51 protein-coding genes and 2 pseudogenes (2 of these 53 only partly in view) are annotated in these 57671 nt (G+C 68.7%); 22 read left to right on the forward strand and 31 right to left on the reverse strand.

The genetic code is table 11. From position 1 onward, the window contains the following. Both ACZ3UD_RS23780 and ACZ3UD_RS23785 read left to right on the forward strand, forming a co-directional pair. On the forward strand, positions 1–1166 hold the 3' portion of the coding sequence (locus ACZ3UD_RS23780) for a M20/M25/M40 family metallo-hydrolase (protein ID WP_465591054.1). Its footprint begins 205 nt before the window's first position; only the last 1166 of its 1371 coding nucleotides appear in the window; its start codon lies off the left edge, out of view; the stop codon is at positions 1164–1166. Positions 1167–1645: 479 nt separating this feature from the next. Then, on the forward strand, positions 1646–2491 hold the full coding sequence (locus tag ACZ3UD_RS23785) for a site-specific integrase (protein ID WP_465591057.1): 846 nt from the start codon (positions 1646–1648) through the stop codon (positions 2489–2491). Positions 2492–2494: 3 nt separating this feature from the next. Here ACZ3UD_RS23785 and ACZ3UD_RS23790 read toward each other — a convergent pair whose 3' ends face one another. Further along, a complete protein-coding gene (locus tag ACZ3UD_RS23790; protein WP_465591060.1) occupies positions 2495–3385 on the reverse strand; it encodes a hypothetical protein in 891 nt (296 codons plus the stop codon). Positions 3386–3612: 227 nt separating this feature from the next. Here ACZ3UD_RS23790 and ACZ3UD_RS23795 point away from each other — a divergent pair, with 227 nt between their 5' ends. Then, the gene (locus ACZ3UD_RS23795; RefSeq protein WP_465591063.1) at positions 3613–4419 is read left to right on the forward strand and encodes a hypothetical protein; all 807 of its coding nucleotides are present in this window, start codon (positions 3613–3615) and stop codon (positions 4417–4419) included. A gap of 67 nt (positions 4420–4486) precedes the next feature. Here ACZ3UD_RS23795 and ACZ3UD_RS23800 read toward each other — a convergent pair whose 3' ends face one another. The 6 genes from ACZ3UD_RS23800 to ACZ3UD_RS23825 form a co-directional block, all read right to left on the reverse strand. Further along, a complete protein-coding gene (locus ACZ3UD_RS23800) occupies positions 4487–5089 on the reverse strand; it encodes a hypothetical protein (RefSeq protein ID WP_465591066.1) in 603 nt (200 codons plus the stop codon). A 4-nt stretch (positions 5090–5093) separates the two neighbouring features. After that, a complete protein-coding gene (locus tag ACZ3UD_RS23805; protein WP_465591069.1) occupies positions 5094–6257 on the reverse strand; it encodes a nitric oxide synthase oxygenase in 1164 nt (387 codons plus the stop codon). Positions 6258–6733: 476 nt separating this feature from the next. Then, on the reverse strand, positions 6734–8830 hold the full coding sequence (locus ACZ3UD_RS23810) for a SpoIIE family protein phosphatase (RefSeq protein WP_465591072.1): 2097 nt from the start codon (positions 8828–8830) through the stop codon (positions 6734–6736). 297 nt (positions 8831–9127) lie between these two features. Beyond that, a complete protein-coding gene (locus tag ACZ3UD_RS23815) occupies positions 9128–9544 on the reverse strand; it encodes a transposase (RefSeq protein ID WP_465591075.1) in 417 nt (138 codons plus the stop codon). Positions 9545–9835: 291 nt separating this feature from the next. Further along, the gene (locus tag ACZ3UD_RS23820) at positions 9836–11836 is read right to left on the reverse strand and encodes a choice-of-anchor P family protein (protein ID WP_465591078.1); all 2001 of its coding nucleotides are present in this window, start codon (positions 11834–11836) and stop codon (positions 9836–9838) included. Between the two features lie 151 nt (positions 11837–11987). Then, entirely contained in the window at positions 11988–12314 is a 327-nt protein-coding gene (locus tag ACZ3UD_RS23825) for a hypothetical protein (RefSeq protein WP_465591081.1), read from the reverse strand. A 797-nt stretch (positions 12315–13111) separates the two neighbouring features. On the opposite strand from ACZ3UD_RS23825, the gene ACZ3UD_RS23830 reads away from it, so the two are divergent. Continuing rightward, complete coding sequence (locus tag ACZ3UD_RS23830) at positions 13112–13648, forward strand: hypothetical protein (protein WP_465591084.1); 537 nt, start codon at positions 13112–13114, stop codon at positions 13646–13648. Here ACZ3UD_RS23830 and ACZ3UD_RS23835 read toward each other — a convergent pair. Further along, positions 13619–14068 carry a hypothetical protein gene (locus ACZ3UD_RS23835; RefSeq protein ID WP_465591087.1) on the reverse strand — a complete coding sequence of 150 codons (450 nt, stop codon included), beginning with the start codon at positions 14066–14068 and terminating at the stop codon, positions 13619–13621. The two genes, ACZ3UD_RS23830 and ACZ3UD_RS23835, sit on opposite strands and share 30 nt — an antisense overlap. Positions 14069–14487: 419 nt before the next feature. On the opposite strand from ACZ3UD_RS23835, the gene ACZ3UD_RS23840 reads away from it, so the two are divergent. Next, positions 14488–15822: a tyrosine-type recombinase/integrase gene (locus ACZ3UD_RS23840; protein ID WP_465591090.1), complete on the forward strand. Its 1335-nt coding sequence runs from the start codon at positions 14488–14490 to the stop codon at positions 15820–15822. Here the strand turns inward: ACZ3UD_RS23840 and ACZ3UD_RS23845 are convergent. The 8 genes and pseudogenes from ACZ3UD_RS23845 to ACZ3UD_RS23880 all read right to left on the reverse strand — a co-directional run. Further along, positions 15818–16267: pseudogene (locus ACZ3UD_RS23845) on the reverse strand (group II intron maturase-specific domain-containing protein); the annotation flags it as partial. The gene ACZ3UD_RS23840 and the pseudogene ACZ3UD_RS23845 overlap by 5 nt on opposite strands. A 54-nt stretch (positions 16268–16321) precedes the next feature. Then, the gene (locus tag ACZ3UD_RS23850) at positions 16322–16885 is read right to left on the reverse strand and encodes a group II intron maturase-specific domain-containing protein (protein ID WP_465591093.1); all 564 of its coding nucleotides are present in this window, start codon (positions 16883–16885) and stop codon (positions 16322–16324) included. Positions 16886–16956: 71 nt separating this feature from the next. After that, entirely contained in the window at positions 16957–17220 is a 264-nt protein-coding gene (locus ACZ3UD_RS23855; protein WP_465591096.1) for a group II intron maturase-specific domain-containing protein, read from the reverse strand. Positions 17221–17258: 38 nt separating this feature from the next. Next, on the reverse strand, positions 17259–18161 hold the full coding sequence (locus ACZ3UD_RS23860) for an IS3 family transposase (protein ID WP_465591099.1): 903 nt from the start codon (positions 18159–18161) through the stop codon (positions 17259–17261). Positions 18162–18166: 5 nt separating this feature from the next. Continuing rightward, on the reverse strand, positions 18167–18457 hold the full coding sequence (locus ACZ3UD_RS23865) for a transposase (protein ID WP_465591102.1): 291 nt from the start codon (positions 18455–18457) through the stop codon (positions 18167–18169). Further along, on the reverse strand, positions 18435–19574 hold the full coding sequence (ltrA, locus tag ACZ3UD_RS23870; protein ID WP_465591105.1) for a group II intron reverse transcriptase/maturase: 1140 nt from the start codon (positions 19572–19574) through the stop codon (positions 18435–18437). The genes ACZ3UD_RS23865 and ltrA overlap by 23 nt, the downstream gene beginning before the upstream one ends. Positions 19575–20130: 556 nt before the next feature. Continuing rightward, on the reverse strand, positions 20131–21009 hold the full coding sequence (locus tag ACZ3UD_RS23875) for a reverse transcriptase domain-containing protein (RefSeq protein ID WP_465591107.1): 879 nt from the start codon (positions 21007–21009) through the stop codon (positions 20131–20133). A gap of 531 nt (positions 21010–21540) precedes the next feature. After that, complete coding sequence (locus ACZ3UD_RS23880) at positions 21541–22428, reverse strand: reverse transcriptase domain-containing protein (protein ID WP_465591110.1); 888 nt, start codon at positions 22426–22428, stop codon at positions 21541–21543. Between the two features lie 289 nt (positions 22429–22717). Here ACZ3UD_RS23880 and ACZ3UD_RS23885 point away from each other — a divergent pair, with 289 nt between their 5' ends. From ACZ3UD_RS23885 to ACZ3UD_RS23895, 3 genes are all read left to right on the forward strand, one after another. Continuing rightward, positions 22718–23332: a tyrosine-type recombinase/integrase gene (locus ACZ3UD_RS23885; RefSeq protein ID WP_465591113.1), complete on the forward strand. Its 615-nt coding sequence runs from the start codon at positions 22718–22720 to the stop codon at positions 23330–23332. 542 nt (positions 23333–23874) lie between these two features. Continuing rightward, the gene (locus tag ACZ3UD_RS23890; protein WP_465591115.1) at positions 23875–24717 is read left to right on the forward strand and encodes an SDR family NAD(P)-dependent oxidoreductase; all 843 of its coding nucleotides are present in this window, start codon (positions 23875–23877) and stop codon (positions 24715–24717) included. A gap of 474 nt (positions 24718–25191) precedes the next feature. Next, complete coding sequence (locus ACZ3UD_RS23895; RefSeq protein WP_465591118.1) at positions 25192–26289, forward strand: helix-turn-helix domain-containing protein; 1098 nt, start codon at positions 25192–25194, stop codon at positions 26287–26289. Between the two features lie 39 nt (positions 26290–26328). On the opposite strand, the gene ACZ3UD_RS23900 is transcribed toward ACZ3UD_RS23895, so the two are convergent. Together ACZ3UD_RS23900 and ACZ3UD_RS23905 are read right to left on the reverse strand one after the other, a co-directional pair. Beyond that, positions 26329–30156 (reverse strand): amino acid adenylation domain-containing protein, encoded by a 3828-nt coding sequence (locus tag ACZ3UD_RS23900; RefSeq protein WP_465591121.1) that lies wholly within the window; start codon positions 30154–30156, stop codon positions 26329–26331. 68 nt (positions 30157–30224) lie between these two features. After that, positions 30225–31145, reverse strand: a complete 921-nt coding sequence (locus ACZ3UD_RS23905; RefSeq protein ID WP_465591124.1) for an EamA family transporter — start codon at positions 31143–31145, stop codon at positions 30225–30227. A 392-nt stretch (positions 31146–31537) separates the two neighbouring features. Between ACZ3UD_RS23905 and ACZ3UD_RS23910 the strand changes: the two genes are divergently transcribed. Beyond that, the gene (locus ACZ3UD_RS23910; RefSeq protein WP_465591127.1) at positions 31538–31987 is read left to right on the forward strand and encodes a DoxX family protein; all 450 of its coding nucleotides are present in this window, start codon (positions 31538–31540) and stop codon (positions 31985–31987) included. Between the two features lie 249 nt (positions 31988–32236). Here the strand turns inward: ACZ3UD_RS23910 and ACZ3UD_RS23915 are convergent. Further along, positions 32237–32458: pseudogene (locus ACZ3UD_RS23915) on the reverse strand (NAD(P)-binding domain-containing protein); the annotation flags it as partial. Positions 32459–33040: 582 nt separating this feature from the next. On the opposite strand from ACZ3UD_RS23915, the gene ACZ3UD_RS23920 reads away from it, so the two are divergent. From ACZ3UD_RS23920 to ACZ3UD_RS23945, 6 genes are all read left to right on the forward strand, one after another. Further along, a complete protein-coding gene (locus tag ACZ3UD_RS23920) occupies positions 33041–33868 on the forward strand; it encodes a tyrosine-type recombinase/integrase (protein ID WP_465591129.1) in 828 nt (275 codons plus the stop codon). A gap of 227 nt (positions 33869–34095) precedes the next feature. Beyond that, positions 34096–36036: a LodA/GoxA family CTQ-dependent oxidase gene (locus tag ACZ3UD_RS23925; protein ID WP_465591132.1), complete on the forward strand. Its 1941-nt coding sequence runs from the start codon at positions 34096–34098 to the stop codon at positions 36034–36036. Continuing rightward, positions 36036–37202, forward strand: a complete 1167-nt coding sequence (locus tag ACZ3UD_RS23930; protein ID WP_465591135.1) for an NAD(P)/FAD-dependent oxidoreductase — start codon at positions 36036–36038, stop codon at positions 37200–37202. Before ACZ3UD_RS23925 ends, ACZ3UD_RS23930 begins: the two co-directional genes overlap by 1 nt. Next, a complete protein-coding gene (locus tag ACZ3UD_RS23935; RefSeq protein WP_465591138.1) occupies positions 37199–37918 on the forward strand; it encodes a hypothetical protein in 720 nt (239 codons plus the stop codon). Before ACZ3UD_RS23930 ends, ACZ3UD_RS23935 begins: the two co-directional genes overlap by 4 nt. A 12-nt stretch (positions 37919–37930) precedes the next feature. Beyond that, positions 37931–38143, forward strand: a complete 213-nt coding sequence (locus ACZ3UD_RS23940; protein ID WP_465591141.1) for a hypothetical protein — start codon at positions 37931–37933, stop codon at positions 38141–38143. Between the two features lie 366 nt (positions 38144–38509). Then, entirely contained in the window at positions 38510–39424 is a 915-nt protein-coding gene (locus ACZ3UD_RS23945) for an IS982 family transposase (protein ID WP_465591143.1), read from the forward strand. Between the two features lie 19 nt (positions 39425–39443). On the opposite strand, the gene ACZ3UD_RS23950 is transcribed toward ACZ3UD_RS23945, so the two are convergent. After that, the gene (locus tag ACZ3UD_RS23950; RefSeq protein ID WP_465591146.1) at positions 39444–40220 is read right to left on the reverse strand and encodes a glycosyltransferase family 2 protein; all 777 of its coding nucleotides are present in this window, start codon (positions 40218–40220) and stop codon (positions 39444–39446) included. Positions 40221–40543: 323 nt separating this feature from the next. Between ACZ3UD_RS23950 and ACZ3UD_RS23955 the strand changes: the two genes are divergently transcribed. The 3 genes from ACZ3UD_RS23955 to ACZ3UD_RS23965 all read left to right on the forward strand — a co-directional run bounded on the left by ACZ3UD_RS23955 (position 40544) and on the right by ACZ3UD_RS23965 (position 42670). After that, positions 40544–41278 carry a hypothetical protein gene (locus ACZ3UD_RS23955; RefSeq protein ID WP_465591149.1) on the forward strand — a complete coding sequence of 245 codons (735 nt, stop codon included), beginning with the start codon at positions 40544–40546 and terminating at the stop codon, positions 41276–41278. A 73-nt stretch (positions 41279–41351) separates the two neighbouring features. Continuing rightward, positions 41352–41849 carry a hypothetical protein gene (locus tag ACZ3UD_RS23960; protein ID WP_465591152.1) on the forward strand — a complete coding sequence of 166 codons (498 nt, stop codon included), beginning with the start codon at positions 41352–41354 and terminating at the stop codon, positions 41847–41849. Positions 41850–42070: 221 nt separating this feature from the next. Beyond that, complete coding sequence (locus ACZ3UD_RS23965; protein ID WP_465591155.1) at positions 42071–42670, forward strand: hypothetical protein; 600 nt, start codon at positions 42071–42073, stop codon at positions 42668–42670. Positions 42671–42759: 89 nt separating this feature from the next. On the opposite strand, the gene ACZ3UD_RS23970 is transcribed toward ACZ3UD_RS23965, so the two are convergent. From ACZ3UD_RS23970 to ACZ3UD_RS23980, 3 genes are read right to left on the reverse strand one after another with little or no spacing between them, the layout of a single operon-like run. Further along, complete coding sequence (locus ACZ3UD_RS23970) at positions 42760–43092, reverse strand: hypothetical protein (protein WP_465591158.1); 333 nt, start codon at positions 43090–43092, stop codon at positions 42760–42762. An 11-nt stretch (positions 43093–43103) separates the two neighbouring features. After that, complete coding sequence (locus tag ACZ3UD_RS23975; protein WP_465591161.1) at positions 43104–45056, reverse strand: TniQ family protein; 1953 nt, start codon at positions 45054–45056, stop codon at positions 43104–43106. A gap of 5 nt (positions 45057–45061) precedes the next feature. Further along, the gene (locus ACZ3UD_RS23980) at positions 45062–45646 is read right to left on the reverse strand and encodes a hypothetical protein (protein WP_465591163.1); all 585 of its coding nucleotides are present in this window, start codon (positions 45644–45646) and stop codon (positions 45062–45064) included. A 306-nt stretch (positions 45647–45952) separates the two neighbouring features. Between ACZ3UD_RS23980 and ACZ3UD_RS23985 the strand changes: the two genes are divergently transcribed. Then, entirely contained in the window at positions 45953–46690 is a 738-nt protein-coding gene (locus tag ACZ3UD_RS23985) for a hypothetical protein (RefSeq protein WP_465591166.1), read from the forward strand. Positions 46691–46696: 6 nt separating this feature from the next. On the opposite strand, the gene ACZ3UD_RS23990 is transcribed toward ACZ3UD_RS23985, so the two are convergent. From ACZ3UD_RS23990 to ACZ3UD_RS24025, 8 genes are all read right to left on the reverse strand, one after another. Beyond that, positions 46697–47275 carry a DUF6262 family protein gene (locus tag ACZ3UD_RS23990; RefSeq protein WP_465591169.1) on the reverse strand — a complete coding sequence of 193 codons (579 nt, stop codon included), beginning with the start codon at positions 47273–47275 and terminating at the stop codon, positions 46697–46699. Further along, entirely contained in the window at positions 47272–49881 is a 2610-nt protein-coding gene (locus ACZ3UD_RS23995; RefSeq protein ID WP_465591172.1) for a tyrosine-type recombinase/integrase, read from the reverse strand. The genes ACZ3UD_RS23990 and ACZ3UD_RS23995 overlap by 4 nt, the downstream gene beginning before the upstream one ends. Continuing rightward, positions 49878–51062 (reverse strand): tyrosine-type recombinase/integrase, encoded by a 1185-nt coding sequence (locus ACZ3UD_RS24000; protein ID WP_465591175.1) that lies wholly within the window; start codon positions 51060–51062, stop codon positions 49878–49880. The genes ACZ3UD_RS23995 and ACZ3UD_RS24000 overlap by 4 nt, the downstream gene beginning before the upstream one ends. A gap of 105 nt (positions 51063–51167) precedes the next feature. After that, entirely contained in the window at positions 51168–51827 is a 660-nt protein-coding gene (locus ACZ3UD_RS24005) for a TniB family NTP-binding protein (RefSeq protein WP_465591178.1), read from the reverse strand. After that, positions 51824–52906 carry a hypothetical protein gene (locus ACZ3UD_RS24010; RefSeq protein ID WP_465591181.1) on the reverse strand — a complete coding sequence of 361 codons (1083 nt, stop codon included), beginning with the start codon at positions 52904–52906 and terminating at the stop codon, positions 51824–51826. The genes ACZ3UD_RS24005 and ACZ3UD_RS24010 overlap by 4 nt, the downstream gene beginning before the upstream one ends. Positions 52907–52936: 30 nt before the next feature. Then, a complete protein-coding gene (locus ACZ3UD_RS24015) occupies positions 52937–54097 on the reverse strand; it encodes a hypothetical protein (protein WP_465591184.1) in 1161 nt (386 codons plus the stop codon). Between the two features lie 20 nt (positions 54098–54117). Next, entirely contained in the window at positions 54118–54507 is a 390-nt protein-coding gene (locus ACZ3UD_RS24020; protein WP_465591187.1) for a hypothetical protein, read from the reverse strand. Between the two features lie 11 nt (positions 54508–54518). Further along, positions 54519–54950 (reverse strand): hypothetical protein, encoded by a 432-nt coding sequence (locus ACZ3UD_RS24025; protein ID WP_465591190.1) that lies wholly within the window; start codon positions 54948–54950, stop codon positions 54519–54521. A gap of 292 nt (positions 54951–55242) precedes the next feature. Between ACZ3UD_RS24025 and ACZ3UD_RS24030 the strand changes: the two genes are divergently transcribed. The 3 genes in view from ACZ3UD_RS24030 to ACZ3UD_RS24040 are tightly spaced (each overlapping or abutting the next) and all read left to right on the forward strand, a layout consistent with a single transcriptional unit that may run on beyond the window. Beyond that, positions 55243–55569: a MazG-like family protein gene (locus ACZ3UD_RS24030; protein ID WP_465591193.1), complete on the forward strand. Its 327-nt coding sequence runs from the start codon at positions 55243–55245 to the stop codon at positions 55567–55569. Then, the gene (locus ACZ3UD_RS24035; RefSeq protein ID WP_465591196.1) at positions 55566–57482 is read left to right on the forward strand and encodes an ABC transporter ATP-binding protein; all 1917 of its coding nucleotides are present in this window, start codon (positions 55566–55568) and stop codon (positions 57480–57482) included. Before ACZ3UD_RS24030 ends, ACZ3UD_RS24035 begins: the two co-directional genes overlap by 4 nt. Continuing rightward, positions 57479–57671, forward strand: partial view of an NUDIX hydrolase gene (locus ACZ3UD_RS24040; RefSeq protein WP_465591199.1) — the start only. Its footprint extends 1184 nt past the window's final position; 193 of the gene's 1377 nt are visible here — the first part of the coding sequence; it begins with the start codon at positions 57479–57481; the stop codon falls past the right edge of the window. Before ACZ3UD_RS24035 ends, ACZ3UD_RS24040 begins: the two co-directional genes overlap by 4 nt.

The raw sequence follows: 57671 nt of genomic DNA on the forward strand, positions 1-57671 counted from the left end.
GGAGCCCCACGGTGCTGCTGTACGCGCACTACGACGTCGTGGAGGCGGGAGGCTGGGAAAAGGCCTTCGAGCCCGAGACCAAGGACGGCCGGGTGTACGGCCGGGGCTCCGCCGACGACAAGTCCGGGATCATCATGCACCTCGGAGCCCTCCGGACGTTCGCCACGATGCCGCCCGTCCATCTGAAGATCGTCCTGGAGGGCGAGGAGGAGGCAGGGGACAGCCTGGAGGAATACGTCAGACAGAACCCCGACCTCTTCAAAGCCGACGTTCTCGTCATTGCGGACACCGGGAACTACGAGCTCGGCAAGCCGACGTTCACCACGAGTCTGCGCGGCATGGTCGCAGCGGATGTCACCGTCCGCACCCTCAACTCGCCCGTACACAGCGGCGAGTACGGCGGCCCGACGCCCGACGCCTTCATGACGCTGATCCACCTCCTGGACCGTGTGCAGAACCCGGCTGGCGACGTCGCGGTGCCCGATCTGCTCCAGGAGGCGTGGCAGGGTCACGAGCCCGACGAACGGAAGTTCCGCAAACAGGCCGGGGTGAAGGCCGGGGTGCACCTCATCGGCACGGGCTCGCTCGGTAGCCGCCTGTTCGGCAAGCCGTCGGTCAACGTGGTCGGGCTCGACGGCCCTCCCCCGATCGATGGTTCCATCAACCAGCTCGCGGCGACGGCCACGGCGCGCGTCAGCCTGCGTATCGCGCCTCTTGAGGACCCCCAGCACGCCTTCTCCCGGCTCAAGGCGTATCTGGAGGACCCCGCGTTCAACCCCTGGAACGCCGAAGTCCAGGTGAACCCGGTCGAGGGCTCGGCCGGCCGCGGCTTCCAAGCCGACACCACGAAACCCGGGTACGCGCTGGCCGAGATGGCCATGCTGCACGCCTACCCCTGCGAACAGGTCGTCTTCACCGGTGGCGGCGGTTCGATCCCCCTGGTCACCCAGCTCCAGCAGGTCAACCCGAATTCCACCTTGCTGCTGATCGGCTGCGAAGAGCCGCTGTGCCGCATTCACTCCTTCCCCGAGAGCGTCGACATCACCGAAATGCACAAGATGACCCTTGCCGAGAGCTACCTTCTAATGTTCTTGGGCGACCGGAAGACAACGGCCGAGGTCGAGGCCATGGCCATTGCCTCGAAGGCTGTGCCGGGGGGAATGTAGGAGGCCAGGGCCTCGAAGGCGGATCGCGGTCCAGTACCGGCCGTTCGGTTCGGCCGCCGGCCGACTCTGCAGATGCTCCTGGAACCGCCGAAGCATCGCTGCTTGGCCTGATGAACGGGCAGCTGACCATCGGGAAGGCACCGTCGTCCGGCTGATAGGGCTGTCCGAGCCGGGCGGCGTCGACCTGCTCCGGCTGCCTGAAGGGTGTCTTTGAACCGGATCGGCGGCGGGGGTCATTCCCTCTTGGCTAACCCGCCAAATCGGGCGTCTCCCGCCACGCTGTCACAGAGGGACCCGCGGGATCACCTCGCCTGCGGCTGCCAAGCACTTGTCGCCACGACAAGGGATCGTCCCAGGTCAGAGCAGGTTTTGGTGCCCCGGTGAGAGCGGGGTGAGTGCGGCGTTGCTCGACCTTCGATCCGCAGCGCGGGAGCATGAGCGTGGCAATTTCACACGAACCTCCCTTGGGGGCGATCACCATGCGCTCCGCAGTCCACGCCGGGCACGTCTTCCGCCGGTGCGGCTGCCGCGACCTGGGCGGCAAGCAACTCGGAGCCAGCTGCCCCAAGCTCGCCACCGACCCCAATCACGGCACCTGGACCTTCTCCCTCGACCTCCCCTCCCCCGACCAGCACCGCAACATCGTCCGCCGCGGCGGCTACCCCAGCGCCGAGGCCGCCCGAACCGCCCTGCGCCGGATGATCGAAGGGCAGGCCGGCGGCTTCAACGCCGACCCCAACCAGACCATCACCGACTACCTCACCTCCTGGCTCAAGGACAAGAAGCTCACCCTCAAGCCCACCACCTACGTCCGCTACCGCGATTACGTCACCAACGACCTGATCCCCGCCTTCGGTCAGGTCAGGCTCGACGATCTCGGCTACTCGCACATCGCCGCCTTCGTCCACACCCAACTCGACGCCGGACGCGGCAAAGTGACCGTCCACCGCTGCCTCGCCACGCTCTCCAGCGCCCTCGGCGACGCCGTCCGACACCACCGGCTCCCCTACAACCCGGCACGCCCGACCGTCATCCCGCGGCCCGCCGCAGCCGAACGCCAGATCTGGACCGTCCAGGACGCCATCCACTTCCTGCACTGTTGCCGCGCCGCCGATCCGGCCTTCGCCGACCTCATCGAGGTCCTCATCGGCACCGGCATTCGCAAGGGCGAAGCTCTCGGACTGCACTGGAACGACGTGCACCTGCCCGAACGTGTCCTCTACGTCCGCTACACGCTCTCCGCCGTCGACAACAACCACCTCCGGCTGAGCAGTGGCGCTCGGCCTTCTCGGAGAACCGTACGAGGAAGGCGGGTTGGAAGGTGACCATCACCTCGCTGCGGCGTTGGGTGGCGATCCGTTGCAGGAGGGGGAAGGGGACTTCCGGGCCGCCGAAGCCGTCGAGGAGGACGACGCAGCTGGCGGCCGATGTACTGCTCGAACAGGTAGCCCATCTCGATGGCGAAGCTGGGGGCCGAAGTGGTCGCGTCCGGCGTAGTAGATGCCGGCAGGTCCGGCTTTGCGGTGGACGAGCTGGGGCACCGGGCACAGGAGCCAGGTGTCCCCGTAGCCAGTGACGGCAGGTCTGCCGATCAGCGGGTTGTAGGTGAAGCGGCGCAGTTGCGGGCTGCGTGCGTGGGGGACAGCTTCGAGGCGCTTGTTCGTCTGGTGTTCGGCCCGTTTGAAGGCGGCTGTGTCGATGGCGAACTGGCGGTCGAGAACGCGCACGATGGTGTCCCGACTGGCGATGTCGCCGATTCCGGTGGCGTCCGCGGTGTCGAGGAAGGAGGGGTCGAAGCGGCCCTGGCAGACGAGGGCGCTCGCCCACAGCAGCTGCGCGGCTCCGACGAACTCGGTCAGCGAGCACCCGAACAGGTCCGCGTCCCAGCCCGGCAGCATGTGTCTGGGGGTGCGGTCGTCGGGGAACGGAGTGTGCAGGAACATGGCCGCGGTACGGGCCAGGGTGGCGAAGTCCGGCTCCTGCCAGGTGAGCTGCTCCCCGGCGGTGCGGAGAAGGAAGTCGCGTAGCCGGACCTCATTCTCCCCATTGCTGTGCAGGGTGGAGTCCATGAGGGTGGAGTAGGCGGCGAGGATTTCGAGCAGGTCCCGCTCGGTCGCGGCGTTGCGGTTGAACTCCGTGCCGTAGGTCAGGGCGACGCGGGCGGCGTCGGCCAGTGCCCATGGCGTGTACTTGCGGAAAGGGCTGCCGAGCCATGCCATGAGCGGCGACACCGCGCGCCGGGCGGAGCATGCCGTCTGATCAGTGGATGCAGGGCGGAGCCACGCTCGCGACGAGTGCGTAGAGCGCGGAGGTGAGGTTTCGCTGCTGCTGGAGGTCCGCAGCTTACGGCTCATTTCAGCGATCTTGTGAGGGGCAAGGATTTCCGGAGCCGACCGCGTAGCGTGGTTCCCGGCCCTTCCGACAGGACTCAGGCACAGGAGTACCGATGTCACCGTCCCGCCTCGCGCTCGCGGATCTCCCCGGTGTCTGGCGTCGAACCTTCGTCCGCGAGGCGGATGGCTCGACCGATCGCGTCACCGCCGTCAGTTGGGTGCAGGGGCCGGCGCTGTTCGGAGATCTGCGCTGCCCGCCCGGGCTGGACGCGCTGGTGGGACGGACGGCCCTGACCGATCTGGATCAGCCGCAACTCCTTGCGCTGTGCGGGCAGAAGGCGTTCGCCGGCACCTTGGAGCAGGATGGCGACACGTTCAGCTGGGTCCGCCGGATCGACCTGCACCCGCCGGCGCCGCTGCCCGACGCGGGCACCTTGCATTGGGATGGCGGGGGGCTGGTCGAAGAGGGCCTGCACGAGCCCTATCTCGAGCACTGGGAACCCGTCGAGCGGTCACGGGGGAACCCGGCGGCGGCCCTGCTCACCGATCCGGCGGAGGGCTGTGCGGGTGTGCTGGTCCGGGTCGGATCCTGGTTCTGCTACGCGCGGGACCGCTCGGTGCCGCTCCCCGCCTCCCAGGTCCCGCTCGTCGAGCAGGTCCTCGGCTGCACCCGCCACGCGGAGGCGGCCGCGCTGGTGGACTGCGAGGTGTCGATCGGCCGGATTCGTGCCGGTCGGTGGGAGATCGTCAACTCCACCCTGCCGCATCGCACGGGGGTCCAACTACAACCCGAGCTGAGCCAGGACGGGCACCGGGTGCGGATCCGCGACACCGATCCGCACGGCCGGGCCCGCCCGCGCAACTGGCAGATAGCTCAGTCCGAAGGCCCGACGCAGCTGCTGACGACCGGCGACGCCTGAGAGCGCCGGTGCCGGTACCCGGGCACCGCGGTGTCCACCCGAGTGGTGGGCACAGGGGTTGCCGGTGTCAGGGCGGGAGCAGTCCGAGGCCGGACGTGCCAGTGCGCCTGCGTAGCACGACCAGCAGGGTGCAGCAGAGCGTGAGCAGGTAGCAGGAGAAGGCGGCGGCGGTGAAGGTCCAGGCGGGTAACGTGATGAGAGTCAGCGCAGCACTGAGCGCCATGAGGGCGTAGACCGTACGGTCTTCGGTCTCGGGGTGGCGGTAGCACTTCACGACGGTTGGCACGGCGGCGCAGCCGTCGGCCAGGATGCTCAGGGCGAGCGCGGTGTCCGGGTCCACGGTGATCCACCACCCGACGAGGGCGGCCAGGGAGAGTGCCGCACAGCAGAGTTCGGCGGCACTCGGGCGGGTGCCGCGGAATCCCGGGCAGGTCAAGGCGCACAGGAACACCAGCAGCGGGCCGAGGCCCACGCTGAGAGTGGTGAGGGCGGGCAGGCCGACGTGGCGAGCGGCTTGGGCCGCGAACGCCACGCCCGGTGCGAGGGCCCACAGCAGCCAGGTGACGAGGTTCGGCCGTACCGATCCGCGCAGCGTTCGCAGCGCGTAGACGCCGCTGCCGCAGAGGTTGAGCACCGCCCCGGCCGGTACCACGAACCAGCCGAGCGTCACCGGCTCAGTCCTCGGCGGCGCCGGCGGGCCAAGGCGCAGGGTGGGGCGAGAAGTTGGGCCGCATCCTGGTCGGCTCGTAGCGGCGCTGCCAGACGGGGGTAGTCGAGCCGCTGGTCGCGGGCACGATGGCGGACCAGTCGGCCGGGCAGCCGCGGCCGCTCTTGTGCTCGCGTTCCTCGTGCCGCACGAACTGCTTGGTGGCGAAGTGGTGGTCGATGATGGACACTCCGGCCTGGTCGTAGGAGTGCAGGACCGCCGCGGTGAGTTCCAGCAGCGCCCGGTCCCGCCACAGGGTGCGGTCCCGCCCGGTGTCCAGGCCCATCCCCCGTGCAACCTTGGGAAGTTGGTCGTAGCGGTTGGTGTCCGAGAGGTTGCGGGCACCGATCTCAGTGCAGGTGTACCAGGCGCTGAACGGCGCGAGCGGATAGCGCAGCCCGCCCAGTTCCAGCACCTGGTCGGAGATGGTGGGAAAGGCGTGCCAACGCAAGCCCAGCCGTTCGAACCACAGGTGGTCGGGGTGACTGATCCGAACCTCGGGGACCGCATCCGGCGGCAGCTCGAACCACCGCGGTTCACGTCCCGGCCACTGGATAACCAGGGGCAGCACGTCGTACGGGGTGCCCCGGCCACGCCAGCCGAGCCGCAGAACGGCCTCGGTGAGCCGCACCGACTCGGGGTCACCCACGACGGACCCGTCGTGCTGCAAGTAACCGGCGTAGCGGATGAGCTGGCCGTTCCAGACCCGCGGGCCAGGTCGATCGGGCCGGCTTGGGGCGAACACGCTCAGCAGCAGCCGCACCTTGCCACCGTTCCAGGCCAACCGCAGGTGCTCCACGAGGGCTTCGAACAGGGCGTCTTCCCTGCCGCCGGCCCCTACCTCGCGGCAGTCCCGGACCTCCAGCCCCTTCCAGTAGAACTTGCCGATGCACTGCGGATTGTTGCGCCAGGCGATCCGGGCGCCCAGCAGCAGTTCCTGAGCACTCTGCTGGTAGGTCCCCGTCTCGGCCACCTCCTGCGCGATCTCCTTCACCCGCAGCTCTGCGGCATCGGCCATGAGGTGTCCCTCCGCCGCCAGTTGGCTCACCAGATCCTCAGCCTCGGCGGCCACCGACTCAGCGGGCAGCGCGAGGGAGGTGGACGGTGGTATGCACTGGTTCCTGCTCTGCACGGAAACCCCCTGTCAACTATGGCGAGACGAAGGAGAGTTAACTCGCACGAAACATCCGACCGCCTTCGAACGCTACCCCGGCGGAGGCGCGGCGCTAACCCTGCCGAGACGCCTTTGACGAAACCCATGCACACGCCCGCTAGCAACTGCCCCCTTCGACCGTCCGGGCGCTTTGGGGGTACCTCGCCGCACTTCCACTCCGTGCGGCAGTGGGTCAACCGCCGAGGGACAGCGTGCGCAGCGTGGTCGGGTCTACCGGCGGTGTGGGTGCAAGGACGGGACGGGGAAGCAGCTGGGGCCGTGGTGCCCGCGGCTGGCCGGGTGTTTTTATCGGGGTGAAGTGAAGTATTTGCCGAGAGCGGCCCAGCCGCCGGTGGCAAGACGACGCCAGACACCCCCACCCGCGCCGCGCGGACGCATCGGCGGCGGGCCCGCCTGTGGTGCCGCCGCCCCGGGCTACACGGCAGTGGTGGCAGCTATGGGTGCTCGGGGGCAGCTGTGAGGGGTTGGGCGCGGGCGATGAGGAGGGCGACGTCGTCGGGGTCGGCGGGTCGGCGGAGTTCGTGGAGGAGCCGGTCGCAGGTCTGTTCCAGGGAGGGGTCGGGTGTGTCGAGCAGGTGGAGGAGGGTTGCAAGGCGTTCGTCGATGGGGTGGTGGCGGGTTTCGACCAGGCCGTCGGTGTAGAGGACCAGCTGGTCGCCGGGGTCCAGGCGGAAGGTGGTGGTCTCGAAGGGGACCTGGCCGACTCCGAGCGGGGTGCCGGTGGGCAGGTCGAGGAGTTCGGGGTGCTTGCCGCTGCGTACGAGGACGGGGGGCAGGTGGCCGGAGGTGGCGATGTGACACTCGGCGCGGTGCGGGTCGTAGACGGCGTAGACGCAGGTGGCGATGTAGTGCTCCAGTCCTGATGTGATCTTGTCGAGGTGTTGGAGTACTTGGGAGGGGTCGAGGTCGAGGTCGGCGAAGGCGCTGGTGGCGGCGCGCAGGCGGCCCATGGTGGCGGCGGCATCGATGCCGCTGCCCATGACGTCGCCCACGACGAGTGCGGTCTTGTCGCCGTCGAGTGGGAGGACGTCGTACCAGTCGCCGCCGACCTCGTAGCTGGCCTGTGCGGGCCGGTAGCGGGAGGCGACCTGCAGGCCGGGAAGGTGGGGTGGGTGGTCCGGGAGCAGGCTGCGCTGAAGGACCTCGGCGGCGTTGCGCACGCTCTGGTGGGAGCGGGCGTTGTCGATGCACACGGCGGCGCGGGCGGCCAGTTCGGCGGCGAGGGCGAGGTCGTCCTCGTCGAAGGGCTCCGGGTTGCGGGCGCGGGTCAGGCCGAGGAAGCCCAGGATGTGGCCGCGGGCGGTGAGCGGGACCAGCAGGCAGGAGTGCACGCCGGCGCGTGCCAGCAAAGCGGCGGCATGCCCGTCGGGGGCGATGCGCGCCAGGTCGGTGGCGTCCGCCTGGGGGATCAGGATCGGGCGGCCGGTGCGCACGCACTGGGCGGCCAATCGGTCGGCGTCGTAGGCGGCGAGGTGGCCGGGCGGATCGGCCGCCTCGACGGCCTCGGTGGGGTAGGCGGCCCGCACCGCGAGGGCACGGAAGAGCACGGGGCTGTCCGCGGGAGCCGCGGAATGCTCGTCCAGGACGGAGTCGAGGACGTCGACCGCGACTACGTCGGCCATCTCGGGAACGGTGACCTCGGCCAGCTCCCGGGCCGTCTGCTCCACCTCCAGGGTGGTGCCGATCCGGGCCGTACCGTCAGCGATCACGGCCAGGCGCCGCCGGGCCCGAGCGGCCTCCATGGCCGCCTGGTACCGCTCGGTGACGTCCACCACCAGATCGGCCACCCCGAGGACACGCCCCTGGGGGTCCTCCAGCCGGTAGAATGAGAGCGACCACGCGCGCTCGTTGTCGGGGTCGCTGGGCGAGCGGCCGACGAGGGTGTACTGGTCGACCATGGGAACGCCCGTCTGGAGGACCTGCCGCATCGCCGCCTCGGGCTCGTCGAACTTCTCCGCGGCCATCACCTCGCGGTAGTGCCGGCCGAGATGGTCCTTCGCGGGGACGCCGTGCATCCGCTCCAGGGCCGGGTTGACGGCCACGTAGCGCAGCTCGGTGTCGAGGATCGCCAGCCCGATGGGGGACTGGGATATCAGCCGGGTGGACAACGCGAGGTCCCGCTCCACGTCGCGCAGCGTCGGCGAGTCGGTGGCGAGCCCGAGCGCGTAGACATCGCCGCGGTCGTCCAGCAGCCGCATGTTGCGCAGCTCCACCTCCCGCGTGCTGCCGTCCTTGTGCCGGATGGGGAACGCGCCGCTCCAGCTCCGGCCAGTCTCGATGACCTCGGCGAACGCCTTGAGCACCAGGTCCCAGTCCTGTTCGTGGACGAGCAGTGGCGCCGCGTACTGGCCGAGCGCCTCCTCGGCGGTGTAGCCGAACAGGTCCTCGGCCTGCGGGCTCCACAGGACGATCCGCCCGCTGGCGTCCAGCAGCACGGCGGCGACACCGAGCAGGTCCATCAGCCCGCTCGGCTGCGATGATCTTCCCTCCGGCTGACCAGTGTCAGCCGGACGCCCTCCGGCTGCGCCCACCGCAGGCGCTCCTTCCACTTGCCCGAAGAGGTTGGCTATCCCTCGCCCGAATCCGTCGCCGGTCCGCTTGTCTGGCCCCTGCTCCTTGTTATCGAGTCGCGTCGGGTGCTCCGGCTTCCATGGTCCCCCTGGATCCGGAGCTTTCACCCCGCGGACGACCCCGCCGTCGAGAACTGGGTCGCCGCCCATGCCCCGCACCATGCTGGCCGGCGACAGCGAACAGGTCATTGCTGAGGGCGGCCGTCTTGGCGGCGGTACGATCGCCACCGGCATCATCGAGGGCGCCTGCCGGCCTGCTCAGTTGGTTGACAACCCCAGATGACGCTGGGCGTCCTTGGAGAACCGCCCGCCGGGCGCGTTGGCCGCCTGGACCTTGACCATCGCCTCGACGTCGGCCTCCGCCAAGTGGGCCAGCAACGGCCCGGTGCCGTAGGCGGCGTCACCGTCGACCTCGCCCCTCTCCTCCTCGGCCCACTCGTTCGGGGCGGGCGGCTGGAGGACATCGGCCAGCAGTTCGGCGGCGGGCTCGGCGTCACCGACGTTGCCCGCGGTCACCTCGGTCGCGGTGATGACCTCGCTGTCGGGGTCCTCGGCCATGTGGCCCTTGTAGCCGTCGAAGGACCGGCGGATGGTCTTGTGGCCGCGCCGGGCCTCGGGATCGACGGTGGAGATGACCCTGTGGCGTGTGCGGTGTAGGAGACGGTTGCCTCGCACCTGGCGCGGAGCTTGAAAGTGAACGAGTTCGTGAATTCTGGAGGGAGTGGCGCGTCGAACTCGGCGGCGGTCAGAAACTGCTGGTTTCCGTGGGCGCGATCAGCGTCTCGCCGGCGGGTGAACCACGGTTCAGCCGCCGCCGACACAGCGGGCGGTGGCGTCTACCGGTGCGACGGCGTCGGTGGGCTCGAGCACCTGGCACTGACCTTCGTTGTTGAGGCCCCAGGCGCGGGCGGGGCCGCCCGACGTTCGCCGGGCGGCCCCTGGGAAGTGGTTGCGAATAGCAGCGGTTTAGCAGTTGCCGATATCGCTGCTGGACGAGCCGATCACGACGTTCAGCAACCCGAGTGCGTTGATGTGGACGGCGTTGACGGTCAGGCCCTGGTCGGCTCCGGTCACCGGCGTCTGCTCGTTGAATGTCAGGGTGACTCCGAGCACGGTGACGGTCGTGTTTGCGCCCGGATGCAGGTTCACGTTCACCGGGATGCCGCCGACTGTGACCGACCCGATGGTGACGCTACCAGTCGATCCGCTGCAGTTCGTCGTGGACGAGGACTGCACCAGGCCGATCTTGATCACCGGCACGCCCGTCACGCCGATGGTGGCGTCCTGCACCCCGGAGGTCGCGATCGAGGTGCCGGGATTGACGGATGTGACCACCTGCGCGCACAGTGCGTGGGCGCTGATCAGTCCGCCGATGCTGGCCACGCACGGCGGGCCGAAGGTTCCGGCGGACGCCGTCTGGATCGGACCGGTGTCGGGAATCGCGGCGATCGTGACCAGGCCGCTCGAGGAGAGGCCGAACGCCTCGCCGGTCATGTATTGGAACTTCAGGGTCGCGCTGGCCGAGGCCGGCAGGTAGTAGGCGTCACCGGCGAAGACCGCGGTGACCGGGACCGAGGTGCTGGACGCCGGCTGGTTGACGGAGGAGATGGTGCAGGAGGCGTTTCCGTTGCCGTCGGTCGTACCGGTGCAGGACTGGGCCGAGGCCCCGGAGCCGAGGGTGAAGGTGACCGTGCGGCCGGCGATCGCCGAGGTGCCGTCCTCGAGCAGCACGCCGGAGAGTGTGAGCGGCACACCGTTGGCGGCCTTGGACGGGCCGGTGTACCTCAGCGTGGTCTGCTCAAGGTTGACGGTATAGGTCGCGGTCGACGACGAGCCCAGGTCGGTCGCGCTGCCCGAGAAGGTTGCGGTCAGCGGATAGGAGCCGGCGGCTTCCCGCGGGGTGATCTGGCAGGACGCCGTTCCGCTCGCGTCGGTGACCGCCGAGCAGGACTCGGATCCGTTCAGCGTGAACACGATCGTCTGGCCGGCCGCCGGCCCGCCGTTGTCGGTCAGCACCGCGGACACGGTGCCCGGGTCGTTGTAGTCGCTGGTCGACGTTCCGGTGATGGCCAGCGACGACGGCCGTTTCTGCCAGACCACGGTCACGGTGTTCGAGGTGATCGTGCCCGCCGGGTTGGCGGTCGTCTCGATGGCGATGTCGGTACCGGGGCTCGCACCGGTATAGGAGAATGTCGCCACGCCGTTCACGTCGGTCGTCGCGGTCTCTGTCAGGCCCGCGTTGGGCCCTGACTGCACGGTGAAGGAGACGGTGGCGCCCTGCAGAGGGTCGCCGCAGGAGTTGGTGAGCGTGGCCCGGAATGAGGCCGTGGTCCCGACGTCGTCGGTCTGGGTCGATGGACCGAGTGTGAGAGACGCGCTCGGGCAGCGCGTGCCGAGCAGCGACCACTGCGCCGACTCGTTGGTGCCGGCCGGGCAGGCCGCCAGGTCGATCCCGCCGGTGTTGAGCACCTGCTTCGTGTCGAACAGCGCGTTCGTCACACCGCCGATCGTCACGTCGACCTCAGGGATCACTCCGTCCGGTGTGCAGTTCGTCGCCGCGCCGTTGACCCCGATGTCCGAGGTGTCGAATGCTCCACTGGTACCGCCGCATACCGCGGCGGCGGTGGGATTGGTCTGAGTGACGATCAATTGCTGCCCGGGCGGCAACACGGTGCCATGCGGCCAGATGTCGAAGGTACACGTGCTGACCTTCACGATCACCGAGTCGACGGTTTGCGCGATCGAGGTGTTGTTGACGACGCGCACCGCGCCCGCGTCGTAGGTGCAGCCGACGCAGCCGTCGAACGTCACCCCGGGCGAGCCCGCCCACGGCGTCGGGAAGTTGTTCGGGTTGGCGCGCGCGTTGTCGGCGTAGCCGACCTGCACCACGACGCCGGACGCGGCGGCGGCCGGTGCCGCGGAGACCGCCACGACCCCGGCGAGCGCGAGCGCGGCCGTCACGAGCACGGCCAGCCACCTGGGCATGGCCGTGCGGAATATTCGGATTTTGTGCATGAGTACCCCCCTGCACTGCGGCCCGAGCCGGCCCAAAGGCCGAAGGGGCCTGATAGTCCAACCCCGAAGCCGGAGCTGGCCCTTCATGACGTTAAAGAAACGATCACGAAACAAACAGGCGGGAGACGGGCGCATAAGAGCCCTGAGGTGGTGGACCGTCGAACAGAATGCTCCCGAAACGCTTCCCATGCACCCCGGCCGGGTCCGCCCCCAGGGCGGTGGGCACGGCGTGCAGGCCGAGGCGGGTGAACTCGGCGAGGTCGACCTCGTGCTCGTGCTCGTGGACGATCCGCCGCCACAGCAGGGTGGCCGGCACCGTGGTGCGGTGCACCCCGTTCGCGCCGGCCAGGTCGCCGGGCCGCTGGTCACAGCGCAGCACGGCCAGCACAATGCCGGCGATCTTCCCCGCGAGCACCGCGCATCCGAGCACACGGGCATGCTGGGGTCCGTGACCGATATCGCCACTCGGCCAGCCGCTGCCGGTCCACTCCAAGTCCCGGCCGCGGAGCCAGCGCTATCCGCCCCGCCCAGAGTCGTCAACGACCTCACCCGGGACCTGACCGGCGCCGCCGCCGCGGTGCGCGCGATGCCCGCGCGGAAGCGAGGCAATGACGTGATTATCTGGGGTTCTCCAGAGGATGCAGGCATGTGAGGGACCGCGTCCGCAACTCCGCGTGCCGTACTGATATCTGGGGGCTCGTCAGGTTAGTACGCCACGGGGCGTGCAGCCTTTTCGGTCGAAAAGTTTGGATCATCAGTTCGAAGAGTTTCGACCGAAACGTTTGACACGGGGTCTTAGTCCCCTTGACCTCTGACACGAGATCTTGACCGCTTGACAAATGATCTTGACGGTCAGCGGGTTTCTGCCACTTGATCTTGACCGGTGATGGGGAAGCGATGGCCCCAGTCTATCGTCGGCTGACGGTGGGCCAGCTCGCCTCTCCGTCGTCACGATCGCTGAGATCGGTGGCCTGACCGTGGCGCGATGTGCCACTGATTACCCGCCAGGTCGTGACGGTGGCGAGGAACGTGGCCTCGACCATTCGCGAGGCGCCCGGTGTCTCGCGTGACGGCGCAGGCCGAGCGCTCCCGGAGCTCCCGTCGCACGCCCGCTCACAACCGGTCGGCTCGCGAGCGGGCATCACCCTTTCAGCCGGTATATCCGTTTCGCGAAGGGGCCCTACCTTGGCGGTGGCACATCCCACTGGCATCTGTATGGCAGGCATCATGCCTGCACTGCGTACCGGCCTTACCGCTCTCACCGCCGCCGTGCTCATGGCCGCTACGACCGTGGTGACCCAGACCAGCGTCACCGCGGCTTCGGCGGCGCCTGTGGCGGTCCGAGGAATCGCCCACCTCAACACGGTGGTCGACCTGCCGCCCGGCGTGTGGACCGACACCCCGCTGGAGGTCACCCTTCCCCGGGCCGGGACCTACGAACTCGACGCGAATGTCCGCGGCCGTCTCGCGGGCGTTCCCCCGGTCAACACGTACATCACCGCTCGGCTGTGGGATGTCACGTCGAACACCGCCGTCGCGGAGAGCGAGCGGCTCGTCTACCAGGTCATCGACCTGAACCCCGGCAACGCCCAGGCCGGCGGCAACGCGACCGCACCGATCAGCGAGTTGATCCACGTGAACAGGCCGACCACGATCCGGCTGCAGGGCATCCGAACCGACGCGGTCGGAACGGCGGTCGTCGCCCAGATCTACGACGACAGCGCCGGCCACACGTCACTGCGCTACGAACGGGTCAGCCCCTGAGATTCGAACGGGAGGCCCGAGGAACGTCTGCCGCGTAAGGGCGTCTGAGGAGCATGGAGCTCCCGTGAGCCGTCCCCTGGAGAGCATCAGGCCAGGGGACGGAGCCCTGAGGCAGGAGTGATCCTGGCGTGATCTTCTCGCGGTCAAAGGTCCCGGTGCGACTGAATTCGAGTACATCCGCGGCCTGCTGACGGAGCCGGCCTGGGCGTCATCAACGTGGTGGCCGTGGATCACGGTGTAGCCGGGTTCGTGGCGCCGCAGCTGGTTCAGGTGCTCCTGGACCCGGTGCGGCAGCGCCCGGGCGAGCACCGGCGCGCGTTCCAGCAGCTCCGGGTCCTCCGCGCTGCGGTACTGGCCGATCAGGCCCGCGATCAGCGAGGAGGTCTCCTCGCGCTCGGAAACGGTCAGGGACAGGTCCATGCGTAGCTCCTTCGGGTTTCGCGCCCACGGCCGCCCGGCCGGGGCTGGCGGCAGTGAGGAACGGGAGTTGTGGTGCGCTGCCGGCCGGTGCCTCCGGGGTTGCGGGCAGCGGCTGTGCAGGTGGTTCTCGGGCAGAACGAGATCGACGGGACCGGCGAGAGGGCCGGGCTGAGGCCGAGGGGACTTCCGGTCGGCGGCCCCTCTTCCGAGCAGCGACCCCGTGCGGGCCGATGCTGCGCGATCAAGCTGCCCTACCCGCCGAACGTGCTCTGTGATCACCCTCGCGGCGTGTCGCCAGCGCGTGTCCCGATCAGTCGATCTTGCCCGTGCTCCACGCCCCGCCCGGCACGCTCTGCCGCCACACCCACCACTCCCGCAACTCTGGAACCGCCATCACCACTTGGCTCAAGGAGGAGCCCATGGCGCAGCGTCCCAAACGGGGCAGGGTGTATCGACGGTGCGGATGCAAGGACGGCAACAGCGGGAAGCAGTTGGGTTCGTGGTGTCCGCGGCTGGCCGCCGACACCGCGCACGGCCGGTGGACGTACGCGGTGGACCTGGCCCGGGAGGATGGCAAGCGCCGGACTCGGCGGCGGGGTGGGTTCGCCAGTCGGGCGGAGGCGGCCCGGGAGATGGCGCGGGTGCTGGATGCCGAGTACCGGGGCGTGTACGAGGACCGAACGCTGCGGGTGGGGTTGTTCCTGTACGAGTGGCTGGAGTCGAAGCGGCCGGCACTGGCCCTGAACACCTGGGCGGGCTATCGGGCGTGCATCGAGCGTGACCTGGTCCCGGCGTTCGGCGGCATGCTGCTCGTCGATCTGCGGCCCAGGCACATCGACGCCTGGGTGAGCGCCCAGCTCGCCGCCGGCCGCGGGCGCACCACCGTTCACCACGCGGTGGCCATGCTGCGCAACGCCCTGAACCACGCGGTGCGGACGTGGCGGCTGCGCTACAACCCGGCCCAGCACTCCGTACCCGCCAAGCCCCGCGCCGCCGTACGCGTCTGCTGGACCCCCGACCAGGCCGCGGCGTTCCTGCGGCACAGCGCCGAGCACTACGCCGATCGGCTCACGGACCTGTTCGAGGTCATGCTCGGCACCGGCATGCGGCGCGGCGAGGTCCTCGCCCTGCACTGGTCCGACGTGCACCTCATGGACCGCCAGCTCTACGTCCGCTGGACCCTGACCGCCGTGAACAACGGCAAGATCCACCTCGGCGAACCCAAAACCGAAGCCAGCCGCGCCTGGGTGAGCCTCTCCCCCAGAGTCATGGCCGCCCTCCACCGCCAGGCAGACCTGCAGATGGCTGCCCACCCCGACGGCCGTCTCGAAGGCCTGGTCTTCACCCGCCCGGACGGCGAGCCCCTGCGCCCGCAGTGGGTCCTTGACCAGCTCCGAAAGCGCACCGCCGAACTCGGCATCCCGCGGATCGGCCTGGTGAGTCGGCCCGGGGCGCGGTGCCGGGATTGCTCCCGGTCCGTTTCCCCGGACCGCTCTCCGAACCCGGCGTGCGACTCTCACCGCACCGGGCTCTCCACGGTTCCTGCCGTCAGGCGGGGTTCGCAGGAGGCCATGGGGACGGGATCTTGTTGCCCCGGTAGGTGTAGCGAGAGACCGTCACACCCTGGATCCGGAAGTACTCGACCCCGTCGGCCGCGACCCTCCATTGCCCGGAGGCGGCGAGGTGTCGGCGGATCTGTCCCCAGTTCCAGCCGTGACGCGCCCTCAGCATGTGGACCAGCCTCCACCAGGTGAAAGCGTCCAGTTTGCTGAAGGTCCATTTCGCCACAGCATGTCGGAAGTAGTTGGCCCATCCGCGCATGATCTGGGCAAGCCGGACCAGCACGGACGCGAAGTCCTGCTGCGATGTCTTGTGCGTCAGGGCACGGATCTTCGCCTTCAGCGTCCGGACGGGCCGGGCCGCGATGAAGGTGTAGACATACCACTTGTCCGTCCCCCTCTTGCGCTTCCACCGGATGCGGAAGCCGAGGAAGTCGAACCCGTCGCTCATGTGCACCACTTGGGTCTTGGCCGGTGACAGCCGCAACCCGAGCGGAGCCAATGCGACGGCGACATCTTCGCGTAGCGCTTCGGTGTGCTCGCGCTCACCGTGTACCAAGACGACGTAAGGTCGGCCCGGGGCGCGGTACTGGTGTTGCCACCAGCCCGTTTCCCCGGGCCCGCCTTCCGAACCGGACATGCACCTCTCAGCGCATCCGGCTCTCCACAAGCCCCGCGGGGTTCTGGACTCTCCTCATGCAGTGCTCGGCCATGGGGAAGGGATCGCTGCCCCTCGATATCGGTAGCGGGTCGTCCGCACCGAGCCGGGGTTGAACAGCGTGGCCTTCCCGTCGACGGGCCACCATCCTCCACCGCAGTACTGTCGGCGGAGGTCCTTCCAGTTGGTCCGGCGGTGCTTTCGCCGAAGCCATCCGAACACCTGACGCCATGTGAAAGCACGCAGATACTGGAAGGCCAGGCTCGACACGCCGGGCTTGAAGTAGGCGGTCCAGCCCCGCAGCAGCGGGTTGAGCTGATGCAGCAGGGCTTCGAGCGGCAGGTTGACGTCCTGCCAGCAGATCTTCTTCACCTTCGCGGCGCACGACCTGACGGCCTTCCGCGCCGGGTATGTGTAGACGTAGTACTTGCTGGTGCCCCGCTTCCGGTGGCGCTGGATGCGCCAGCCGAGGAAGTCGAGGCCGTCATCGATGTGGACCACCCTCGTCTTGTCCAGCGCGAGCCGAACCCCGAGCGTGGACAGCACCTCCGCCACCTCGTCGAGGAGAGCTTCGGCGTGCGCCCTGGTGCCTGACACCATGATCGCGAGGAGAGTCGGCGGCGGGAATCGCACCCGCCGCCGCTCGCAGAACCGTGCGGGAGCCTCTCGGCTCACACGGCTCCCATCGTCCAGCCGTCAGGCTTGAGGCCGAACCGCCAGTGCGCGAACAGGTTCGGGTAGCGGCGGGCGGCGCCCGCCAGCAGTTCCCTCGCCCGCTTCTCGCGGCGGTGCAGTCGTTTGTACTTCCGGCAGGCCCAGCGCACCAGCAGGTCGTTGATGCGCCGGAGGAGGGGATACAACATGGACTTGTAGAAGCGCCCGTAGTAGTTGATCCAGCCCTGCACGGTGCTGTTGAACATCCGCGCAAGGTCCATCAGGGTGAAGTTCCACCCTGATCTTGGACAGCGGGTTCTTACGCTGCGGGGGTGAAGTCGTGCTGCAGCCTGGCTCGGGCTTCGAGGGGTGTGAGGTATCCGAACTCAGGGTGCTTGCGGAGCCTGGTGCGGTTGTATTCGACTTCGATGAAGTGGAATACGTCGGCTCGGGCGGCCTCGCGGCTCTCCCAGACGGTGGTGCCGATCTCCGCCTTCAGCAAGCCGAAGAAGCTCTCGGCTGCGGCGTTATCGTAGCATATGCCGGTTCGTCCCATGCTCTGCCGCAGATTCAACTTCCTTATTTCCCTGCGGAATTCACGACTCGTAAACTCACTTCCGCGGTCGGTGTGCATGATGCAGTCGCTCTGCAGGCCGCCGCGGCCGGCGGCCATCTTCAGGGCGTCGGTGACCAGCTCGGCGCGGTGGTGGTCGGCCATCGCGTAGCCGACCACCTCGCGGGTTGCCAGGTCGATGACGGTGGCCAGGTACCACCAGCCCTCGATCGTGGGCAGATACGTGATGTCGCCGACGAGTTTCGTTCCGGGCCGCGTCGCGGTGAAATCGCGGCCCACCAGGTCCGGGGCCGGGGCGGCCTTGGAGTCCTGCTTCGTCAGGTGGCGGCGCTTGCGGCGGGTGACGCCTCGGATGTCGCGCTCACGCATGATCCGCTCCACCTTCTTCCGGTTGATCGCGTGGCCCTTGCGCCGCAGTGCGGCGTGCACGCGCGGGACGCCATAGGCTCCGCGCGAGGAGGCATGGATCTCCCTTATCTCCTCCGCCAGTTCCTCCTCTGCCCGTTGACGCACGGCTGCCGCCGGCCGACCGGCGAGCCAGGCGTAGAAGGTGGAGCGGTTGACGCCCATGACACGGCACATCAGGGCGATGCTGTAGCCGCCGGGGTTGTCCTCGGTGGCCTTCTCCGCATCGATGAAACGGCACACGGTGCCTACTTCATCGTCTCCTTCGCGAAGAAGGCGAGACCTTTTTTCAAGATCTCGATGGTCTGCTGCTGTTCCCGGTCCCTCTTGCGCAGTCGCACGAGCTCCTCCCGCTCGGCCGTCGTGAGCGCGCCCGTGGAGCCGTCCCCTTCGTCGATCTTCGCCTGCTTGACCCAGCCCCGCAGGCCCTCGGGGCTGACCCCCAGCTCCCGGGCGATCTCGGTGACGTTCCGATGCGGCGAGGACCGTACCAGCGCGATCGCGTCCCGCTTGAACTCAGCCGTGTACCGCTTGCTCATGTTGCTCTTGCCACTCACTACCTGGACTGCTTCCTCCGGGACCATCCGTCCCAGTATCAGGCTGTCCAAGATCAGGGTGGAACTTCAGGGACTTGTCACTGCGGCAGGCGATGCGCCAGGAACGGATCTCCTTGCCTATCGCCTTGATCGCCTCCTTGCTGACCGCGGGCAGGAAGTTCACGAAGTGCTTCCCGAACCGGTTCTTGGCCAGCCTGGGCCGGAACGTGTACCCGAGGAACGTGAACGACGTGTGCTCATATGAGCCGCGCCGGTCGGCGTCCTTGCAGTACACGATGCGCGTCTTGTCCGGATGCAGTTCCAGACCGACCTGCGCCAACCGTTGCGCGAGGGCGTCCCGCACCCGGCGGGCCAGCCTCTCGCTGCCACAGTGGATCACCGCATCATCGCAGTAGCGCTCGAACGTGACCTGCGGGAACTCCCGCGCCAGCCACACATCGAACGCGTAGTGCAGATACAGGTTCGCCAGCACAGGCGAGATCGCCGACCCCTGCGGAGTCCCCCGATCCCGCCGCGCCAAGGTCCCGTCCGCCAACGCCAGCGGTGCGACCAGCCACCGCTTGACGTAGAGCAGGACCCACTTTCCGTCCGTATCGACGTGCCGCTCGACCGCCTTGAGCATCAGCTCGTGGTCCACGCTGTCGAAGAACGCCCGGATGTCCAGATCGACCACCCAGTCGCTTCTCCAGCAGCGCTGCCGACACGTCTCCACCGCGTCCAACGCCGACCGCCTGGGCCGGTAGCCGTAGGAGTCGGGGTGGAACACAGGCTCCACCCGCCGCTCCAGATACATCGCGGCCACCGTCTGGGCGATCCGGTCGGCCACGGTGGGCACCCCGAGCACGCGGACACCTCGCCCGCCCGCCTTGGGGATCTCCACGGCCTTCACCGCCGGAGGGAAGTACGAGCCGGACGACATGCGGTTCCACAGCTTGAACAGGTTCTTGCTCAGGTCCTGCTCGTACTGCTCGATCGTCCCGCCGTCCGCCCCGGGTGCACCCTTGTTGGCTTTGACCCTTTGAAACGCCTGCCACACCATCCACTTGGGGATGTCAAACGACTTGCTCGTGACCTCGGCCTGCGGCCTCGATCCGTTCACCTGGCTCCTCCCGGGAACTCCGGTTGACCACCGAACAAGACCAGGACGACCCGCCCCCTTCGCTCCACCCCCATTACAGGGGCTTCTCCACTACTACGAGGCGGTCCGTCCCCCTGCCGCGCGTCGGTACTCTGCCCCTTGCAGTTTCAGCTGCTTGGGGTTCTCCCTTGACGCCGACGGGCCGTCAACACGGCCGCCGGCAGCATCGCGGCGAGGGGTTCCCACGTTCCGCACCGGCGCCTGAGCCGAGCTCGCGCCACCTTCATGCCGGGCACCACCTGGCCAGGAATACAGGAACCCGCCAGACTCATCCCGGGGCAACAACTGGACCCCGGTTTCGGTAGCCGTCCATACGCTTTCGACACTTCGGCAGTGGTTCACTCGCGTTCGCCTTCTCGGCTCGCACCTGACGCATCGAGTGCGCCTTGTCCGCAGTGCTCACCACCCCGGCTCATTCACCGGAGCAGCCTGCGGTGGTTTGAGACCTCCCCCTGCGTGGGCGGTCCCGGAGGGCCTGCCTCCATCACCAGTGCAGCACCACATCAGCAGCTTCCGTCTACACCGAAACCTCCTGATGTGTTCGTGGCGCACAGTCGTCCGCATACCGGATCAGCCGGATGTTGGCGAGCCCGTGACGGCGTCGCTTGGCTCGCTCGACGCGGTCCTTCCATTGCTCGGCGAAATGATCGTCGAGAGCGGTCAGAGCCACGTTGGCCAGCAGCGGTGAGAGGATGCCCCCTTGCGGGGTGCCGGAGTCGGTGTCCCTCAACTGCCCAGCCTCACTGAGGATCCCGGCCTTGAGGAACGCCTTGACCAACGTGAGCACACGCTTGTCCTCGATCCGGTTCCGCACCCGGTCCATGAGCGCCGTGTGCGAGATCTCGTCGAAGCACGCCGCGATATCGGCTTCCAGCACCCACTCATACGAAGTAGACGCCAGCAGTCGCATCTCGGCGACAGCGTCGTGCGCACGCCGGTTCGGCCGGAAGCCATACGAGCACGGACGAAAGCCCGCCTCGAAAATCGGCTCCAGCACCAGCTTCAAGGACGCCTGGACCACCCGGTCCGCCACGGTCGGAATCCCCAGACGACGGAGCTTGCCGTTCGCCTTCGGGATCATCCGCTCCCGCACCGGCACCGGGCGGAAGCTGCGGTCTTTCAACTGCGACCGCAGCCGGTCGAGAAACACCTCGACCCCCTGCACGGCCTCCACGTAGTAGGCGGTCTGACCGTCCACTCCGGCCGTGCGCGCGCCCTTGTTCCCCCGCACCCGAGCCCACGCCACCAGAAGAAACGCGGGATCGGCCACGAGATTGAACAGGTCGTCAAACCTGCGATGGGGATCACCCATCGCCCATCGGTGCAGCTTGGTCTGGATACCCAGTACCCGGATCTCCGCCCCGAACAGAGCGTCGTCCAGCTCGCCGGTGTTCACCAGCGTCCTCCCGGCATTCCAGTGCCCTCCCTGCAGACTTGCTGGCCCCCTTCGCCATGTGGACGGCTTTCCCGCCCTCGAACTACTACGGGGCCTCCGCCCCGCCCCACGGTCGACAGTCGGCAACGGACCTGCCCTCCGCCGGCCTGGCTGGCCGGCGGGACGGGCGACCAGGGACGGTTCCCACGTTCACCACACAACCGATCGACGAGGGAGGTGCCCAGCTGTTGCCCCGACAGCATCGCCACGACTACGCCGCAGACATTCACCGTGGCCTCCCCACCGGCGATTCCTCCCGGCTTCGGAGTTGAACACCAACACGAGTGCGGGCATCCACGCGCTGCTGACCAGCCCATATCCACCAGGTTGGAGCTGGCACGCCGATTACGAGGCTTTGGCACTGGTTCCTCTCGTACACCTTCTCGTCTCGCTTGCCGGACCCAGCCCGTCTGGTAGTTCCAGACCGTCCCGGCGTTGTCAGGGCTGCTTTCCACCCTCACCGGCGTTCCCCGGCTCAGGCTGCCCTCAGCTTCACCCAGCCGCTGCGACGGCCAGGCGGTGGGGTCCTTCCACCCCCACTCGGTCATGCGACGCCTCGTGGCGCGCGAAGTCGTCCGCGTAGCGGACCAGCCGCCACGTCGGCCGCCCCTTGGAACGCCGGTACTCGCGCTTGCCGTGGGTCGACATCGCCCCGCCCGGCTTCCACGGCCCCATCACGTGCTCGTCGAGCACGCTCAAGGCGATGTTGGCCAGCATCGGAGACAGGATGCCGCCCTGCGGCGTGCCGGTCATCGTGTCCTGGTAGTCGCCGAGTTCGGTGAGGATCCCGGCTTTCAGGAACGCCTTGACCAGCGCCAGGACGCGTTTGTCCTTCACCCGTAGACGCACCCGGTCCATCAGGGCCGCGTGGTCGATCGAGTCGAAGCACGCCTCGATGTCCGCATCCAGCACCCAGCGGTAGCCGCGGGTGCCGAAGTGGTGGATCTCGGCGATCGCGTCCTGCGCACGCCGTTTGGGCCGGAAACCGTACGAGCACGGCAGGAACTCCGCCTCGAAGATCGGCTCCAGCACCAGTTTCAGCGCCGCCTGGACAACCCGGTCCGCAACCGTCGGAATCCCGAGCTTGCGAACCTTCCCCGACCCACCCGGTTTCGGGATCTTGCGTTCCCGCACCGGAAGCGGCCGGAACGAGCCGTCCTTGAGACCGGCCCGCAGGCCATCCAGGAACCCGGGCACGCCCACCAGTTCCGTGACGTAGGCGACCGTGAGGCCGTCCACGCCCGGCGTACGCGCACCCTGGTTTCCCGCGACCCGGTCGAACGCCACGATCAGCGTCGCCGGGTCACACACGAAGTTGAACAAGTCATCGAACCGGCGGCCGGGATCGGCCACCGCCCAACGGTGAAGCTTGGCCTGCATCTCCGATACCCTCGCTCCCGGCCCGGCCGGACCAGAGCAAGGAGCATCGCCGTTCGGCGGTGCGTCTTTCGGCATTGCAGTGCCCCTCCCTTCTCGAAACCGCTGCCGCCCTTCCCCATGCGGCCGGCTTTCCCGACCTCGGAGTACTACGGCGGCTCCGCCCCGTCCCGGACCGATCGGCGGTCGACGCGCCCAGCCCTGCCCTCACCGCTGGAGGCGGCGCACAGGGCGAGACCCGGGACGGTTCCCGTGTTCACTGTGGTTCGCTCGACGAAGTAGGAGCCCGACTATGCCCCTGCGGCATCGCCACGAGTACGCCGCAGACCTTCCTCGTGGCCTCCCGGACGGCTCGTGCCCACCGTCCTGGGAGTTACCCGCCCACCTGCTCGACGGGATACGCACCGCTCCCGGCCCAGATCCGCCAGGTTCGAGCCGGTGCCTAATCAAGGGGGTGTCATACGCCGGTTCCTCGCGTACTCCTCTCCGTCCCGCTCGCCGAACCCGGACCGTCTGGCAGTACCGGCCCGTCCCGGCTTTGTCAGGGGTGCTCCCACCCTCCCCGGCGCCACCCGGATCAGGCTGCCCCCAGCTCCACCGCCCTGCTGCGACAGGATCAGCGGCGAAGGCCTCTCACCTCCACTCGAACCACAGCGCCTCACGGCGCACGCACGACCTGCGCCACACTGCGGCCAGCATCATGATCGCCGCCGACATCCCTCTCGCCGTCGTCTCCAAGACACTGCGCCACGCCAACCTCGGCATCACCGTCGACCTCTACGGGCACCTCCTCAAGGACTCCGCCGACGAAGCCGTCAAGGCTCTCGCCTCCGCTCTCGACCAAGCGGACGCCCGCCAGGGCAACGTGAGCCGCGAAGCTGGCTCTACCGTTCGCTTGGCCGCATAGGCCCTGTGAAAGCGCGGCGTCGGTAATGAGAGGTGCTGTGAAGGCCGTCGGGTCCGGCGGTGACGGCGTCGGCGACGGGCCTCTTGGTCAAGTATTCACGGATGCCATGGGGGGAGAGGTAGTTGCCCGTGCTGATGCGTACGTCCGTGACTCCGGCGGCGATGTGGCCGAGGCCTGTGCCGCGTGCGACGACTTCCCAGCGGGAGTAGGCGTTCGTCCCACACGGTCCCGGCGGGCACGGTGAGCGGGGATGCGGCTGCGGCAATCCCATCCCGAACGACCGGCCAGCCCAGTGGCGAGCCGCAGGTGATGAACGCCCGCACGCCGCCGTCTCTCGCGACTGAGATCTCACCGCGCTGGATGATGTCGTAGGCGATCACGCTGCCGTCGACCGCCAGTCTGCCCCTGCCCACCCGCGCGCGATCCCCTTCGCTGGACGGTGTGACTTGTTCAGGGATCCCTGATGGCCAATGATAATGATCAACCTTTGCCGTTACCCGGTCCTGTTGCATGTGCCTCGGACCCGACACCGGAGTTGCGTTATGAAGAGTCTGCACCGCAAGGTCGCCGTCGTCACTGGGGCAACAAGCGGCATCGGAGCCCGAATTGCGGAGGTGTTCGCCAGCGAGGGCGCACACGTCGTCCTCGCTGGCCGCCGCGAACGGGAAGGACACCAGCGGGCCGCGGCACTGGGCGAGTCGGCGACCTTCGTGCGCTGCGACGTGTCGGTGGAGGCAGACGTCGAGGCACTGGTCGGCCACACCGTCGAACGCTACGGGCGGCTGGACATCATGGTCAACAACGCAGGCGGACCTGGGAACATGGCGTCGGTCACCGACTTCGACTCGGACGTGTTCGCCCGGACACTGGCGGTACACGTCGCGGGCGTCATGCTGGGCATCAAGCACGCCGGACGGCAGATGGTCGCCCAGCGCTGGGGAAGCATCATCAATGTGGCGAGCCTGGCGGGAAAGATAGCCGGCTGGTCCGGCCTGGACTATTCGACCGCCAAGGCCGCGGTGCTCCACCTCACTCGGTGCGCGGCGGTGGACCTGGGTGAACACGAGGTCCGCGTGAACAGCGTGTCCCCAGGCTTCGTGCCAACGGGCATCTTCGCCAAAGGCGCCGGAGCCGACGCATCAGCTGCTGACGCGACGGCGACTTCGGTGGCCGCGGCGTTCAAGCCGCTGCTGGAGTGCAGCCAACCGTTCCCCGGTACCGTCGGAACCGACGACGTGGCCGCGGCGGCACTGTGGCTCGCCGGCGACGCCAGCCGCCTGGTCACCGGGCAGGATCTCGCAGTCGACGGTGGTATGACGGCCGGACGCCCCGCCGCGGCTTCCCGAGCCGAACGGACCCGCATGCGCGACCTTCTCTCCCCCTGACCTTGAGGGAGCGCACCCGACCAGCCCCGATCGTCCGGCACACGCCGCCACCGTTGGCACCACGATCTGCTTCGGCCGGCTTGTCCGTGCTCTCGCGGCTACGGTGATCGGAGCACGCCGACGACCCACCGAGCTCGTCGCGTGGTGGCGGTTGACGGTGCGCCAGAAGAGCAGACGTGGGTTTCCTGCCGGTCGAGGCAGTCCCGGAAGGCCGTCGGCGGCCACGGGGTGTCGGTTCGTGGATGTCGAGGGTGGCCTCGCGGGTGCCCGGGGGCCGGTCCTCCGGGTGGGGGTGATCGGCCCGGCGGCCACGGCCAGTACGGAGACCGGGACGGTGGCGGTGCGCGGGTGGCGGCGACCCTGCCCTTGCCGAGAGCCTCATCCGGGCTGGTGAGGGCGGATTCGGTGTCGGGCGCGGTTGCTCAAGTCGGCACCCTGGCGGAGCCGGCGGGCACCTCGGCATGATGATCAGTCGTGCTGCTGAGACTGGCATACCTGGGCGTGACGAACGCGCTCGCGCTGCTGCGGCTGCTGCCGATGAGCGACCGCGAGAAGGAAGTGGAGATCCTGGCACTGCGCCATCAGATCACCGTGCTGGAACGACAGCTGAGCGGAGCGCGGATACGGTTCGACGCGAGCGACCGGGCATTCCTCGCAGCCCTGCTCCACCAGCTCCCGGCACAGGCACTGCGTCGAGTGCGGTTGCTGGTGCGGCCGGACACCGTGCTGCGCTGGCACCGCGACCTGGTAGCCCGTCGTCATGCCGCCCGGTCCCATCCCAAGCGCGGAGGCCGACCGCGGACCGTACGCTCCATCCGCGCCCTGGTCGTGCGCCTGGCCGCCGAGAACCCGGCATGGGGGTACCGTCGTCTGCACGGCGAACTGCTCGTCCTCGGCGTGAACGTGGCCCCGTCCACGGTCTGGGAGATCCTCAAGGACGCCGGCATCGACCCGGTGCCCGAACGCACGTCCACGACCTGGGCGGACTTCCTGCGCTCCCAGGCCGACGCGCTCCTCGCGTGCGACTTCTTCGAGACCATCACCCTGTCCGGAGCCCGCATGTACGTGTTCGCGGTCATCGAGCACGCCAACCGGCGGATCCGGATCCTGGGCGCGACCGCGCACCCGACCGCATCCTGGGTGACGCAGATAGCGAAGAACCTCGTCATGGACCTTGAGGACGCCGGCTGCCGGGCCCGCTACCTGATCCGGGATCGGGACGGGAAGTTCCCCGAGCTGTTCGACGAGGCACTCAAGGACGCGGGCATCGAGGTCGTCCTCAGCGGCATCCGGATGCCCGGAATGAACTCCATCATGGAACGCTGGGTGCAAACCTGCCGCCGCGAGTTGCTGGACCGCACCCTGATCTGGGACCAGCGCCACCTACTCCACGCCCTGCGCGAATTCGAGCACTTCTACAACGGGCACAGACCACACCAGGGCATCGCGAACGCCCGCCCGCTCCACCCACTCCCCCAACCGATCACCGATCCAGGACAGATCACCCGCCTCGACATACGCAAGCGCGACCGCCTCGGCGGTCTACTCCACGAATACCAACATGCCGCTTGACCAGGCCGGATGAGGTTTTCGGCAAGGGCAAGGTCCGGATCACGCGCCCAGGCGGGTGCGGATCGCCGCCACCAGTTCGGTGACACCGTGCTCCTTCAGCACGCTGTAGTGGTCGCCCGCCAGTTCGACCGTGGTGGGGGGAGCCGCGGAGTAGCCGGAGCTGCCCTCGATGAAGGAGTAGTCGTCGCCGACGGCCTTGAGGACGGTCACCGGTGCGCTCAGCCGCCGTTCGGCGAGCTCGCGGAAGCTGTACTCGAACTCGTAGGTCTCCCCGACGATCCGGGTGATCCGGCGGATCAGCTCCTCGTCCAGCGCGGGGAACAGGCGGTGGACGAAGGCGACGAAGCCGTCCTCGTCGTGCGCCTCGGCGAGGCACGCATCCACCTCAGGCCCGCTGATCGAGCCCGCGAAGACCGAGAACAGGATCGTCACATAGGCCGGGTTGCGATAGGAAGCCTCCCGCCCGTGGCGCTGCCCGTCGGCCTGGCGGACCTCCGGGTTGCCGGGGCAGATCAGCAGCAGGTTCTCCACCCGCTCGCCCGCCTGCTCCAGCTGCCACGCCGCCTCGAAGGCGACGCGGGCGCCGAAGGAGTAGCCCCACAGCATGTACGGCCCCTGGGGCTGCACCCGCCGGATCTCCGCCACGTCGGCGGCCGCCATCTCCCGGATCGTGGGGTACGGCACCTCGCCGGCGTTGATGCCGTACGCCTGGACCCCGTACACCGGCCGGTCGAGGCCCGCCTCGCGTCCCAGCAGGCGCAGGTTCATCGGGTATCCACCGAGCCCCGGCCAGCAGAACACCGGTCTCTTCACACCCTCGCGATGGAGCGGGACCAGGCGTGAACTGGGCTCGTCGGCATCGTTCTCGATCCGGGCGGCCAGGTCGACCAGCCTGGGGCACTCGAAGACGACCTGCAGCGGCAGCCGGGTGCCGAACTCCCGGTTGATCCGGTTGATCAGCGCCACGGCGGTCAGCGAGTTGCCGCCGGAGGTGAAGAACTCGTCCTCCACCGACACGTTCTCGTACTTCAGCGCCTTGCCCCAGGCCTCGGCCAGCCACCGTTCGTGGCGCGTCGCGGGAGCCACGTAAGGCGTCCGGTGGTCCGCCGAGCGCACCTGCTCGGAGGCGGCCAGGGCCTTCACGTCGACCTTGCCGTTGGCGGTCAGCGGCAGCTCGTCCAGGATCAGTACCTGGTTCGGGATCATGTAGTCGGGCAGGAGGGTGGCCAGTTCGTCCTTGATGATCTCGGCGGGGCCCTTCATGTGGACGGCGTCCTCGCGCATGCCCTCGCTGCGGATCTGCTCCTCACTCACCTTGCCGCCGAGGAAGAAGTACGACGGACCGGTCCCGATTCCGCAGGCCGTCAGGATGGCGTCGATGCGCCGAGCTGCCGGGAGCGGGTTGCCGCTCTTGGAACTGTAGCCCGAGGACATGAAGCCCAGACCGAGGCCGTTGCGCTGCAGATGGTGCAGCTTCGTCCCCAGCCCGATGTACTGCAGCCACGGCTCGGCCGCCCGGCTGACCGCCGTGATGCCGAAGTCCGCCCGGTCGTACACCTGCTGGTTGATCGCGATAACCTGCTTGCGCAGCACCAGCTCACCCGATATCTGGTCCAACTCGCCTGCCGCGTATCGGTACTGGCCAGCCGGTAGGTCTCTCACCCGGCCGGGGTGTGCCTGGACGAAGAGCTCGGTGCGGTCCTGGCGCGGGGCGCCGTCGTTCGGGTGGATCTCGAAGGTGCCGAGGTAGTAGTCCTCGTCGGCGACGTCCAGGCGGTCCTTGACGGACGGGGTGTGGGCGAGGGGGCGGATGTTCAAACCGTGCTCGGGCAGCACTTCCTCGAACAGGCCCACCATGTGGCCGGCCTCGAACTCCAGCACTTCCCGGATGTTGTTCTTGTACACCGGCTCGATGGCGCGCCGCTTGCCGATGAAGTGCACGGCGAGGTTCCCGTCGGAGGCGGCCGCGGACGCACCGATCCGCACCAGGGTGTGCTCGACGGGGTGGTAGTAGTACACGCCGGCGGCCAGGCCGTCCAGGCCGGCGGTCTCCAGGTACAGCTGCGTCGCGTACAGGGCGCCGGGCGAGGCGTACGCGTATTTCGGCAGCAGCCGCTCGTCGCTCTGGAAGCGGCCGAACCAACGGAGGATCTCGCCCAGTTCATCGAACGACAGCGCGTCGAGGCTGCGCGAGAGCGCGCCTACCGGGCGCGGGGCGAGCAGTTCCATGATCTCGGCCCGGGTGACCTCGCCGCCCTCGTAGAAGCGGTAGGTCTTGCGCGCGAAGGTCTCACGTCGCTGACGCTGCGTCTCCTGCCGGCCCGGCAGCTCGACCACTGGCCGGCCGTGCAGCTCGTCCGGATCCCGCACGCCCGGGTTGGACAGCTGCGCCTTGACCTGCAGCTTGCTGGCCTTGGACTGGTGGTGGCCGCCATGGTTGCCCTGGTCCATCAGGGCTGCTTCCTTCGCGTTCAGCTCGACGCACGCCACCAGGCTCTGGAAGCCGGTCCGCTCGTCGTCGGTGACGACGGCCGCCGCGCGCCTGACCCAGGTGTGCTCCTCGATGGCGAGGGCGATCTCGTCCAGCTCGACGCGATAGCCGCGCAGCTTGATCTGGTTGTCCACCCGGCCGACGAACTGAATCGTGCCGTCGGCGTTCCAGTAGGCCAAGTCCCCGGTCCGGTACAGCCGCTGAGTCGGCACGAACGGTGAAGGGACGAACCGATCCCGGGTCTGGTCGGGCCGATTCAGGTACCCCCGGGCCAGTTGGACGCCACCGATGTACAGCTCCCCGGTCTCGCCGATGTCCACCGGCGCCAGGTTCTCATCCAGGATGAAGCACTGGGTGTTGTCGACGGGCACGCCGATCGGGATCGAGCCGGCGCCCTCGCCGATCTCGTCCGGGTCGACCAGGTAGGCCGTCGCGTTGATGGTGCACTCGGTCGGCCCGTACAGGTTGACCAGCGACGCCCACGGAAGCTCGTCGGCGAAGGCCCGGGCGAGCTGGCGCGAGAGCGCCTCACCACCGGAGAACACCCGTCTGAGCGTGGCGCAGCTGTGGAACTCGTCCGTGTCCAGCAGGGCCTGGAGCAGGGTGGGGACGCACTGCAGCGTCGTCACCCCGTGCTCGACGATGGTGGCGATGAGTGCCTCGGGATCCCGGTAGACACCGGGCGCACCCATGACGACCCGGGCGCCCACAGCGGGGGCCAGGATCTCCCACTGCGCCGCGTCGAAACTCATCGGTGTCTTCTGCAGCACCGCGGTGCCCTTGCCCAGATGCCCGCAGGCGTGCAGCCACCGCAGCTGGGACACGACGCTGCGCTGCTCGATCATCACGCCCTTCGGCCTGCCCGTGCTGCCGGAGGTGTAGATGACGTATGCCAGGTCTCCGGCCTGCGGCGCCGCCGGATCCGCCGAGGTGCAGCCCCGCGCGTCGGCCGGGGTGAGGATCTTCGTCCCCTGTGGGGCCAGCTCGGTCAGACGGGTCCTCAGGTGGTCCTGGGTGACGATGACGCGGGTGCCGCTGTCCTCGATCATGTAGCGGAGTCGGTCCTGCGGGTACTCCGAGGACAGTGGCAGATAGGCGGCTCCGGCGAGCAGGATGCCCCAAGCGCCCACCATCAGGTCCAGGGAGGGCTCGACGTACAGTCCGACGCAGTCGTCGGCCCCCACGCCGAGGTCCCGCAGCAGGGCGGCCAGTTCGCTTCCCGCCTGCTCAAGCTCGTGATAGGTGAGGCCCTGGTCGCCGCAGACGACCGCGATGGCCTCGGGCTGCGCCTCCGCCTGCTCCCGCAGCAGGTGGGGCAGGCACCGGCCGAGGTCGGTGCCGATTGCGCGCAGGCGTGTGGTCGGTATGGTCTTCATGGTTTCCCCCGAGTAGCCGGTACGTGATGACGGCGACATGGTGACGACGGCGCGGTGACGACGCGTGCTTACGACGCGCTTGCGACAGGCTCTTCGGCTGGCACCTGCTCCGGCGGCTCCAGGACCTGCGGCTTCGATCTGGGCTGGGCCAGGACGACCGCGCTCACGACGGCCACCGCACCGGCCAGCTGAACGGGTGAGAGACCCTGACCCAGGACGAGGTATCCAAGGACGGTCGCGGCCAGCGGACTGCCGAAGCCCAGGATCGACACCCCGAGGGCGGGCAGCCGCTCGATCCCGCGGAACCAGATCGCGTAGGCGATCAGGGCTCCGATCACGCTCAGATAGGCGAAGCCGCCGATGTTCGCCCCCGTGATCCGGCCGGGCAGGCCTTCGGCGAGCAGCGTGGCCGGCAGCAGCACGAGGCCGCCGACGGTCAACTGCCAGCCGGTGAAGGTCAACACGCTCACCCCCGCCGGTCGGCCCCACCGCTTGGTGAGGACGATGCCGGACGCCATGCAGACCGCGCCCCCCAGCCCGGCCGCCACACCGACCGCGTCGAGCCCCGCCTGCGGCCTGAGCACCAGCAGTGCCACACCCAACACGCCGAGCACGCACGCCGCCACCTGCATCGGCTGGATCCGATCCTTGAGCAGGATCGCCGCCAGCAGCAGCACCAGCATCGGCTGAACCGCGACCACCAGGGCCGCCACGCCGCCGGGCAGGTGGTAGGCGGCCACGAACAGCAGGTAGAAGAACGCCCCGATGTTCAGCACACCTAGCGCCAGGGCGCGCCACCACCATGCGCCCTGCGGCAGCACCCTGCCGAACGCGAGCAGCACCAGCCCGGCCGGCAGGGCCCGCACGGTGGAGGCCAGCAGCGGCCGATCAGGGGGCAGCAATTCGGTGGTCACCAGGTAGGTGCTGCCCCAGACCGTCGGGGCCAGCGCCGTCAGGCCCGAGTCGAGGACCAACCGCCGGCCCTTCACCGAGCAACCACGATCGGTGTGACAGTGACGGCCGGCAGGCGAGCGGCCGCGATGACGGACTGTCTGGATCTGAGCACGGTGAGTTCTCCGATTCGGGCATGACTGTGCGCTGAAGCCAGACATCCCCCTGGCCCACCAGACCATAGGACAGGCAAGACTTACCTAACAAGCCTCAACGCCCGTCCGGTCACCGACTGGGCATCGACCGCAGACGAACGAACACTTGGCGACGAGTCATGAGCCGTGCCTGACCTGGCAGTTCGGCCCACCACAACTGATTCTGCTTCAGCCGGCACCCCTTGCCAGCTTGGTAAGCCTTCCCTAACGTATGGCTCCGTCAGTTCGCCAGCTTCCGCCCCGCACGTTTGCCCCGGCATCCAAGGAGCCTGTCCATGTCATCCCTTGACGAGTACACTGATCACGCGAAGCCCTATGTGCTGGGCCTCTTCCGGATCGTCATCGGCCTCCTCTTCGCCTTCCACGGCGCCGCCTCACTCTTCGGAATCTTCGGCGGAGCACCGGGCGGTGGCTCCGTCCCCAGCGGTACCTGGCCCTACTGGTACGCCGCCGTGATCCAGCTCCTGACCGGCGTCCTGGTCCTCGCCGGCCTGTTCACCCGCAGCGCCGCGCTGATCGCCTCCGGCTCCATGGCGTACGCCTACTTCGTCGAGCACCAGTCCACCGCCCTGCTGCCGCTGCAGAACCACGGCGAGCCGTCCGCGATGTACTGCTGGTCCTTCCTGCTCCTGGTCTTCACCGGCCCCGGCGCGCTCGCGCTCGACCAACTCCTGGGCGCCCGCCGCAGAATCCAGCCGACCGCAGTAGCCACCACCGCCTCATGACGTCGAAGCACATCATCGACTGAGGGTCCGACCGGTTAGTGCCGACATCCACGCATCAGGACCCGCAACGGATTGACCCAGCCGGTGGAGTCCGGCAATCACCAACCGCTGCCCGGGGCCGGGCCGGACCACAGAGCCGCGAAGCCGCAACCAACTCGGACCCGGCCCTACCCGTCTTCCGGGCCGCTGTCCGTCGGCAGAAGGGCGTGTCTGCGGGGTCGTCCGCTTCGGGCGCCAGCGCCGACCGATGAACGGCGCCACGCAGATGACGGTCAGCTCGCTCGCCGCCACGGCCTCCTCTGCCGTGGTCGCGCTCACCACGCCCCGGGCGACCAGCGCGGCGTCCCGGCCCGAGGTGCGGTTCCAGACCGTGGTGCGGATGCCAGCGTCGACGAAGGCACCGGCCAGGGCGCGTCCCATCGGCCCGAGGCCGAGCACGGTGACGGTGGGCTGGGTGTGGTTGGTGGGCATACTTCATCTCCTGCGGCGCCCATAGGCGCTCATCAAGTGTGGTCCCAAAGTGGTCCCCAGGCCGAGCGCCCCGCCACAGCTACTGCCTGTGATCGAGACCTGTCGGCCCTTCAGCAAACGGCGTCACGCCCGCCCGACTGCCCCCGCGTCGATGCCGTCAGCCGGCCCACGGAGCCGGTGCCTGAGGGCGGATCATGGTCGCTTACTCACCGGTTGCGGACAGTGATCTTCCGGGCGGTGTGTCGTCTTGAGCGTGTCTTCGCCGTGTGGTTCTGACGTGCCTCGCGCACCGCTCCTCACGCTCTGCCGCCACGCCCGACCAGGCGGCGACTCTTGGTCCCAGGATCACCCGATCGGAGAAGGGAAAGCTCATGAGACAGCGTGCGCGGCGGGGACGGGTCTACCGGCGGTGCGGGTGTACGGACGAGCACCGCAAGCAGCTGGGTCCGTGATGCGTGCGATTGCTGGAGGAGGCGGGTCACGGGTCGTGGACGTACTGCGTTCGACCTCGCCCCGGAAGACCGGAAGCGAAGGACCCGTCGACGGGGCGGGTTCACCAGCCGGACCGAGGCGGCCCGCGAGATGGCCGCGGCGCTGGACGGCGAGCTGCGCGGGGTCTATGAGAACCGCCGTACCACCGTCGCGAGCTACCTGCGCGAATGGCTGGCCACGAGAAGGCCGCACCTCGCGCCGAACACGTACGCCGGCTACGCCGCGTGCGCCGAGCGCGACCTCATCCCCGCCTTCGGCCACCTCCGGCTCCTCGACGTGCGCCCGGAACACATCGACGACTGGGCCACGGCCCAGCTGAAGGCCGAGCGCGGGCTCGTCACCGTCTACCGGGCCGTGTCCACCCTGCGCAACGCGCTGAACGCTGCAGTGCGCTCCTGGCGCCTGCGATACAACCCCGCCAAGCACTCCGTCCCGCCCAAGCCCCGCGCCGCCAAACGCACCTGCTGGACCCCGGACGAGGCCGCAACCTTCCTGCGCCACAACGCGGAGCAGTACGCCGACCAGCTCACCGACCTGTTCGAGGTCATGCTCGGCACCGGCATGCGCCGCGGCGAGGTTCTCGCCCTCCACTGGTCGGACGTCCACCTCATGGACCGCAAGCTGTTCGTCCGCTGGACCCTGGCCGCGATCGACACGGGAATCGCCAACCCGAAAGCCCTGGCCATCCTTGGCGGTTATTTTGCGACCTTCTGCAGCACCATAACCAGAGCCAGCCGACCTGGCGACCAGCCCGGCTTGCCCACCCGGCCGAACGCGTCAGCAACGGCCGCGTCCAGAACCAGCTCACCGAGCCGGTCACGGACCTGCACCGCCCGCGGCAGCTCCCGCCTGCCCTGGCAAATCTCCCGAATCGCCGCCCCGACCTGCGGATCCAGCTCAGGCCGGGGCTGCGGCTGAAACCCAAACAAGATCAACGATCAGCATGATCCCATCCCGGCCACCCGAGCTCCATTGTGCCGAGCGGGTGCAGATGTCCCCCAGACAGGCCAGGCATGGATATCCGCCTCACTCTTGCGAGTGGTGGTCCGTGTCCCTCCAATCGGAGCAGAGTTTCCTGCCGTAGCGTTTCGCCTGCGAACGTTCAGATCGAAGCCGGATTCCCGGAGTTGGAGGCACCGAGCCAGATGACCGACGAGATCGTCCGTGCTGCGATCCACCCCGCCATCGGAATCGCCAGAGTCGGAAACTCACTGGAGGAGTACTACACCGGCCCCGAGGTGCCCGACCCCGCGCCGCAGGACCCGGGCTTCTACAAGGACTCCGCCGGCGCGATCAAACGCGAGGCGGCGCGCTTTCGGGTCTATGGGTACAACGCACTGGGCGAGGTGGTGGCCGAGCTCACGGCGGACAACGCCGATATCCGCTGGAGCGCGCACCTGGCGAACAAGAAGGCGGCCTGGTACCAGTTCCAGCTCGCTCTCGACATTCCCGACGCGGCGGGTGCCAAGGCGTCCGAGCTTCGCAACAAGGAGATCACCGGCGACCTCCGAAAAGACCTGATCATCGACCCGGGCCCGATCAGCATCAGCGGGAGAAACCTCTCAGGGCCCGACTTCCACTTCCGTGACGGCAAGTTCATGGGGAAGGAGGTCTATCTCGGGGAACTGCGCACCGACGAGGACGGGCACCTGCTGGTGCTCGGCGGCTTCGGCCAGTCGGCCTCCTACAATGGCAAGCCGATCACCACCTACGCCAACAACGACGGCTGGCACGACGACATCGGCGACGGCCCGGTCACGGCGACCGTCACCGTCGGCGGCCGCGTGCTGCCGGTCGACCCCGCCTGGGTCCTGGTCGCCCCACCCAACTACGCCCCCGCGCTGAAGGGCATCCGCACCCTCTACGACCTGCTGTACGACGTGTTCGTCTGCGACGGATCGCTGCCGTTCCCGGACAGGGTCTCCTTCACTCGCCACATCGCACCGGTACTCCAGCGGTTCACCGACCACCAGTGGGTCAACCAAGGCTTCGCCGGCTACTACGGGCACGACGGTCTCAGCCAGTTCACCACCCCGCAGATGCTGGCACGGCTCAGCAGCAACGCCCCCAGCCGCCGCGCGTTGCGCCGGCAGGTGTTCAACGCGCTGCGCGACTTCGGGCGCGACGGCGGCTCGCCCGTCCCCTGGCCCTGGTTGTACGGGGATGCGATGGCCATCCCGCCGCGCTCGCCGCTGCAGCACATGGCGTTCTCCCCGACCCAGTACCGGATGTTCCAGTACTGGGCCGACGGCGACTTCGAGGACGACTGGGGCACCCTCGGGGCCACCGCGCCGCCCCGGACACTTGCCGAGGTGCGCCTCGCCGAGCAGCCGGCCGCGCTCGACCGCGCCGCACTGGACTTCTGCCTCGCCGACGCCTTCCACCCTGGCTGCGAGGTCACCTGGCCGATCCGGCACTCCTCGATGTACATGGCGCCGTTCCGGATCCGCCACCGCCCGGCCGACCAGCCCGAGCCCTCGTACGGCACGGTCCTCACCCCCGAGACCGCGCTGTCGGTGAACGGACCGCTGTACGCCCAGGCGCCGGGTGACCTCTCCCGGTGGATGGCCGTCCCGTGGCAGAGCGACACGGCCAGCTGCCGTTCCGGCTACGAGCTGTCCCTGGGTCCGCGCCACGACCCGTACCTGCCGACGTTCTGGCCGGCCCGGGTCCCCAACCACGTCCTCACCGAGGACGACTACCAGGTGGTCGTGGACGAGACCCGGCCGCTGGCCGAACGCACCGAGGCGTTCGAGCGGCGGGCCGTGTGGCTGCGTGGGCTGCGCGGGCAGAACACCGAGCAGCTCAACCAGATGATCGACGACTGGTACCGGCTCGGCATCGTGGAGGTGCGCGAGGGCGCCAAGGATTTCCCCGACCGGATCCAGGTGGAGTCCAGGCCCTCCATCGACCTCGAAGGCGTTCCGCTCACCCAGAACCTGGTGACGCTGCACGTGCCCCAGGCCGCGGACCTGACCCTCGCGTCGGTGGCGATCAACCAGGCGATCGCGGTCAGCGATTACACCGCCGAAGAGGTGACGGCCGGCTTCATCGACAAGGTCGCGCCCTTCCGCGACAACGTCTGATGACCGGTCGGCGCACCGCCGCGGGCGACCACTACGACGTGGTGGTCGCCGGCGGCGGCCCGGCGGGCGCCGCCGCCGCCCTGACCCTGGCGCGCGCGGGCCGGACCGTCCTGCTCGCGGACGCCGGGAGCGGCCCTCCCAAGGTCGGCGAGTCCCTGCCCTCGGTGGCCAAGGTCCTGCTCGGCGACCTGGGCGCCGGTCAACGGCCTGTCGCGGCCGGACACCTGACCTGCTACGCCAACCTTTCCTCCTGGGGATCGACCGCCCTGGGCCGCACGGACTTCATCAACGACCCGAACGGTCCCGGCTGGCACCTGGACCGGGCTCGGTTCGACCGGTGCCTGCGCGAGGCGGCCCGCTCGGCCGGCGCCGAAGTAGCGGAGCACACCACGGTCCGCCCGAAGCCCGGGAACCCGGAGGGAAGTTGGGCAGTCACACTGCGCGGACCGGCGGAGCAGCGGATGGTCCGGTGCGACTGGCTGGTGGACGCCAGTGGCCGCCGCAGGGCGGTAGCCTCCGTCGGCCGGGCCGCCACTCAGCGCACGGACGGCCTGGTCGCCACATGCCTGGTCCTGGCACCCGAGTCCACGGGGCGAGCGGGTGAGACCTGCTCGCTGGTCGAATCCGCGGGGGACGGCTGGTGGTACACCGCGCTGCTGCCCACCGGCCGCCGCCTGGTGGCCTACTTCACCGACGCCGACCTCGCCCCGCCCGCACCGCGCACCCGCTCGGACTTCGCCCGGCTGCTGCGGCAGACCCGGCACGTCGCGGCCCGGGCCGGCGCCCACCCGCTGCCCACCGACGCGACTCCTCGGCGGGCCCCCGCCCACTCCTCCCACCTCGACACCCCCACCGGCGACGGCTGGATCGCCGTCGGCGACGCGGCCATCGCCTTCGACCCGATCTCCTCCCAGGGCATCCTCACCGCCCTACACACCGGTATGGCCGGAGCCTCGGCCCTGGCCGCCCACCTCGACGGCGACGGCCAGGCGCTGGAGTCCTACCGCGCCCAGGTCGCCGCGATCCACTCCGCCTACCGCCGCAACCACCACACGGTGTACCGCCTGGAGAACCGCTGGAGCGACCGGGTCTTCTGGCAGCGCCGGCACACGTCCCTACCGCATCCCTCCACACCACAGCACAGCATCCGAAAGGAGTTCGCATGACCACCCGTCACCACCACGAGCACGAGGACCCTTCGGTCCACTCCTTCATCCTGTCCGGCCGGGACACAGTCTTCGGCTACCACCTGGCCATGTTCGGCATGGCCGAGCACCGCTACCAGGTTGTGGTCGAGTACGACCTGCCCACCGACATCGTCGAGATCTACCTCAAGGACCAGGCGGACCGCCCGGCCAGCTGGCACGCGGTGCGCAACACCGAGGACATGGTGCTGCCCCCGATCGGCGACGGCTCGGTCACCGAGTACCCGGCCCGCCTCGACCGGGTCACCCAGACCGGCAACGGCGAGGACCGGATCTGGGAGCCCATCTCGGGCGGCTTCACTGTGCGGATCAAGCGGGTGCTGAACTTCCGCCGGTTCAGCGAGGAGCCCTTCCCAGCGCACCTCACCTACCTGCTCTACGGCCGGGGCAAGGAGGCCCACATCGCCCACCGCCTGGTCAAGCGCCCCCACTTCGAGCAGATCTTCACCCTCCAGCAGGTGCCCGACGGCGTCACGGCGAACGACCTGGCGAACGCCGTCGAGATCACCATCCCCTCGGTGCCCGACAACGGGCACGACGGCCAGCCATGGACCACCAGGCCACTGCCCGACCGTAGCTACCCGGCCATGCTCCACCGCGCCAAGGCGGCCCCCGTGCCGATCACCCTCGACCTCGGTGACGAACGCTGGTGGAACATCACCACGCTCAATGCCTGACGAGGTAGGACCGTGCAGACCGACCCGCTGTCCCGGTTCCTCAACGTGCTCGCCCCGACGAGCCGGGACAATGTGCGGCGACTGCCCCACGTGACCCAGGAGGAGATGGCCGCGAGGTGGGAGACCTACCTCACCGACGACACCGACCTGCTGTCCCTGGACGAGCTCGATCCGCACACCGCCGAGGCCAAGGCAGCCGAACACGTCGTCAAGGACTACTCCTGACCTGCTGACCCCGCAGCGGGGCCGCCGACCGCCGGATCGGGCGCCATCGCCCGATCCGGCGAGCCAGTTCCAGCGCGAGGACCTGGTCGATCCGCTGCCAGGTCTCGAAGCGAGCCCGCAGGCGGGCCACGTGATGAAAGGACCCGACGGCATCGCCGTCGGGTCCCAGGCCGCCGCCGAGGCGGACGGTGTTGCGATCCTCGGCCGCCCCGGAGGGCGACCGCCACGCGCCGGCCTTGCTCAATCAACGTAATCGCCATTGGGTTGCGATCCTCAGCCGCCCCGGAGGGCGACCGCCACTAGATGACTGATGCCAAGGGCTCACTGGCACGCATGACATGAAGCGAGGGAGTCCAAAGATCGGTTGTGACGCCTGATCTGGACTCCCTCGCGACCGCACTCTACGTGAAGACCGACGACCTGCTGAAGGAATCGCCGCATCTGGCGCCGTGGCGTCCCAAGATCGGCATCGAACCGCAGCTCAGCGATGCCGAACTGGTCACGCTGTCGGTGATGCAAGCACTGCTCGGCTTCGTCTCCGAGCGCCGCTGGATCCGCTACGCCCACTCCAACCTCCAGCACCTGTTCCCGTACCTCCCGGGGCAGTCCGGCTACAACCGGCGCCTGCGCAAGAGCGCGGACCTGATCGCCCGCGTCAACCGGCAACTGGCCACCGACACCAGCCTGTGGACGGATAACGTCTGGGTGGTCGACTCCACCCCGATCGAATGCGGACGCTCCCGCGAGACGGTCAAGCGCTCCGACCTGGCCGGATGGGCCGAGTACGGCTACTGCGCCAGCCATTCGCGGTTCTTCTGGGGCCTGCGGTTGCACCTGGTGTGCACCCTGCACGGCCTGCCCGTCGCCTTCGCGCTCACCGGCGCCAAGGCCGACGAGCGCACCACCCTGCTGGACATCCTGGACACCGAGACCGCCCTCGTGGCCGCCCGGCCCGGCCAGACCCTGATCGGGGACAGGAACTACTACGGCGCCGCGTTCGAGCGTGAGCTCGCCGAGCTGGAGATCCGGCTCCTGCGACCGGCCCGCAAGGGCGAATCCGTGCGGGCCGGATCACAGCTGTTCAAGCCGCTACGGCAAGTCATCGAGTCGGTCAACGACACCTTCAAGGGCCAGCTCGACCTCGAACGCCACCACGGCCGCACACCCGGCGGCGTCATGGTCCGCGTCCTCCAGCGGATCCTCGCACTGACCGCCGCGATCTGGCACAACGACCACACAGGCCAGCCCGTCATGCGCTCGCTGACCGCCTACGACCACTAAACCCCTTGGCATCAGTCATCTAGATCCGCGACTTGCGCCGCGAGTGCCAGGCGGCGCCGGCCAGCGAAAGCACCGAGCGGTGCACCGGCAGCTGTTCGTGGTCGCGGTACAAGCGCCAGTTGTATGGGACGAGAGCCAGCTTGCGGGAGGACAGCGATCTCGCGCGCCCGGACCTGTACACCGCCAACGGTTCTTGCAGCCCCCGGGCGGAGTGCCCTTCCCTCATGATCGACAGCCACAGCCCGTAGTCCTGGCGCCTCGGCATGTCCGGCATCAGCCGGGTGCCCAGCACCGTCCGGGAGTACATGGCGGTCAAGCACCCGATGTGGTCCTGCACCAGCATGTCGCGGTACGTCACGCGCTCCCTTGCCGCAATGATCCGCCCGTTCGGGGCGAAATCGGCAGCCTCGCCGCTGAAGTCAGCGTCCATCTTGTAGTACGAGGTGTAGGTCAGCGGTGCGCCGGCGGTGGCTGCGAAGTCGAGCTGCCGTTCGGTCTTCGTCGGCAGCCACAGGTCGTCGGCGTCAAGGAACGCCACCCACTCCCCCTGCGCCCGCGCCAGGGCGAGGTTGCGGGCCCTGGCCGCGCCGCCCTGCTCCGGCGCGGCCTGCGGGTGCACACGCTCGTCCTGCCGGGCCAAGTCCTGCAACAGATCCCAGGAGCCGTCGGTGGACGCGTCGTCCGTGATCAACAACTCGACATCGCCGTGGGTCTGCGCGAGCACGGAGCGCACCGACGCGCCGAGCGTCGGTGCGCTGTTGTGCACGGGCATCACGACAGACACGAGCGGCGGCACAGCTACTCCTTACCCACGTGGAGTCGTCGGCCAAGGCTATACGCGGGAACTGCCGCTCGCCGCCGTCCCGCCGGGGCTGCCGGGACACCCCTGTGACTGCTCACGCTTGTTGGCGAGTGTGACCGAGATCGTGCCTGATCGCGGCGCGTTCTGCTCACCTCAGTTGGCGAGACCCGTTCGCGATAGTTGGCGAATCAAGACTCGCCGCAGTGACGGAGAGTTGTGACTCACCATTGCTCACTGTCGGGTTAGCACGCGATCCGTGATCTTGAAGTCGCTCTACCCGGTGCGACCCGTCCAGAGCCGCCTGGTTGGATGACCCCATGACGGATTGGTCGACACTCACCGACGCGTGCGGTTCTGCGGAACACGTGCCTGGTCTCCTGGACCGGTTCGAGGCCGATCCGACCGGTGTGTGGTCGGAGCTGATGGACCACCTGTGTCCGCAGCTGGACACCGCCTTCACCGCCAGCTTCGCAGCACTTCCGCGCTTGGCCGAGATCGCGACGGCGGCCAGCCCGGAGACCCTGGGCTCGGTGCTGCTGGCGGCGGGAGCCATCTCCTCCTGTTCGCCCAGGCTGTCCGAGCCCGGCGGCCCCCTGACAGTCTTCTCGGCTCCGATTACGGTTCTGCATGAGCTCACCGATCGCCGTCTGAGCCAGACGGCCGAGGCCGAGGAATACGTGAACCTGCTGCAGGCCCTACTCTCCTTCGAGGGCGTCGAGATCTGGGACCGCTCCCTGGACGGCCTCCAGACCGGGGAGTACGAGGTCGACTGCCCCTACTGCGGCGTCGACATGTTCGTGGTGATCGGGCAGGACGACTCCTTCTGCTGCACCGACGACTATGCGCTGCAAGAAGTGCAGAAGTCACCCCTCCAACCGGCGCGAGTGCACGAGCTGGAAGAGCTGCCGCAGAGGCTGTTCACGCGGGTATTGGCGGACGGTCAGGATGCGCTGGCTGATAGCGTCCGTTACCTGTTCGGGCGAGCCGCCTGCCCGGACTGCGGGACCGACTTCTCGGTGGCCGAGCGGATGGTGGCCGGCTGGATTCCGTGATCTGCCTGGACGCTCCTGTATGTTCTTCCGGACTCGGTGAGGGGGAACTTCCCAGGAGCCTAAGGGAGCGATCGTGGTTGGTGAGCGGCTTGATGCCGAGTGGCTCTGCGGCTGGTGCGAGCAGGCGGATGCGGAACTCGCGACGCTGATGCAGTCGTTCCAACCACGGCACGGCTTCGAGCCGGGCAGCAACCTGGTCACGCTCGCTACGGAGAAGAGCCATCAGGCCACCGACGCGCTCGTGGAGCTGACGCCGATTCCCTCGGATCTGACCACCATGTACTGGGTGATCGACGAGGTCTCCCTGCCCGATGTGGAGAACGGCTACTTCGTCCATCCCGCCTCGCTGGTGGCGGACCACTTCCGCGAGTACGGGGCCGTCCAGATCGACGGGGAAGAGCCTGCCCTGGTCTTCGCCAGCGACGGCGGCGGCCATCTGTTCGCACTGGCAGGATCCGGACGGGTCTGGAGGTCGACCACCGCCTCGTGGTTCGATCAGTTCGACCTCGCTGCGGCTGGCCTTCAGGAGTTCTTCGAGGGGCTCGCTCGACAGATCAGCGGCCAGCTCTGACTGCTATTCGAAGGGCGACTCGGCTCAAGCCGGGTGAGAATCCGGATCCTCCCACCCATAGGCAACAGCACTTCCGCTCGGAGCTGATCTCTAGAGAGACGACCCGATGTTGACGCCCAGTGCCGACCGCGCCCGGGTGAAGCCAGCCGCCCCAGAATCAGCTGGGCGAACGGTCCATAGCGTGAAAAGATGCTGGTTCAGGACAGGGGAGGCTGGGCGGAATGGGGCTGGACTACAGCTACGAGATCTTCATGCCCCCTCGGAACGTTGCGCGAGCACTGACCCGGCTGGCCGAACTCACGCCCCAAGGCCACAACACGCCACCGCTTCCGGTCACTCTGCCGGGCGGCGAGCAACTGATTGTGCCGTTCACCTCGAAGTTCAAGAGCGACCCGGTCGACTGTTCAGCAGGCGGCACGCTCGAACTGGACACCTCAATCATGATTGGCGTCGACGACGCAATGCGTGAGTTCCACCTCCGCGATGTCGACAGGATCGACGAGTTGGGAAGAGTGTCAGTCGGGTACATCTACTTGACCGTCTGGTTCTCGCCCGCATGGCACCCGAGCTTTGCGTCACTGCAGTTCACGGCGGCCACCTCGGGCATGAGTCGGATGTTCGAGCAGTCCGCGAGCGTCAGGAAGGTGTTCACCGACCTCACCGCAGCCGCCGGTGGCGTGTGCTGCCTGCTCGACACCGAGACCGGCATCTTTGACATTTGCTGGCTCAACGGCGAGACGGTCAGTGGCGAGACTGTTCCGGGTAGCCGTTTCTTGCGCTTCCACGATCTCGTCGCCGCCTGGCGCGAGCCGGTGGAGTAGAACGGCAACCACCCGTCTCTGGCGTCTAGGCTTCCCGGGTGCGCTACCTAATCGAGTCCTTCGCAGTCGGTGCCCTGACCCGTGGTCGATCAGTCGAACAGTTTCTCGGCCCCGCCGGTGATGCCCAGGCTCCGGGAGTCCGCTGGGTCGAGATTGTTCCGACCGGCTCTGAGTTCAAGGTCGTTCTCCACACGTCGGCAGACGTCGGAAACGAGGACTTCTACGATCTCGTCGAGTTCCCGCCACTGGATCCCGAGACCGAGGACGACGAGTTCGGCTTGGAGATCGCCACGGCACCGGGAGCACATGACGCCCTCGTCGTTGCGGAGCACCGGACTGGAGCCGTTCGTGGCCGTTGGGTCAATCAGGGTGTAGCTCAGGACGAGTACCGCGACTTCGTGCTCGCCGGTCGACCGCGACATGGGTCACCGAGTTAACGCCTCCTTGCCGAGCCGCGTGGGTGGCGGCTCGGAAGCGTCTCTCCCCCGAGGAGTTCATCGGCGTGTCGGTTGAGGAAGGCGGCCAGCGGAATGAGCGGAGACCACTGACCGGATGAGCGGCAGCGCCGAAGGAGACGACTGACGACCTGTGATTCATGGGTCGCGTGCCCGAGTGGGCGACTGACTGCGGAGAACGGCGGCCGGAAGCACGGTGCGAGGATCCACTCGCTCCCTGTGAGCTTCGACCAGACGAATGCCGAAGCGCAACCGCGAAGCCGATCACCCTGGTCCCACTGTCGGAAAGCCGGGGCCAATTCGGTCACGGAGTCCCGGATTCTGTCCCACTCCGCAACGTTGAGGTGCCAGGAGGCGAATTGCTCGCGGCGTTCGTGATAGTCGACCAGGGGGATGGTAGGGATGTGCTCAGCGAGCCTTTCGAACGCGCCGAGTGCACCGTAGGTGGGTCCGCGAAGCTCGCTCTGAATCGGTGGCAGCTGCAGCGGGTTGTCGATCCAGCTGTTGGGCAGGCCAAGGAACCGTGCGGCTTCGGCCATGCCCATGCCGCCGGCGGCTTGGACGAGTTGAACCGCGATGCTGCGTCGAAAGGGGGCCGATCGCGTTGGCGAGTGCCGCGTCGATGAGGCGCGGTCGAACACGCCGACCCAGTTGGCAGGTAGTTCCTGCGGGATGTGCTGGGGCTCGTAGCCTCGGTGCCGGACTGGCAGGACGGCCGGAGTGGGCGGTAGGCGGTCAAGGCGACCGGGCGGTTGGAGAGGGAACCGGCGGCGGAGGGCGCCCTCGATTTCGTAGCGGATCTGCGGCGACGTCTGGTGCTGAAGGATGCGCCAGGCCGTTCCCCAGCGGGGCTCGTCGTCTGAAGGTGCAGTTTCGAGGAGAGTGGCCAGGGAGGCACGGAACTCGTGAGTAGGTTGGCGGAGGACTTGGTCGGCGAGGCTCAGCAGCGCGGCAGTGGCGGCGGCCGACCGGGGCTCCGTGCTCCAGAGGCTGGGGTGTCGACTGCCGTGCAAAGGAAGGGTTTTGATGTCGTCTGCGGCGCGCTGTTGGATGGCGCCGTGCTCTTCGAGCGCGCCCGCGAGGGCGCCGGGCAGGGTAACGATGCTGGTGATGGGCCAGGTCGCACTGATGACGGCCACCATGACTCGCATGTCGGAAAACGACTGTGCCGACTCTTCGGGGTCGCGCTGAGGGGACAGCATTGCGAGTAACTTGCTCTGTAGGTCAGCGAGTTCAGGGACAAGGGCGTTTTCGTGCAGGTCGCTGGCGTCATCGAGTCGGCGCCCGCAGACGGGGCCGGTCGGGGCGCCGTCACTGTTGTTGCGGCATTCAACCAGGTGGTGTCCTGCCTTGATGGGGTTGGGCACCAGTCGCGTGCTGATGCCTGAGTGCCCGCTCTGGGCGGGGAGTCGGCATGCAGGGCAGGTGCCCTGGAGCATGACCTGGTGATCGAGGCAGGCGAACGCAATGGGCAGATGCCAGAACAGCCGCCAAGTTCCTCCGTAGAGGTTCTGGATCGGCGACCCGTCGCCTCGGAGGCAGCGCGGGCAGTAGCGGGTGGAATCGGTGAGGAGCCATGCCGGGAAGGCGCCCCGGGGCTGAGGAGGTGCGCCTGGCCGTCTCGTCAGGGCCTCCGCGACGGGCGGGTAGTGGTCGATGAACCGGCGGAAGGTGAGCTGGTCGGCCTCGTCGGTCGTCATTCGTGTGGCGTGCGCGAATGTGGCGAGGAGGCCGGGTTCCATCATGATCAGGTGGCGGCGTGGTGCCAGTGAGGTGTTGAAGTGGTTGTGCGTCATGCCCGTGCGCCAGGCGATTTGGCCGGGAGGCTCGTCGAGGTGGTGAGCCATGCGGAGGAGGAAGCCGGCGAGGCTCTCTCCCGGTAGCGGGGCCAGGCTGCGGGGCATCGGTGTCGTCGGCCGGCTCGTGACCATCCCGGTCAGCCCGCCGCCTCGTCGGGCTGGTCGTCGACGTCCTCGCCCGGGCGGGGGCCGTTGTCGTCGAAGGCGCCGTTGCGGGGCTTCTTGCCGCCTCGCGGGCGCTTGGGCCGGTCCTGGCCGGAGGCGGGGGCCGGCCCGATCTCGTCCGGCGGGAGATCTCGGCCGATGACGATCTCATCCAGCTGGGACTCGGTCAGTGTCTCCTTGCCGCTGGCCATGGCTTCGTGGGCGCCGTCCTCGATCAGGCGGCTGAGCAGACCGACGACTCCACCTGTCCGCCGTCGCAGGTATTCCGGCATGGTGCCCTCGGTGAGGAAGCCGTCCTTGGCCTTCATCAGCCGCAGATGGGCCTCGATGCCGCGGAGGTGGTCGAGGAAGGCCTCGATCTCGGCCGGCGTGGTGTAGCCGAGCTCGACGAACTCGAAGCGCCGCTCGATCTGGGTGACCTCCAGGCCGTGGACGCGGGTGCCCTCCAGCGGCGGCAGCATCAGCTGGCCGGTGGTGGGGTTGCGGACCGCTTCCCGCAGGAGCCTGGTGCCAGGGATGTTGACACCGGTGAGGATCAAGGTGACATCGAAGCTCATCAGAGACCGGATCAGATCCAGGACGTCCTGGTCGTCGGCGCGGTGCATCCGCAGCCGGTTGATGTCGTCCAGTTTACCGACCGCAGGAGCTCGGATACCGGCTCTGAGCTGCGACGATCCATAGACTACATGTCCGTCATGGTGACGGATGCCCTTCTCCGTAGCTCGTTTGAGTGGTGCCGCAGTAGAACCCGGCGGTGGTGGGGTCACGGGTGCTGGAGTCCCGTGCTTCACCGCTCGCGCCCAGATGGCAGGCCCGTTCGAATCCCGTGGACGGTCTGCCTGGTCGGGGTGGATGATCCGGTCATGCCGACTGAAGAAGAGCTCGTTTCGATGGATACGCGCATCGCGGCCGCGTCCATGGGGGCGTGGGTTCCCGTGCTGGAGACTCGCGGTGCGACCGGCGGGGCGAGCTGTATCCAGATCGCTCCGGCCACTGCCGTGGATGACGATGAGATGTATCTCAGTCGGTTCATCAACGGAGAACGGGTCCAGGTCAGTCCGGACCTGCAACTGGATGCCGATCTCGATTTCATCGCTTCCGCGCGACAGGACATGCCCCGCCTAGTCGCTGAGGTGAGGCGGCTGCGAGGCCTGCTGCAGGGGGACAGTGACCGGCGGCATGCCGCTTTCGTGGCGCTCCGTGAGCTCGGGCGAAGCCTCGACTACCGTGACCGGGCAGATGCCGGTCGCGGCCTGGCGGCCTTCGCCGACATGCAGGAGGCGCTCGGGCCGCTGCTGGAGCTCGTGCTCGACCCGGGTGACACCTTCGTCACCCGAGTGACCACAGAAGCCGTGCTTCGGCGAATGGACAGGGCCGGGCTGACGGTAGTCGCCTCCGCGATGGCGGTCGCCAACTCGAATCACAGCGATTGGATTCACACCGCAATCGTCGACGTGTTCAGCATCTTCTCCGAGGACCGGGACAAAGCGCTGCAGCTGTGCGAGGAGATGCTGCGGGACACTGACGACCGGGTTGCCCTGGGGGCCCGTCAGCTGCACGACATCCTGGCCGAGATCGACCCCGTTCTTCGCCCCGCGTAGCGCGGATCATCCCGGCGGGGTGGCGATCTGAGCTTCGAGGTCGGCGACGCGGCGGTCTTGGAACCGCAGGTTCGATCGGGCAGCCTTGAGTCGTTCGTCGAAGGACTTGTTGTCGGCGGTGAGCTGGCGGACGCGCTGCTTGAGGGTGGTGTTCTCGGTGGTGATCCGCTGGATGGCCTCCTGGGTCCACTCAGCTTCCAAGTCGCGTACCTGTCCGAGGAGTTCCCCGATGCGGGTGCGCTGGGTGAGGATCTCGGCGTGGGCGGCCTTGAGGCCGTCCTCGGCGTTCAGGGCCCGCTCGCGCCAGGTCGCCTCGCGTGCCTCGTCCTGGTCGGTGACCATCTGGGTCCGGCGTTCGCCGGCCTCCGCCATCGCGGCGGCGACTGCGGCCCTGGCGTCGGGGTGGTCGTAGAGGAAGGTGCGGGAGACGTTCGCGCGGCGGGCGACGGCGGCGACGCTGACCTGGGTCTTCTCGCGGCGGAGCCGGGTGATGGCGTCGCGGACCCGTCCGAGGGCGGCTGCGGTTCTGCAGTGGCGGGCTGCCAGGGCCGCGGCGGTGCGCGGGTCGGGGACAGTGGCGGTCACGCGCATTGCTCCTGATCATCGGTGGTGTCGTCGACCTGGCCCTGTTCGTCCTCGGCGGCCTGGGCGAGGTCGGCGGCGCGGAAGGCGGTGGACCACACGCGGTGGAAGTAGTCCTGGGGTTTGCGCAGGTCCAGGGCGAGGGCGTCGTCGAGCAGACCGAGGCAGGCCAGAGCACTCTCCAGGCCGTCGATGGCGCGGGCGGTGGGTTCGAAGTAGCGATGGAGGTAGTCGGCGGTGGCGTCATCGGGGGCACCCTCAGCCAAGAGTCGCCACTGTTCGCGCTTGCGCCGCCAGTAGAGGAGGTCGGCGCCGGACAGGACGAACTTGTCGCAGTTGTGGCAGTCCAGGTTCCAGGGGCAGGCGCCGCCCTCGACGACGGGCTGGAAGGTGCAGAACCCGCCCTCGGCCGGGGTACTGCGGCGCGACAGGTCGATCGCCAGGGCCTGGGCCTGCTCGCGGGTGAGCGGGGTGGCGTCCCCGGCCAGGAGTTGGCCCGGTTGGGCGGTGCCGGGGCCGGCGACCCAGATATGCTGGAGCACGTCCTCCAGATCAGTGCTGGTCAGATGCACGTAATGCTCGGCCATGCGGTCTGAAACCTGGCCGAGGTAACGGCGGATGTGGGTCAGTGAGGCACCGGCCCGCAGCAGATTGGTGGCCAGCGTGTGGCGAGCCTGATGGGGGACGAGCTGTCCCAGGTCGAGTTCGTTCACCCAGTCCCGGAAGCCGCGGTTGAACCACGTGTAGGACAGCGCGGTGGTGCCGGCGGGGTTGCGGACCTTGGTGGCGAACAGGGCCAGCCGGGCCCGTTCGCTGCCCGTCGGTCGACGGCCGTGCCGGGCGACGAAGCGGTCCAGCGTCTTGCGCTGGCGCTCGGCGAGCAGGTCGTAGAGACGGTCCGGGATGCGGATCGCCACGTCGTAGTTTCCGACTTTGGTCTGGTCGTGCCAGAACATTGCCAGGCCGCCGTAGCGGCCGATGCAGTCCCAGCGCAGTTTCACGACCTCGCCGACTCGCCGACCCGTCACCACGATCGTCTCCCAGACGTCCCTCAATCCCAGGTCATCAGGGTCGTGGACCTCGGCGAGCCGGGTGAGGTTGTCCCCGTCGGCCAGGGCGCGGGCGACCTCGTCGGGGAACGGCCGACGGGCCCGAAGCGTCTCGTTCCCGGCATAGGGCATCGCGATGATGAACTCCCGGTCCAGCGCGAGCCGTTCGGCGGTCCCGTGCTCCAGCGCGTCCCGCAGGAGCTTGCGCACCCCGTTGAAGACATCGGTGCGGGTGACCTGGGTGACCGTCGAGGGCTCCCCGGCCAGTCCCTTCATCACCAGCGACGGCAGGCCGTTCTGTTCACGGTGCCTCTGGTCGGCGACGAACCGGGTCATGTGCTCGACCCGCAAGGCAGATGGGTCGTGGCCGCCGCTGGTGGCGTCGACCTCCAGGAACGCGCTGAGCTCGGTGCAGGCCCGGCGGATGCCGTCGATCGGCGCGGCGGTGCGCGGGCGGCGCGGTGAGCTGATCAGGTCGGCGGTGTAGTCCCAGAGCAGGTCCCGAAGCCAGCGCTGGGAGATGGCGGTGAGGTCGATGTGGCTGGCCCGGGCCGGGAAGCGGATGCCGAAGTGGTCGGTCTCGATGAACCCGGCCTCCCGTGCCTGCTGCGGGGTGAAGTAGACCAGCCGCAGGTAGTGGAGCATCTTCTTCACGATCGCCGTGTGGAAGCGGGGGAAGCCGTCCAGGTCCAGATCGGTCAGTGAGCCGGCGTCGCGCTCGCGTGCGAGGTTGACGAGCTTCTGGATCCAGTCCAGCTTCCAGATGCTGTGCCGGTCCTCCTGGGTGTGGGCGAACAGACCCCACTGGATCTCAGCCCGCAACAGGGGCCGCAGGCCGCGCAGGTTGACCTGCCCCGGCCGCGGTGCCGGGCCAACGGCCGCGCACCAGGCACGGAACGCGTTCTGGTCCGCGTAGGAGACACGAACCGGCTGCCCCTGTTTCTCGTAGCGCTGCCACCAGCTCGACGGGAGGGCCGCCCCTCCCGGACGGCGGTCGCGCATGTAGCGGTGCCGGTGCCAGCAGCAAAGCCCCAGCGGGGACAACGCCAGCCCGGGACAGACGGTGACCTGGCAGTTCCCGTAGCCCTCGCACGGCTCCTGATCTGCCACCCACTGGTCGAAGTCCACCGACGCGTCCCGGACGGAGACCGAATACTTCCACGCGCCGTAGTGACGGATGCACAACCGCAGCTCGGTGCGCGGCGAGGTGGGTCGGTCGGGGCAGATCAGGCAGGACCCTTCCCGGTCGTACTCGGCGCGCGGCAGCGGCTCGGCGGTGGTGAGGAACTCTGCCCGGGTCGTTCCGGACGCCCGGGCCGTTCTCCACTCCTGGAAGTGCGTCGAGCAGAGGTCCAACCCGCTGTGCCGGGCCCGTTCGCACGCGTCGACCACACAGGCCCACTGGTAGACGCGGTGGCCCTGCGGGACACGGATGATGACGTCGCGGAAGATCGGGTCGAAGGCCGGGGCGCCGATCAGCGCGGTGAGGATCTCCAGCCGGTCGCGCCCTTCGCGGTCGGGGCGGTCGGTGTAGAGCGGCAGCAACGATTTCACGGTCACTTCGTCTCACCCCAGACCGCGCGGAGCGCGGCGTCGAAGGCCGGGTCGTGGACATCGACATGTCCGTAGACCTCGTCGACCATCGCGGCCGAGGCCCACCCTCCGGCATCGCGGGCGATCAGCAGGTTGCCGTCGGAGGCGTCGAGAACCGCGCTGGTAAAGCTGTGCCGAAATGCGTGGGGTTTCACGAGCCCCAGACCAGCGCGTTTCCCGGCCCGGCCCAGCATCCGGCGGGCCCCGACCGGCGCCCACGGCTGCCCGGTCCCAGGGCCGTGCAGCTGGACCAGGAGCATGCCGTGCCCGGCAGTGTCGCGCGGATACTCACCGCCGGTGAGGTACTCGAAGTAGGTGTGCACCATCGCCGGGCTGACCCGCTTGATCAGCCCGCCCGTCACCGTGCCGCGCTCGATCCGCCAGGGATGCTTGGTCTTCGCCTCCGCCCGGTTCGGGTTGCCGAGGCGGTGGCAGACGTGGACGTGCGGGGTGCGGCACTCGCCGCAGGCCGCGTTCTCACGCAGGTGCAGGTCCACCAGGTGCAGCCCGCAGAGCTCTCCGATCCGCAGTCCGCCGTCGGCCAGCCAGGTCACCAGCAGCCGGTCCCTGGCCGAGTTCACGGTGGCCAGGAGCTTCTCCCGCGCGCCGTCAGGGAGCATCTTCGGGTGCCGGCGGTGCGGCCCCGTCGGCGCGAGTGGGTTGGTGGGCAGCGTGTTCTTCACATGTCCCAGAAATGCGCGGCGGCGGTCCGCCCGCGTGGGCAACCGGGAGGTGTCGAGCTTCTTGCCGAGCTCACCGTTCACGCCGAGCGAGGACTGGTGCAGGTAGAAGCCCTTCAGGCAGGCCGCCGCAGTGGACAGCGCGGAGCGGCCGTAGGGGCGCTTGCCGATCCGCCACGGCTCGCCGAGCGGCATGAGGACCTCCGCGCCGACGATCCCCATGTAGCGCTCAAGGTCACGCAGCACGACCTTGTCGAAGGCCAGGCACTCGCGCTCCAGCCACCGCAGGTGGTCCACCAGGTAGTACGCGTAGGTCTTCTGCGTCCCCGACCCGTCGTGCAGGCGCAGGAACCGGTCCGCCTCCATGTGGATACTGCCCTCGGGCCACATGATCGTCCACGACCGCCGCCCGTCCTTCCGGTCGATCTGCTGGACCCTCAGGTCCCCGACCACCACTCGCCGTGCCACTTGTCCTCCGCACCGACTCCGGAACATGACGGGCGCTCCGGACACGGTCGGTAAACGAGCCCGCGACGCCCTGGTCACAGGCCCAGACGGACATCACGGGCGGCACTACCCGCGGTCGGTAAAGTCGATGATCAGCACCTTGACGCCGTGGTCGCGCAGGCAGTCGGCGACCTGCCCAATCAGCTGCGGGAGCGTGAACTTCCAGCGTTCGCGGCCGAAGAAGTTCAGGATCGACTCGCAGAGGCTCTTCGGAGTGGCGGTGACCGGGGTCTGGACATAGACGACCGGAGCGTGGAGGTCTCTGGTGCCTGGGACTGCGGTGGGATTGAGGTGTTCGTGCAGGTCCAGCCACTGGTCCTCGAACGCGGCGGCGATCGAGCAGACCGTGGCAGTCTTGCCGTTGTTGCCCCAGCCGTTGACCATGACGCCGGGCAGGGTCGGACTATTGCGCCGCAGGGTGTTGCCTCGAAGACGCCGGCTGATCAGCCGGGTGACGTGCTGCAGCATCGGGGTTTCCTGCAGGGGCAGGTTCACGTTCGTCAGCCCGCGGTACGTGTCGTAGTCCGAGCGGCGGTCCTCGGGCAGCATCTTGCGCTGCCGCAGGGTGAGCCGGGGCGGCGGGACGAGCAGGTCGCGGGTGCGGCGGTAGTGCTGCCACCCGGCGAAGGTGTCCCGGTGCGGGGCGTCCTGCAGGACCAGGGCGCCGATCTGCAGCCGTGAGGGAAGTCCTTCCAAGCGGCCTGCGGCCAGGTCGTCGGGGTTCATGCGTTCTCCTGTTCGGGTTCGTCCTCGTCGTCCTCGTCATCCAGCAGGGAGGGCATCAAGAACATGTGGCGGCTCTTGAGGGAGTCGTTCAGCAGCCTCGGGGCGGCCCGTGGCCCGTTGCGTGCGGCGGTGGCCTCCTCACGGCGTCGGCGCCGGTCGGTGTCGACGGCCCGGGCGACCTCGCGGGCGTGATCGGCCCAGGCGACGGGCTCGGCCGACACGGCGGTGCCAGTCCGGTCGGCCGCGGCGGTCTGGGCCCGCGAGATCTCGCGCGAGCGTGCAACCCGGTCCCGCTTCGCCGCCTTCTTAGCCTGCTTCTTGGCTTCCTGCTGCCGGGTCGGCCACTGCTCGACCGGGGTCACCTGACCGAGGATCTCCAGGAGCAGCGGCAACAGCTCGGCCTGCGACTTGGGGGCGAGCTTGCGCTCGCGGACGACGGAGAGCAGTTGCCCTACGCTCTTGTCCGAGAAGGCCGGTACCTCGCCCCGGGGCGGCAGCCCGGTCCAGCGCAGGTCGTGCCAGCGGTCGCGGTCGAGCGGATCCTGGACGAAGACCTGGCGCCGGTCCCTTCGGTCACTGTGGATAACCCACTTACCCCTGTGCTTCCCGCCACGGCCGGAGTGCCCGGCGAAACGCTCCTGCTCAAGGACCTCGTCGTAGTACCAAAGCCCGAGAATCTTCACCCCCCGCCTCGGGTGGATCATCACGTGGTGTTTGCGCAAGACCTTGTAGTAGAGCTGCGGCTCGGGGATCTGCATGGACCAGCCGCCCTGCTGCATGGCGGCGGCAAACAGCGAGTTGGGGCTGTGCTCCTCGCCCGGTCCCCAGGCGGGCGCGTATTCGCCGAGCTTGTGGTTCTGCCAGACCTTCACGATGAAGGTCGCGATCACGTGCTCCATCTGCGACCTGGTCAGCACCGCGTCGGCCTCGGGATCGGCCCCGCGGTCGGCGACGTCGACGCCGGTGTAGCCGAGCAGGTGCTCGAACAGCATTGTGTTGAACGCGCGGAAGGCCCGCTCGACCGCGAACTTGTCGCTGGCTCGGAAGGTGCGGGCCGGCAGGATGTTGCAGCCCAGCACCCTCTCGGCCTCGACCAGGTCGTGGTTCTTCTAGGCGCTGCCGTGGTCGGTGGTCACAGTCTCCGGCGCGAAGAACGGCAGGGCGGCGACCTCGTGGCCGGCGAACTCGGTGACGATCTCCGCAGGGACCCCGGGATAGGGCCAGGCCATGTCCTCGCCCCAGCCCTCGCGCATCGGCAGCGGCAGCATCACGTCCCGCAGCAGCATCGCGACGTCCACCGACGTGTCCGACTCCAGCGTCAGCCGGAACGCGGGCGCCGCGTGCGTGTAGAGATCCAGCCCCAGTGTGAGCGTCGCGGAGACTGCCTCGCCGAAGACCGTCTCGCGGAGCTTGACCGGCAGCGGCGTCGAGTCCAGGGCGATCACCTGGCCAGGGCGATAGACCACCAGCCGCTGGCCGACCCCGGCCTCTGCGGCGGCCTGGGCCGAGCGTGCGTAGCGCGCTCTGGCCCCGCCGGAGCCGAACCACTCGTCCCAGACCCGGGTCAGCGTCATCCGGCTGGGGATCTTCTCCGTCGGGAAATCCTTGAAGGTCTCTGCCATGAGCTGGTGCACCAGCCGGTGCTTTGCCGTCATCGAGATCGTGGACCGGTCACCGCATTCGGCCTTGACCGCGAAGATCGCCTTGCGGACCTCCTCGGTGACGCTGGGGTGCCCGCCACTGCGGCGGGTCCACCGGCCGTCCGCGCAGGCCAGCAGCAGGCTCTCCCCGCTCAGGGCGGTGAGCCTCTCCAAGGTTCGGCGGCTCATGAACTGCAGGCCCAGCCTGGCCGCCTCGTGCCGGGGCATGGCCTCGCATTCGGCGACTTTCGCAGCCCGGCGCTGGCCGAGCGTGGTCGTCGCCGGGTCGTATGCGGGCCGGGGTTCCCCCGGCCGGGCGCGGTCCGCGCGGCCGTCCCGGAATCCCGTGCTCGCCTCCAGCACGTGCTCGGCCCTGATCCGGGCCCGCTCCAGCTGGTCCGCCGTCAGGTCCGCCAGAGACTGGGACTGCCCGGCGTCGGCCGGCCGTGCCAAGGACGCCGTTGTGGTGACCGGGCGGGCGTCCGGGTGGTGGATCAGCCAGCGGATCGGGCGGATCTCGGATCGGCCCTCGCCGTCCGAGAGCGTGAAGCGCCCCTTCTGCGGCTCGATCGCGTCGACAGTCCACTCGACGCCGTTCAGCCGCAGCTGGCTGCCCGGCGCGAGGTTCAACAGGCCGCGTCCGCCCGCCATCACGGCCGCCGGCGAGTTCGCTGCCCGAGCCAGACCAGCGAACCGTCGCCGAGTGGCCGGCCCAGGTCGACCGCGAGACGCCGGTGCCAGAGCAGATGCGTCGCATGAGCCCGGGCCACCACCGGCAGGCTCGTGCAATCCACCAGTTCGCCGAAGGGCACGGGTCCTTGATCGACCTGGCTGATCAGCTGTCGCTGCAGATTCAGCTGGTCCTTCAGCGGTCTGCGCTGGGACGACAGGTGATCAAGGACGCTGTAAACGTGCTGGCGCCAGCCCGTCACCACGACGTACTGCCAGCCGCAGGAGGTGGCCACCTCCGCCGCGGCGTCGAACTTCAGCCGGTCGTCGTCCTCGATCCGATCGCCCGGCCGGACGTCGAAGAGCACCATGCCCCCGGGCATCACGGCCAGGAAATCCGGATGTGCTGGCCGCGGCCCCTGGCGTGGTCGAAGTCGAGCCGGAATGGCTGCGGCAGCACCTCGCTGGCGCGGAGGAAGTCGAGCGCGAGCAGCAGCCGTTGCTCCTCCAGTGACTCGAAGGCGTGGTGTCGGCCGGTCGACACCATGAACTGCAGGCCAGGCCTGTGACCCTGGCGGGCCCTCCACGTGAACTTGCGGACCGGCCGGGACGACAGCACGGGCACCGAGCCCAGGTCCCGTACGGGCCAGGCGACCTCGCCGTCGCCGATCACCCAGGAAGTGGTCCACTGCCGGAGCCAGCCCTCACCCAACGACAATTTTCCGCGAGTCCCGCCACAGCTGTACGGAACGATAAGCTCGTTCAGCGAACACGCATCGGAGCGGACGAGGGCCTTCGACTTCGATGTCGTCATGGCTCCACGGCAGCATGGCGGGCTCGTCATCCGCAGGCGATCACCGATCTTGTCCGTAACTCAACGTGACCTGTTCGGCTCCGTGGCCGATCTCGCCAACAAACGTGAGCAATCGCCAACAAGCGTGAACAGTCACAACCCCCTGCCGAAGGAGGACCCGACCTTGTGGTGAGGGGCCCGGCCGGAATCGAAAACGTGGTCTTCGACCCGGGCTCGCCGAGAACCGCCGAGAACCGCCGGGAACCGCCCGACGCTTGGACGCGAATTCGAACAGGGAGCAGGATCAACCCCCATGGAAGAGCTGCTGAACGTCGCCAACTTGGTTGCTAATAAGCTGAATTCACGATTCGATGGCCCGCCCGAACAGCGCCAGATCCTGCAAGCGCTCAAGGTCCAGGAAGAGGCCGGCGAACTCGCGCAGGCCGTCATCGGAGCCCTGGGCGTCAACCCGAACAAGGGCCACTCCCACACCTGGGACGACGTACGCGCCGAGGCGTGCGACACCGCCCTCACGGCGCTCGTCCTGCTCCACATGCTCGGCGGCGACCCCGCCTGGTTCCTCGCCGAGCACCTGCACACCATCCGGACCAAGGCCGAGGGCTGGGAGGCCACCGCTTGACCACAACCGCCACCCCCATCGCGGACGAGCAGCTGGAGTTCAGCGGCGACAAGCGCCGCGTCGAGGCGACCCGGGCGATCACCGTCACCGCGATGGCCCGCCGCCTGCCCCAGGTCGTCGCCCGCGCCTACGCCCTCACCTGGCGCATCGAACCCCGCTCCGCCGCGCTCCTGCTCACCTGCCAGATCCTGTCCGCCACCCTGGGCGCAACCGGCCTCTTCGCCACCGCCAACGGCATCAGCGCCGTCTTCACCTCCGGCGCGACGACCAGCCGCCTGATGGCTGCCCTGCCCTCCATCCTCGTCATCGCCGCCACCGCGGGGCTGCGCCGACTGCTCGGCATCGTCAACCAGACCATCACCGTGCGCCTGTCCCCCCGCATCGCCCGCGAGGCCGAGGCGACGGTACTGCGCGCCACCCTCGCCACTGAGCTGACCGCCTACGACCACTCCGGGTACTCCGACGACCTGGAGGCGGCCGACCGGGGCGCGGAGATGTGCGTCGAGATCCTGGGCGAGGCACAGAACCTGCTGGCCTCGCTCGGCTCGCTGATCGGCGCGGCCTCCGTCATCGCCTACCTCCACCCGCTGCTGCTGCCCCTGCTGGTGCTGGCAGCGCTGCCGCAGGGCCTCGCCTCGGTGCGCGCCGCCCGGGTGCAGTACCTCGCCAGCCGCGACGCCATGGCCGACCGGCGGGTCATGGCGAACCTGCGCTGGTACATCCACGTCAAGGCCCAGGCCGACCAGGTCCGCTCCGACACCATGAGCGGCTTCCTGATGGACAAGTACGACCAGGTCGGCCAGCGCCTGGACCGCAACGCCCGGGACGCCGCCAGGGCGACCGCGAAGGTCTCCGTAGTCGGCGCGCTCGTCTCCGGGCTCGGCGCCGGGATCGTGTGGGCGACGATGGCGTGGCTGGTCACCAGCGGCCGGATGAGCCTGCCCCACGGCGGCGCTGCTGTCGTCGTCCTCACCGCGGTCTCCAACAGCCTCGCCGGGATCGTCGGCTACGGCGCCTACCTGTTCCGTATCGGCATGTACCTGGACGACTTCTTCGGCTTCCTGGACAGCGCCGGGGGCTTCGCCCTGCGCACCGGCACCCACCGGCCGGAGCCGCCCCGCCGGGTGACGGTCAAGGAGCTGACCTACTCCTACCCGGCCAGCGACCGCACCGCGCTCAACGGCGTGACCCTGCACGTCGATCGAGGGGAGATCGTGGCGCTCGTCGGGGAGAACGGCTCCGGCAAGACGACGCTCGCCAAGTGCCTCGCCGGCCTCTACACCCCGGCCCCGGGCGAAGGCGCGGTGGAATGGGACGGCACCGACACCCGGACCATGGACCCACAGGCCATGTGGGAGCAGGTCGCGGTCGTCCCACAGAACTACGCGCGCTGGCCCCTGACCGCCAGGGAGAACATCACGCTCGGCCAGCCCCACGACGACGGCGACGACGAGGCCCTGTGGGCCGCCGCCCGGGCCTCAGGGGCGGACGAGGTGCTGGCGGAGCTGCGCTCGGGCCTGGGCACGCTGCTCGCGGTTGAGTGGCTGGGCGGCGAGGAGCTGTCCGGCGGCCAGTGGCAGCGCCTCGCACTGGCCCGCGCCTTCTACCGCCGGGCCGGGCTGCTGGTCATGGACGAGCCGACCGCCGCGCTCGACCCCCGCGCGGAGCACCGGATCTTCACCAACCTGCGTGAACTCGCCAACGACAAAGCCGTGGTGCTGGTGACGCACCGGCTCACCAACGTCGCCATCGCCGACCGGATCGTGGTCCTCGACCACGGCGAGGTCATCCAGTGCGGCACCTTCGACGAACTGGTGGCCGACACCGGCGGCCGGTTCCGGGAGCTGTGGGACCTCCAGAACGACCGCACCGGCATCCCCGTGCAGCGGTCCAGCGAAGAGGAGAACGCGTGATCTCGTACAAGCTGCTCGCCGACCAGGCGTGGGCCGAGGGTATGGAGAAGCTGGCCGCCGGAACGGTGGTGCTCGACCCGCAGGGCCGGGTGCTGCTGATGCGCCGCCTCCCGGACGACGTCCTGCCGGGCATCTGGGACTACCCGGCCGGCGGACTGGACCCCGACGAGGACCCGCTGCTCGGCGCGG

It is taken from the genome of Kitasatospora sp. NPDC023118 (assembly GCF_055560875.1).

Excerpts from the sequence above, each read along its gene's own strand:
- ACZ3UD_RS23785 (WP_465591057.1), top strand. The coding sequence starts at position 1,646 with ATGCGCTCCGCAGTCCACGCCGGGCACGTCTTCCGCCGGTGCGGCTGC.
- ACZ3UD_RS23790 (WP_465591060.1), bottom strand. The coding sequence starts at position 3,385 with ATGGCATGGCTCGGCAGCCCTTTCCGCAAGTACACGCCATGGGCACTG.
- ACZ3UD_RS23795 (WP_465591063.1), top strand. The coding sequence starts at position 3,613 with ATGTCACCGTCCCGCCTCGCGCTCGCGGATCTCCCCGGTGTCTGGCGT.
- ACZ3UD_RS23830 (WP_465591084.1), top strand. The coding sequence starts at position 13,112 with ATGCCTGCACTGCGTACCGGCCTTACCGCTCTCACCGCCGCCGTGCTC.
- ACZ3UD_RS23835 (WP_465591087.1), bottom strand. The coding sequence starts at position 14,068 with ATGGACCTGTCCCTGACCGTTTCCGAGCGCGAGGAGACCTCCTCGCTG.
- ACZ3UD_RS23840 (WP_465591090.1), top strand. The coding sequence starts at position 14,488 with ATGGCGCAGCGTCCCAAACGGGGCAGGGTGTATCGACGGTGCGGATGC.
- ACZ3UD_RS23850 (WP_465591093.1), bottom strand. The coding sequence starts at position 16,885 with ATGGTGTCAGGCACCAGGGCGCACGCCGAAGCTCTCCTCGACGAGGTG.
- ACZ3UD_RS23855 (WP_465591096.1), bottom strand. The coding sequence starts at position 17,220 with ATGGACCTTGCGCGGATGTTCAACAGCACCGTGCAGGGCTGGATCAAC.
- ACZ3UD_RS23865 (WP_465591102.1), bottom strand. The coding sequence starts at position 18,457 with ATGAGCAAGCGGTACACGGCTGAGTTCAAGCGGGACGCGATCGCGCTG.
- ACZ3UD_RS23880 (WP_465591110.1), bottom strand. The coding sequence starts at position 22,428 with ATGCAGGCCAAGCTTCACCGTTGGGCGGTGGCCGATCCCGGCCGCCGG.
- ACZ3UD_RS23885 (WP_465591113.1), top strand. The coding sequence starts at position 22,718 with ATGCCCCTGCGGCATCGCCACGAGTACGCCGCAGACCTTCCTCGTGGC.
- ACZ3UD_RS23890 (WP_465591115.1), top strand. The coding sequence starts at position 23,875 with ATGAAGAGTCTGCACCGCAAGGTCGCCGTCGTCACTGGGGCAACAAGC.
- ACZ3UD_RS23900 (WP_465591121.1), bottom strand. The coding sequence starts at position 30,156 with ATGAAGACCATACCGACCACACGCCTGCGCGCAATCGGCACCGACCTC.
- ACZ3UD_RS23910 (WP_465591127.1), top strand. The coding sequence starts at position 31,538 with ATGTCATCCCTTGACGAGTACACTGATCACGCGAAGCCCTATGTGCTG.
- ACZ3UD_RS23920 (WP_465591129.1), top strand. The coding sequence starts at position 33,041 with ATGGCCGCGGCGCTGGACGGCGAGCTGCGCGGGGTCTATGAGAACCGC.
- ACZ3UD_RS23925 (WP_465591132.1), top strand. The coding sequence starts at position 34,096 with ATGACCGACGAGATCGTCCGTGCTGCGATCCACCCCGCCATCGGAATC.
- ACZ3UD_RS23930 (WP_465591135.1), top strand. The coding sequence starts at position 36,036 with ATGACCGGTCGGCGCACCGCCGCGGGCGACCACTACGACGTGGTGGTC.
- ACZ3UD_RS23935 (WP_465591138.1), top strand. The coding sequence starts at position 37,199 with ATGACCACCCGTCACCACCACGAGCACGAGGACCCTTCGGTCCACTCC.
- ACZ3UD_RS23955 (WP_465591149.1), top strand. The coding sequence starts at position 40,544 with ATGACGGATTGGTCGACACTCACCGACGCGTGCGGTTCTGCGGAACAC.
- ACZ3UD_RS23965 (WP_465591155.1), top strand. The coding sequence starts at position 42,071 with ATGGGGCTGGACTACAGCTACGAGATCTTCATGCCCCCTCGGAACGTT.
- ACZ3UD_RS23970 (WP_465591158.1), bottom strand. The coding sequence starts at position 43,092 with ATGTCGCGGTCGACCGGCGAGCACGAAGTCGCGGTACTCGTCCTGAGC.
- ACZ3UD_RS23975 (WP_465591161.1), bottom strand. The coding sequence starts at position 45,056 with ATGGTCACGAGCCGGCCGACGACACCGATGCCCCGCAGCCTGGCCCCG.
- ACZ3UD_RS23980 (WP_465591163.1), bottom strand. The coding sequence starts at position 45,646 with ATGAGCTTCGATGTCACCTTGATCCTCACCGGTGTCAACATCCCTGGC.
- ACZ3UD_RS23985 (WP_465591166.1), top strand. The coding sequence starts at position 45,953 with ATGCCGACTGAAGAAGAGCTCGTTTCGATGGATACGCGCATCGCGGCC.
- ACZ3UD_RS24005 (WP_465591178.1), bottom strand. The coding sequence starts at position 51,827 with ATGAACCCCGACGACCTGGCCGCAGGCCGCTTGGAAGGACTTCCCTCA.
- ACZ3UD_RS24020 (WP_465591187.1), bottom strand. The coding sequence starts at position 54,507 with ATGGTGCTCTTCGACGTCCGGCCGGGCGATCGGATCGAGGACGACGAC.
- ACZ3UD_RS24025 (WP_465591190.1), bottom strand. The coding sequence starts at position 54,950 with ATGACGACATCGAAGTCGAAGGCCCTCGTCCGCTCCGATGCGTGTTCG.
- ACZ3UD_RS24030 (WP_465591193.1), top strand. The coding sequence starts at position 55,243 with ATGGAAGAGCTGCTGAACGTCGCCAACTTGGTTGCTAATAAGCTGAAT.